The sequence below is a fragment of the Streptomyces megasporus genome (assembly GCF_000718985.1).
GTDB lineage: Bacteria > Actinomycetota > Actinomycetes > Streptomycetales > Streptomycetaceae > Streptomyces > Streptomyces megasporus.
This window is the reverse complement of the sequence record NZ_JODL01000015.1, coordinates 1-56394: the sequence shown is the minus strand read 5'-3', so window position 1 is coordinate 56394 and position 56394 is coordinate 1. Positions and strand designations below refer to the sequence as shown.

Here is a 56394-nt window from a genome sequence, read left to right as displayed (position 1 = left end):
CCTGCTCGTCGTCGTCCCCGTCGCCGTCCCCGTCGCCGTCCGTGAGGCTCCGCGGTTCGGGTGCGCCCAGGAGGTCGTCGCCGCCGTACCGGACCAGGAGCCGCGAGGTGGTCCAGTCGCGCCACACCGCCTCGGGCGTGGCGTCCGGCGCGGGAGGGAAGATCCGGAAGGACTCGGTCACCACCCGGACGTCGGCGGGGCCGAAGGAGCCCGTGCCGAGCAGGACGGGAGCGAAGACGTCGGGCCCCAACACCCGTACGGCCGCCAGGGCCGCCTTGGGGTCGGGCGCGCCGTCCACGTGGTGTGCCACCACCACCGTGTCCTCGGCGCCCCGCAGGGCGCCGAGGACACGGTCGGCCAGACTCTCCACCGCCGCGGTGTACGCCGCGCGCGGCGAGACGTCCGGATTCGGCATCAGTGACCTACCTCTCTGGATCGGTCTGTCATGGTGTGCCGTTCTGTCGTGTTCTGTCGCGTTCCGCCGTATCCCGTCGCATTCCGCCGTGAAGCGGCGGGCCGTCACTTCTCCTTGGGCTCCTTGGGGGAGAGGAGGAGCGCGAGCAGCAGGACGCCGATCGCCTCGGGGGCCCACACCGGCGCGTCGCTGATCGGGGCCTCACGGACGGTCATCAGGTCGGCGACCGTGTCCCGCTCGGTCGGGTCGGCGGGGACGAGCGTGGTTCCGGTCGTTGCGTAAGTGAGCATCTGGTCCTCCTGAACGTGCTGCTCGGTACGTTGGCACCGCCCGTACGAGCGGCTCCGCGATCGACGCTACGGAAGCGGGTGCGGGCACGCACGTGATCAATTGTTCGCGTTTGCGCACTCCGGGATCCTGTGCTCGGGCGGCGAAGGGGCGGAAAAGGCCGGAGGAAAGCCGGAGAGGAAGGGGCGGGCGACTCTCCGCGCCCGCGTCGGGGGCCGGAAAATTCATGCCTGAATTCACCCGTGTGTACCAATGGCGCAACCCTTTTGCCGCGCCCTCCCGGTGGTCGGGAACGGCGGGTGCGGAGGGCGTCGAACGGCGAGTGGTCCGCCGCCCGGCGCGGCCGGTCGGAGCGACGGGGAGCACCCGCGGAGGGCCTGTGGATTCCCGGCGGGCTCCCTGTGGGGACTCCTGGGGGCGGACGTCCGGCGAACGTCCCGAGCCGCCCGCCGACGACGTGATCGCCACCCGCCCCGTCGGTGCCCGCCCGGTGCCGCCCGGTGTCGCGTCCGCACCGGGCGAATCCCGGTTACCCGGACGGCTCACGACGACAGGACAGCGGTGCCGAGCGGTCCCAGGCTGTCTTGTAGGAGGTACGCCCGGACGGGACGCGGACGCCTGGCCGGCCGTGCGGCCGGTGCCGTGCTCGCGCTCGCTGGAGGTGCCGGATGCCGCAGGTGCAGGTGCATGTGTCCATACCGCTGCCGGTCGAGGAGGTGTTCTCCTTCCTCGCCGACGGACGCAACCTGGCCGTCTGGCACTCGGGTGTGGTGTCGGTCCGCCCGGACGGCGACGACCCCTCCGGATGCGTGTACCGGTACCTCTTCCCCGGCCGTCGGCGCGAGTGCCGACTGGTCCGCACGGTGTACCGGCCGCCGATGCGGGTGGGGTTCGTCGGCCGGCGGATGTGGACGCCGTTGGGCACGCAGGTGCCGCGGTTCGACTTCCGGCTGTGGCCCCTGGGCGACGCCTGCCGCGTGGAGGTGGGGGTGACCTCCCACCTCTCCGGGGCGATGGTGCTGCTGTGGCCGGTGGTGGCCTGTGGTTGGCGGCGTGATCTGCCGGTCGACGCGCAGCGGCTGTACGAGGTGCTGTGCGGTGACGGGAGACCCCAGGAGGCCGAAGAAGCCGAGGGAGCCGGGGAGGCGGCCGTGGTCGCGGCGAGGGGAACGGCGAACGCCGGCCCGAGTGCCGTCTCCGACCCGGCCGAGCCGTCCCGGCCGCCGTCCGCCCACCACGCCCGGCTCCCCGCCCTGCACGGCTGACCGGCCGTACGGCCGACCTTCCGGTGCCCCACCCCGCTCGGGTGGGGCACCGGGCGTGTCGCCGCCGGTTCCGCCCGGTGGAGGAGCCGGGGCGTCGCGCGGGGGAGATGACCCGAACGGCTCACGAGCGCAGGACACCCGCACCGAACGGACCCAGCCTGGCTGTGTAGGAGGAAGGACCGGACGGGACGTCGGTGCCTGGTCGATCGAGTGGCCGGTGCTGCGCTCGCAGGAGGTGCCGGATGCCGCAGGTGCGGGTGTACGTGTCCATACCCAGGCCGGTCGAGGAGGTGTTCTCCTTCCTCGCCGACGGGTGCAATCTGGCCGCCTGGCACTCGGGGGTGATGTCGGTCCGCCCGGACGGGGCGGAGGAGTCGTACCGCTACCGGTTTCCGGGCCGTCGGCGTGAGTGCCGGTTGAGTCGGACGGTGTGCGAGCCGCCGACGCGGGTGGGGTTCGTCGGCCAGCGGATGTGGACGCCGTTGGGCACGCAGGTGCCGCGGTTCGACTTCCGGCTGTGGCCGTGGGAGGGGGGTTCCCGGGTGGAGGTGGGGGTGACCTCCCGCCTCTCCGGGGCGATGGTGCTGCTGTGGCCGGTGGTGGCCTGTGGCTGGCGGCGTGATCTGCCGGTCGACGCGCAGCAGTTGTACGAGGTGCTGTGCGGTGTCGAGAGGCCCGAGGAGGCCGAGGAGGCGGCCGTGGTCGCGGTGCGGGAGACGGCGGGCGGCGGTCCGAGCGCCGGTGCCGCGCCGGACGCCTCCGCCGGCGTCTCCGGCGCGGGGACACCGGCGGGCGCGGTCCGCGGGGCCGGCGGCCTCGGCCCCGACATCAGCACCGATCCGGGCTTCGGCCCGGCGGAGCCGTGCTGGAGGGATCCGGTTCGGTCACGGACGCCGTGGCCGGCGGCACGCCGCTTCCGGCTCCCCGTCCCGCGCGGCTGACCCGGGCGTGCGGCGCCCCGCCCCGTCGGTGTCCCGGGGCGGGGCGTTCCCCCTCACGCTCCCTCGGATCAGTCCATGCCCAGGCCGCGGCGGCCGGTCTCGTTGAGCCGGTCGGGTCCGAAGCGGTCGTCCCAGGTGCTCTCGTAGTGCTCCTCGGGGAAGTCGCTCGGGCTGCGGCCGGTGAGGAAGGCCTCCCGGACGCTCTCGGCGTACCGCTCGTTGCGCGGGCACCAGGGCGCGGCGGGGATGTACATGACGTTGCCCCAGCCCTTCTGGTCCGTCACCGGCGCGACGCTGTGGATCATGTCGCAGTGCCACCAGACCGAGTCGCCGGCCTTGATGTCGGGCAGCCCGGTGAGGGCGCGCAACAGCGGGGCGTGCCACTGCTCGCTCACCGGGAAGACCCGGTTGACGGTGACGCCGCACATGTCGTCCTCGGGCACGTCCGGCAGGAGCGGGCGCAGCATCAGGTAGGCCATCGCCTCGGGGATCGGCACGGTGTGCAGCACGCCTTGGTCGTGGTCCATGTCGGACAGGGCGGTCCAGCCCTGGAAGGTGCGGAACGCCGAGCACATGGTGGTGCCGGGGTACTGGGGTCCGGCGGTGCGGTGGGAGGCGTCCCAGGGGTCGTACTCCTCGACGGTGCCGTCGAAGAGGTGGTGGAAGGCCCGTTGGTACTCGCCGGTCATCCACAGGTCGAGGGTGCCGGGGTCGCAGTGGGTGCCCAGGCCGGCCGAGTCGGTCCCCGGCGGGCGGCGGCGGATCCGGTCGGGGTAGACGGCGTTGCGCTCCGGGTCGAACCAGCGCACCCCGTCGGACTCGTGCTTCCACAGGCGGTTGAGGAAGACCTGGACGTCGGCCATCCGGTCGCTCTGACGGGCCTCCATCTGGGCGGGGGACCAGTAGATCGGGTAGATCTCGGGCTTGGATCCGACGCTGCCGAAGAAGTCGTCGCCGGGCCCGGAGTAGTTCTCGAAGAACTTGTTCCGCTCGACGTAGTCGACGATGTCGGCGTCCCAGGCCAGGGCCTGCTCGCGGTCGAAGTGGCCGCGGACGACCAGGCAGCCGCGGCGGCGGAGCTTGTCGAGCTGCTCGGCGGTCACGGTGCCGTTCGCGATGTCGGCGTAGTCGATGATCGGCCAGACGCTCTCGCCGCGCTCCCGGTCGGCCTCGATCTCGGCGACCCGGGCCTCGATCCGTTCCTCGACGGCGGCGAACACCTCCGCCACGGTGCGGCCGGAGGCCTCGATGCGGGCGCGGAGGGCGGGCTTGATCCGTCGGATGGCCTCGGCCAGGTCGTCGGGGGTGGTCTCCCAGTGGGGGAGGGCCGGGAGGTGCTGTTGTTCGGTGGCGGTCGTCACTGCGAGCTCCTTTGGTCAGGAGTCCTAACTATGGGCTCAACGTAACCTTCCCCGCATCTTTGGGCAACACTCCTGACTAAACTGCTCGCATGCCCGTCGCCAAGCCGTCGCTGGAGCTGCTGCGCTCGATCACCGACGAGAACGTGCTGCGCGCGCTCATGGAGCGGCGGCGACTGACCCGCGCGGAGATCGCCGCGGTGACGGGGATCTCCAAACCGACGATCTCCGACAGTGTGCGGCGGCTGAGCGAGGCCGGCCTGCTGGCGGACACCGGGGAGCGCACCACCGGTCGGGGACGGTCGGGCTCCTACTACTCCCTCGCGGAGGACAGCGGCGCCGCCCTGGTGGCGAGCATCACCCCCTTCGGGGTGACGGCCGAGGCGGTGGACGCCTTCGGCCGGGTCGTCGCACGGACCGAGGCCGCGCTGGACCGGGCGCCCGGCCCGGACCGGGCCGCCGAGGCGCTCGCCCGGGTGGCGGGGGAGCTGCGGTCGCGCGTCCGGGGCGGGCTGCGGACCGCGGTGGTCAGCGCGGCGGACCCGGTCGACCGCACGACGGGACGGCTCGTCCACCTCCCGGACGCCCCGTTCCTGGTCGGGGACCTGGACCCGGCCGCGGTCCTGGCGCCCCTGGTCCACGGGCCGGTGCTGGTGGACAACGACGTCAACTGGGCCGCGCGCGCCGAGCGCGGCGCCGGCTGCGCCCGAGGCGTCGACGACTTCGTCTACGTCCACCTCGGCGAGGGCCTGGGCTGCGCGGTGGTGAGCGACGCCGAGGTCCGCCGGGGACACCACGGCCTGGCCGGCGAGATCGCCCACCTGTACACGGCGGGACCGGACGGCACGGCGATGCCGTTCACCCGCGTCTTCGCCGAACTCGGGCTCCGCCGGGAGGGCTCGACCGCCGTCGACGTGGCGGCGCTGCGCGCTGCGGCCTTCGGGGCCGGCGAGGAGGCGGCCCGTACGCGCGCGGCGCTGGCCCGCGCCGTGTGCGGGGTCGTCGCCGCGGCCGTCGCCCTGACCGACCCGCGCCTGGTGGTGGTCGGAGGGCCGTGGGGCGTGGAACCGGAGATGACCGAGGCGATCGGCGAGGAGCTCGCGAGGACCCCGCGCGGTGTGCCGGTCGTCGCGGCGCGGGTCGAGGCGCCCGAACTGGTCGGCGCCCGCGACCGGGCCGTGGAGGAGCTGAGGAACCTCATCGTCGCCGCGCTGCGCCCGGCCGACTGACCCGGCCCCGACCCGACCCGTGCGGGCCGGCCCCGAAACCGTGCCGGACGCCCGGACGATTGCCTAGGGTGAGGGCGGGGGACCGAATCGAACGGGGGACGCATGCCGTTCACGCTCAGCCATGCCGCCGCCGCGTTGCCGGGCATCCGCGCGGACGCCACCGGGCGCGGACGCCTGGTGGCGTCCGCACTGGTCGCCGGCACGCTCGCCCCGGACATGACGTACTACGCCGCCAGCGTGGCCCCCGCCGCCATGCGGTGGGGCGACCTCACCCACTCGCCGATCGGCGTGCTCGCCGTGGACGTGGCGATCGCGGCGGCGCTGGTCGGCGCGTGGCTGCTGCTGCGGGAGCCGCTGTTGGCGCTGCTGCCCGAGGGCCGGCGGGGGAAGGCGTGCGCGCTCGTCCGGGGACGGACCTGGCGCGGACGTCCGCCCGTCGAGACGCTGCTGTGGGGGTGCCTCTCGGCGGCGCTGGGCGCGGCCACCCACGTGTTCTGGGACTCCTTCACTCACATGGACCGCTGGGGCGTGCGGTGGATCACGGTGCTGGACGAGCGGGTGCTGGGCGTCCCGCTGTACCACCAGCTCCAGTACGGCGGGTCCGCCGTCGCCCTGGTGGTGATCGCCGCCTTCCTGGTCAGGGTGTGGCGCCGGCTGCCCGAGACGGCGGACCCTCCGGGGAGCCACGCGCCGCCCCGGTTCTCCCGACGCGGACGGCTCGGCGCGGTGGCGCTGTTGGGCGGCGCGGCCGTCGCCGGGGCCGTGCACCGCTGCGTGCGCCGGGCCGCGACGACGCCGGACGCGATCCCGTGGGACGGCTACGTTCCCACCGCGATGTTCGGGGCGGGCGCGGGTCTCGCGGCGGCGCTGGCGGTGTACGCGGCGGTGGCCCACACGGTCGCGGCGCGGGCCCGCCGGCGCGGGCGGGAACCCGTCGGCGGGTCCACCGGCGGGTCCACCGACGAGACGGTCCGCGAGCCCGTCGCCGAGCCCGTCGAGCCCGCCGAGTTCGCACAGTCCGTCGGCGAGCCCGTCAGCGGGCGAGCGGATCGCGGTGCAGCGACTTGACCCGTCCCTCCAGCATCGCGCCCAGGCCCTCCACCGCGCAGACGGCCGGTTGTTCGGCCACGTGCACCGGCATGCCGGTGGCCTGACGGAGCATCGAGTCCAGCCCCGGCAGCAGAGCGCTGCCGCCCACCAGCATGATCCCGCGGTCCGCGAGGTCGGCGACCAGGTCGGGCTGGCACTGGCGCAGCACACCGCGGATGGCGTCCACCATCGCCGTCAACGGGGGCCGGATGGCGGCGCGCACACTCTCGGTGTCCACGTTCACCGTGCGGAACAGCCCGGTGGACACGTCCCGGCCGTACACCTCGGCCTCGGCCTGGTCGGACGGGGCGACGGACATCGCCAGGTGCAGGGGGTGGACGGCCTGGTGGGGGAGGAGCAACTCGTGCTGGTTGCGCAGGTGCTGGATCACGGCCCGGTCGATGATCTCGCCGCCCACCGGCACCGTCTCGGCGGCGACGATCGACCCCAGGGAGAGCACCGCGACGTGGGAGGAGGCCGCGCCGCACATCACGATCATCGTGGCCTCGGGCTCCTCCACGGGGAGTCCGGAACCGACGGCCGCCGCGATCAGGCTGTCCACCAGCTCCACCCGCCGCGCGCCCATCCCGGCGAGGGTCTCGACGGCGGCGCGGCGGACCAGCGGCTCGGCGTCGTGCGGGATGCACACGGCGGCGCGCAGCATCGGCTTGCGCCGCCAGGCCCGACGGATCCGGTCGCCGACCAGGGCGCGCAGCATCCGCCGGGCCATGTCGATGTCCACCACGGTTCCGTTGGACACCGGGCGGACGACCCGGATGTGCTCGGGGGTGCGGCCGACCATCCGCTCGGCGGGGGCGCCGACCGCGATCAGGGCGCCGGAGCGGGTGTTGACGGCGACGGCCGACGGCGCGTCCACGATGACGCCGAACCGTTTGAGGTAGACCCGGGTCCTGGCCGCGCCGAGGTCGACGGCTACGGAACAGCGGCGCAGTTGCTCAAGACTGACGGTCACAGCGGCATCTCCCCGTGGTGGCTCGATACGGACCGCCCACCCGGCGGCCCCGTCCTCATGGTGAGGGCCCTGCGGTGATCCCGCGCGTCGAACTGATCCGGACGGGCGAGGGCCGCCGGAGGGACCGCCCGCATCGAGTACCGGGCACCGCCGGGGAGGTGATGCCGGGTCAGGCGACGGGCGTTCCGACGGGCGCGTCGGCCTCCCCGGCGCCCCGGTCGAACTGGGTGCGGTACAGCTCCCCGTACCGTCCGTCCGCCGCCAGGAGCTCGTCGTGGGTGCCGCGCTCGACGATCCGGCCGTCCTCCACCACCAGGATCTGGTCGGCGGCCCGGACGGTGGAGAGACGGTGGGCGATCACCACGGAGGTGCGGCCCTCCAACGCCTCGGCCAGCGCCTCCTGGACGGCGGCCTCGGAGGTGGAGTCCAGGTGGGCGGTGGCCTCGTCGAGGATCACCACCCTCGGCCGGGCGAGCAGCAGCCGGGCGATGGTCAGCCGCTGGCGCTCGCCGCCGGAGAGGCGGTAGCCGCGCTCGCCGACGACCGTGTCCAGCCCGTCGGGCAGGGAGGCGACCAGCCCGTCCAGCCGGGCGCGGCGCAGCGCGTCCCACAGCTCGTCCTCGCCCGCCTCGGGCCGGGCGTACAGCAGGTTGGCGCGGATCGAGTCGTGGAAGAGGTGACCGTCCTGCGTGACCATGCCCAGTGTGGAGCGCAGGGAGGCGAAGGACAGCTCCCGCACGTCGACGCCGCCGATCCGCACCGTGCCGGCGTCGGCGTCGTACAGCCGCGGCACCAACTGGGCGATGGTGGACTTGCCCGCGCCGGAGGAGCCGACCAGGGCCACCATCCGCCCCGGCTCGGCGCGGAAGGACACCCCGTGCAGCACCTGTTCGCCGCCGCGGGAGTCGAGGACGGCGACCTCCTCCAGGGAGGCCAGGGAGACCTTCTCGGCGGACGGGTAGGCGAAGTCCACGCGGTCGAACTCCACCGAGACCGGTCCGTCGGGCACCTCGCGGGCGTCCTCGCGCTCCTCGATCAGGGGTTTCAGGTCCAACACCTCGAAGACGCGCTGGAAGCTGACGAGCGCGCCCATCACCTCCACCCGCGCCCCGGCCAGGGCGGTCAGCGGGGCGTAGAGCCGGGTGAGCAGCAGGGCCAGGGCCACCACCGAGCCGGCGTCCAGGCTCCCGCGCAGGGCGAGCAGGCCGCCCAGCCCGTAGACCAGGGCCAGCGCCAGGGCGGAGACCAGGGTGAGCGAGGTGAAGAAGACGTGCTGGAGCATGGCGGTGCGCACCCCGATGTCGCGGACGCGCCGGGCCCGCACGGCGAACTCCTCCGACTCCTTCCCGGGCCGTCCGAACAGCTTGACCAGGGTGGCGCCGGGGGCGGAGAACCGCTCGGTCATCTGGTTGCCCATCGTGGCGTTGTGGTCCGCGGCCTCCCGCGAGAGCCGGGCCAGCCGGCGTCCCAGGCGCCGCGCGGGCAGCAGGAAGACCGGCAGCAGCACCAGGGCGAACAGGGTGATCTGCCAGGACAGCCGCACCATGACCACCAGCGTCAGCAGCAGTGTGACGGTGTTGGCGACCACGTTGGACAGGGTGCTGCTGAAGGCCCGCTGGGCGCCGATGACGTCGTTGTTGAGCCGGCTGACCAGCGCGCCGGTGCGGGTGCGGGTGAAGAAGGCGATCGGCATGCGCTGGACGTGGTCGAAGACGGCCGTCCGCAGGTCGAGGATCACCCCCTCGCCGATCCGCGCCGACAGTCCGCGGGCGAGCAGCCCGACGGCGGCCTCGGCCACCGCGATGACCGCGATCAGCACCGCCAGCCGAACGACCGTGCCCGCCGCCGCGTCCCGCGCGGCGGCGTCCGCCGTGCCGCCGGAGATCGCGTCGACCACGCGGCCGGCGAGCACCGGGGTGGCCACGGCCAGCAGCGCCGAGACGGTGCTGAGCAGCAGGAAGAGCGCCAGACGTCGCCGGTGTGGACGGGCGAAGCCCAGGACGCGGCGCAGGGTGGCCCGGGAGAGGGCCGGTTGTTCCCGTGGGGCGTGGCGGGCCTGGCTGAGCGCCATCCACGCGGTGGTCTCCATGCTCATCGCGAGCACCTCCGGATTTCCGTCTCGGTGTTCCGGACGGTAGGGAATCAAGTCTGCTTGAGGTCAAGGACGACCCGCGGGGCGCCGGGCGGCCGGGCACGCGGGGGAGGGTTCCGCTCCGGGCGTCCGACGGGGGATCATTCGGGGGACCACCGATATCGACGCGGACTGTGAGCGGCCCGAGGCCGCCCGACCGACGGCACCGGCCTCCTCATCTCCGCGCCCACCCGAGGGCTTTCCAGGGGGAACAGATGACTGCCATCGGCGTATCCGAGGACCGGCTCCGCGAGGACCGGCTCTTCGCCGCGCTCGCCAACGCCACCCGGCGCGAGGTGCTGCGGCTGCTCCGTGTGGAGGGGCCACAGCCCGTGCAACGGCTGGCCGACCACTTCGACATGCGGCGCCCGAGCCTGTCGGAACACCTGAAGGTGCTCCGGGAGGCCGGGCTGGTCAGCGAACGCCGCATGGGACGGGAACGGCACTACCGACTGGAGGCCGGCCCGCTCAGCGAGGTGCGGGACTGGCTGACCCCGTACGAGCGGTTCTGGCGGGGGACGCTGGGGGATCTGCGTGATCTCCTCGACCGGGATCTCGATCGGGACCCCGACGAGTCCAGGGCGTGACACGGCGCGGGCGGCGGGACGGACACCGCGGGCGTCGCCATGGGCGCGCCCGCCACTCGTCCCGCCGTCCGTCCTGCCGTCCGTCCCACCACCCGCCCCGCCACCCGTTCGCACTGCCGACCGGAGTCGGCCGGTGGCGAAGCCTCCGGTTGGGGGCGGCTTCCGGACCCGGTGTCATGACACTGTGACAGCCTGTCGTGCACGTGCATCGGCACGTGCATCGGCACGTGAACGGCGTTATGATCCCGGGTGATCGACCGTTTCAGCACCCCGACCACACCGTCCGGGAGAGTCCGATGCCCCACGTGTACAACGGCATGGCAGCCAGGGACCTCCACGGGGTCGTCTGGCAGAAGAGCAGACACAGCAACTCCCAGGGGGCCTGCGTGGAATTCGCCAAGCTCCCGGGCGGCGACGTGGCCGTGCGGAACTCGCGCCACCCGGAGGGCCCCGCGCTGGTCTACACGCCCGCCGAGATCGAGGCGATGTTGCTCGGCGTCAAGGACGGCGAGTTCGACCACCTCGTACAGGACTGACGCCTGTACCGCGGTCGGGGTTCAGTCGGAACAGCGCCCAGACGATTTTTCCCGGCGAGGAGCCGTCCACCGGCTGCCAGCCCCAGCCGTCGCTGAAGGACTCGACGAGGAAGAGCCCGCGTCCGGACTCGGCCGCGCGGTCGAGCAGCTCCTCCATCGCGTCGGCGTCCAAGGGATCGGCCGGCCCGTCGTCGACCAGGGCCGTGAAATCGGGTGTCTTGACGACGGGGGCGTCCTTGCCGGGGTCGCGCACGGCGCACACCAGGCGGCCGGACCAGTGCATCAGGTGCAGCCGTACCGGCGGTTCCGCCCCGCGGGGCGCGGTGCCGGACAGGCCGTGGCGCAGGGCGTTGGTCACCAGTTCCGAGACCACGAGGGCCACGGTGTCGAAATGGTCCGTCAGTCCCCAGCGGACCAGCACGCTCCGGGTGAACTCACGGGCCGTGCGCACCGCTTCGCGGCGGGCCGGCAGGGCGCAGGAGGCGGAGCCGGAGAGCGCGTCGGGGCCGAGCGGCGGGAGGGCGTGCCATAACCGGTCGAGCACGGGCGGTCCTTCGGTCCCCATGGCGAGGCGCTCCTGGCGTTGCGGCGGTCTTGGCCCTGGCGGACCCCGTCAGCGGTCTTCTCGTCTCTCGTCCCGCTCGTTGCGCAGCATCGATGGATCGTGTCCATGCCCAAGTGCCCTGACACCGCGTGCACTTGCGCATTCCCATGGTTCCCAATGCCCACAGCAGATGCAAGGGCAGATGCACGTGCACGCGAGACTTTCGATTGTGTGTAACCGCGCGGGCACGCAACGGAGCGCATTGGTGGCAGACTGCCCCTGTGCCAGGGGTGGAGAGTTGATCACAACAGGAGCATGTCCGGTGAAAAACGGAGTGAACGGGGCCAACGGTTCAAGTGGTTCGATGGTGCGCCGTATCCTGCTCGGCTCCCAGTTGCGGCGGCTCCGGGAGGCTCGCGGGGTCACCCGCGAGGAAGCCGGGTACTCGATCCGCGCCTCCGAGTCGAAGATCAGCCGCATGGAGCTGGGGCGGGTCGGCTTCAAGGCGCGGGACGTCGAGGACCTGCTCACGCTGTACGGCGTCACCAGCGAGGCCGAGCGCGAACCGCTCCTGAACCTCGCCCGGGAGTCCAGTGTCGCCGGCTGGTGGCACAGCTACAGCGACGTACTGCCGAACTGGTTCCAGACCTACGTCGGGCTGGAGGGCGCGGCCTCCCACATCGGCGTCTACGAAGTCCAGTTCGTCTCGGGCCTGTTGCAGACGGAGGACTACGCCCGGTCGGTCGTCACCAGCGGCCACCGGACGGGGCTGTCCCAGGAGGAGGTCGACCGCCGCGTCGCCCTGCGCCTGGAGCGGCAGAAGCTGCTGCTGTCCGAGCAGGCGCCGCGGTTCCGCTGCGTGCTCGACGAGGCGGCGCTGCGCCGCCCGTACGGCGGCGGGAAGGTGATGGACGAGCAGTTGCGGCACCTGGCGGAGCTCTCCGAACTGCCTCACGTCCGGCTCCAGGTGATGCCGTTCGACACCGGCGGGCACCCCGCCGAGAGCGGGGCGTTCACCCTGCTGCGCTTCCCGGAGTCGGAGATCTCGGACATCGTCTACCTGGAGCACCTCACCGGCGCCCTCTACGTGGACAAGCCGGACGAGGTCGCCCAGTACGAGAGCGTGCTCGACCGCCTTCTGGAGAACAGCCTCTCCCCACAGGAGACCAGGGACCTCCTCGACCGCATCCGCCGGTCCCTCTAGACCGGTCCCTCTGGGTCGGTCCCTCGGACCGGGCGGCGTGACGCGCCGCCGGGCCCCTCGCCCCCGTCCCTCCCGTCCCACACCCCCCACTCCTCCACGCGCCCCGCTCCCCTGCCGGCGGGAACGGCCTGCCCGAGAGGTGTGAACGGGAGGCGTGCGCAAGAGGCGTGAAGTCGTCTCGTCGCGCCGCCGCTTGAGGACCGAAGCCGTCCGCAAGGCTCCCTACCTTCTCTTCTTGTCGGCGGGATCGAGCGGCGGTCCCGTCACCCGACGTTCGAGGAGACGACATGCCCGTTCCTGTTGCCGCCGAGGCCCCCGGCGACGAGCGCGGAGCCCTGCTCGCCTATCTGGAGGCCCAGCGCGGCGGTATCCGCCGCGCCCTCCACGGCCTCACCGAGGAGCAGGCGCGCGGCAAGCCCAGCGCGAGCGAGCTCTCGTTGGCCGGGCTGCTCAAGCACGTCGCGGTGGGGGAGCGCGACTGGCTGCGGACGATGCGCGGCGCGTTCGGCGAGGCCGGCGAGTCCTTCGACCTCCCGGAGCGGATGAAGGTGTGGGAGGAGAGCTTCGTCCCCGGCGAGGACGAGACGGTCGAGTCCCTGCTGGCCTTCTACGAGCGGACGGCCCGCGAGACCGAGGAGGCGGTGCGGGCCCTGCCCTCGCTCGACGTCACCTTCACCAACCCCAAGGTCCCCTGGGACGAGGGCGGCGAGCGGTCCTGGCGATGGGCCCTGCTCCACCTGATCGAGGAGGCCGCCCGGCACGCCGGCCACGCGGACGTCATCCGCGAGTCGATCGACGGCAAGGGCGCCTTCGACCTGGTCTTCGAGACGGGCGCGCTGCCCGAGCCGGACTGGTCCTCGATCCGGTGACGGGTCCGATGACGGTCCGACGGCGGTTCCGATGACGCACCGGGTTCCTCGGCGACGGACATGACGTCCGGCTCCTCCGGTCTTCCTCGCCCGTCTACGCTGGGCGGCGACGGGCGAGGAAGGCCGGAGAAGACCGGAGGAGCCGGGAGGTGGGGCGGTGTCGGCGATCCGGTTGCTGGTGCTGGGCGCGGTCCGCCAGCACGGACGCGCGCACGGGTACCAGGTCCGCAACGACCTGGAGTTCTGGGGCGCGCACGAGTGGTCCAACGCCAAGCCGGGCTCGATCTACCACGCGCTCAAGCAGATGGCCGGACAGGGGCTGCTGCTCGCGCACGACACCGCGCCGAGCACGGCCGGAGGCCCGCCGCGCACCGAGTACGAGCTGACGGACGCGGGCGAGGAGGAGTACTTCAGGCTGCTGCGCTGGGCGCTCACCGCCCACGAGGAGAAAGCGGACGTGCTCACGGCCGGGGTCGGTTTCATCGTGGACCTGCCGCGTCGGGAGGCGATCGAGCTGCTCAGGAGGCGCGTGGAGGCGTTGGAGGAGTGGAGCGAGGAGGTCGCCCGCGACTGGGTGCCCCCGGGCGCCCCCGAGGAGTGGGGCCACATCGGCGAGATCATGGGGCTGTGGGTGCACTCCGCCCGGAGCGGAGCGGAGTGGACCCGCGGCCTGATCGAACGCCTGGAGAACGGCGCGTACGTGATGGCCGGCGAGGGGGAGAGGACGACCGAGGTCCTGCCCGAGGGAGTCGAGAACCCGTTCGCCGAGCGGACCCGTCCTTGATCGGGTCTTCGCTCGGGTCCTTGATCGGGACCTGATTCGACACCGCCGACGAATGTCGGGACACTGCAACGCATCTCACACGGAACGTTTCCCTCCGCGTCCCCCGCGCGGGCGGCACGGCCCCTATCCTCACTGACGGGAACGGACATTTCTCGCTATGCGGTGGGAAATGTCCTCTCTGTGACGGGGACGAACGGCTGGAGGCGTGAGGAGCGGACGAGTTTGGCGGAGACCACCACGAGCAACGCGGTGACCGAGGCGGGTCACGCCGAGGAACGCGAGCAGCCCACGGACGAGAACCGGGCCCGGAGCGCCTTCCTGCCGCCCTCCGGCGTACCGCTGCCGTCCCAGCAGACCGAGGAGGAGCACCCCACCTCCGAGTTCGCCGTCCCGGAAGGGCTGCGGAAGATCCCGGCGCCCCCCGAGGAGGAGCACTCCACCTCCGAGTTCGCCGTCCCCGAGGGCGTGCGGACGGCCCTGCCCCCCGAGCCCGGCTCGGCCTTCACTCCGCCCGACGGCATCCGGACGATCAACGACCTGGTGCGTCCGGGCGCGCCCTGGCAGGACCGGATGCGCAGCATGGTCCGGATGCCGCTGGGCGAGCGGCCCGTGCCCGAACGCCCCCGGCGCACCGACGAGGAGGACGTCGACGCCGGGCCGTCCGCGCCCCGCGTCCTCGACCTGACGCTGCGCATCGGCGAGCTGCTGCTCGCGGGCGGCGAGGGAGCCGAGGACGTCGAGGCGGCGATGTTCGGGGTGGCGCACGCCTACGGGCTGGACCGTTGCGAGCCGACGGTCACCTTCACCCTGCTGTCGATGACCTACCAGCCGTCGCTGGTGGACGACCCCATCACGCTGAGCCGGACGGTACGCCGCCGCGGCACCGACTACACCCGGCTGGCGGCGGTCTTCCGCCTGGTGGACGACATCACCGACGGCGAGGTCACGCTGGAGGAGGCGTACGGCCGCCTCGCCGAGATCCGCCGCAACCGCCACCCGTACTCCAAGGGCGCGCTCACCGTCGCCAGCGGTCTGCTGGCGGGCGCGGCGTCCACCCTGGTCGGCGGCGGTTGGCTGGTGTTCCTCCTCGCGGCGATCGGCGCGATGCTCGGCGACCGGCTCGCCTGGGTCTTCTCCAAGCGCGAGATGCCGGAGTTCTACCAGTTCGTGGCGGCGGCGATGCCACCCGCGACGATGGGCGTGCTGGTCGCGCTGTTCGCCCCGGACCTGGGGCTGGAGATCAGAGCGTCCGCGGTCGTCACCGGCGGCCTGTTCCCGCTGATCCCCGGTAGAGCCCTGGTGGCGGCCGTCCAGGACGGGCTGACCGGTTTCTACATCACCGCCTCCGCCCGTCTGTTGGAGGTCGTCTACCTGGTCGTCGGCATCGTCTGCGGTGTGCTGCTCGTGCTCTACATCGGCTCCGAGCTGGGCGCCAACTTCAACCCCGACGGGCTGGACCACCGCACCCGGCCGTCCCTCCAACTGCTGGCGGCGATGCTGCTGGCGCTGACCTTCTGCCTGCTGCTCCAGCAGGAACGCTCGACGGTGCTGCTCGCCACGCTCAACGGCGGCGTCGCCTGGCTGGTGTACGGCGCGATGGCCGACGTCGGCGGCATCGACCCGGTCGCGGCCACCGCGACGGCGGCCGGCCTGGTGGGCCTCTTCGGACAGTTGATGTCGCGCTACCAGTTCATCTCGGCGCTGCCGTACATCACGGCGGCGATCGGCCCGCTGCTGCCCGGTAGCGCCATCTACTTCGGGCTGATCGGCGTCGCCCAGGGGGACATGGACCAGGGCCTGGCGAACCTGACGAGGGCCGCCGCCCTGGCCCTGGCGATCGCGATCGGGGTCAACCTGGGCAACGAACTGGCCCGGCTGTTCATCAAGGCCCCGGGCCGGGAGACCCCGCTGCCGGGCCGCCGCGCGGCCAAGCGCACCCGCGGCTTCTGATCCCCGCCCGAGGAGGTCCCGCCCGAGCCCGCACCCGGGCCCCAAGACGCCCGTGCCCCGGGCCGCGCACGCGCGGCCCGGGGCACGGGCGTGGAGGCGTCGGGCCGCGGACGCGCGGCCCGACGCGGCGGCTCAGTGGTGGCCGCCCGCATCCGCCAGACGCTTGATCGAGGCCTCGACCTCGGCCTCGGCCTCGGCGCGGCCGACCCAGTTGGCGCCCTCGACCGACTTGCCGGGCTCCAGGTCCTTGTAGACCTCGAAGAAGTGCTGGATCTCCAGCCGGTCGAACTCGCTCACGTGGTGGATGTCGCGCAGGTGCTCCACACGCGGGTCGGACGCGGGCACGCACAGCAGCTTGTCGTCGCCGCCCGCCTCGTCCGTCATGCGGAACATGCCGATCGCGCGGCACTTGATGATGCACCCCGGGAAGGTGGGCTCCTCCAGCAGCACCAGGGCGTCCAGAGGGTCTCCGTCCTCACCCAGGGTGTTGTCGACGAAGCCGTAGTCGGCCGGGTACACGGTCGAGGTGAACAGGTGACGGTCGAGCCGGATGCGACCGGTCTTGTGGTCCACCTCGTACTTGTTCCGCGACCCCTTCGGGATCTCGATGACGACGTCGAACTCCAAGGGAGACTCCTCCGTGTGTTCAGTCCTCGCCGGGGTCCGGGGGTCCTCCCCCGGAGAACGGCGGTGTGGTGGTTAAGTGTCTCTCACGCAGGCGTGTGGGCGCGAAAGGGGCTGGTCCGAGGTGCGGGACACGTGGCAGGTGGCAATCGGCTCCGCCGCCGTCGGCCTCGCGGTCGCAGTGTCGGCGGTGACCGTCACGGGACCCTGGGACTCGGGTCAGCGTACGGCGGAGCGGGTCCGCGCCGCCGCGTGGGACCACCGAGCCGGCGCGGACCACCCCGGCGGCGCCCGGGGCGGGCCCGCTCCCGCGCCCGGCGCGCCCGAGGTGCTGACCGCCCTCGGCACGGCGCCGGACGGCTCCGACCGGGACGGCGCCGCACAGGGCGACCCCGGCCGGAACGGTGCCGCCCCGGGCGCCGGAGGCGCCCCCCTGCCCACCCGCACCGCGCTCGCCGACGCGCTGGAGCCGCTGCTGGAGAGGGACGCGCTGGGCACGCTCCGCACCGCCTCGGTGACGGACGTGGCGACCGGGCGGCAGCTCTACGGGGCCAAGGCCGACAGAGCGGTCGTCCCGGCGTCCACCATCAAGATCGCCACATCGGTCGCCGCGCTCTCGGCCCTCGGGGACGACCACCGGATTCCCACCCGTGTGCTCTGGGACGAGGACGGGAAGCGGGCCGTGCTGGTCGGCGGCGGCGACCCGACGCTGACCCGCGCGGGGCTGGCACGGCTGGCCGACGCCACTGCCCGGGAACTGGCGGAACGCGGCGCGGAGAGGATCGACCTGGCCTACGACGTCTCGCTCTACACCGGACCCGTCCGCCACCCGATCGGCGTGAACGACAACATCGCGCCGGTCGTCGCGCTGATGGTGGAGGCGGGCCGCCTCGACGACAGCACCCGCGGCCCCGCCCCACGCTCGGCCGACCCGGCCGGCGACGCCGCCGAGGCGTTCGCCGACCGGCTGCGCGACCGCGGCATCGACGTCTCCGGCGCCCCGCGCGCCGCCAAGGCGCCGAAGGGCGCCGAGGAGCTGGCCGTCCACCGCTCGGCACCGCTGTCGAAGCTGGTCGAGCGGGCGCTGACGCACAGCGACAACGACATCGCCGAGGCGCTCGCCCGGCAGACCGCGGCGGCGCGCGGCGAGCGCGTGAGCTTCGCCGGCGCCGCCCACGCCGTACGCGACCAGCTCGAGGAGTACGAGGGGCTGTCCCTGAAGGGGGCGCGCTTCGCGGACGGCAGCGGACTCGACCGGGCCGACCGGGCCTCCGCCGAGCTGCTGACCGAACTGCTGACGCTCGCCGCCGACCCCGACCACCCCGAGCTGCGGTCCGTCCTGAGCGGTCTGCCCGTGGCTCGCTTCAACGGCACGCTCGGCGGACGCTTCGACGACACCGCCACCCGCGCCGGAGCGGGCCTCGTCCGCGCCAAGACCGGCACGCTGACCGGGATCAACACCCTGGCGGGCACGGTCGTGAGCGCCGACGGCAGGCTCCTGGCCTTCGCCTTCATGGCCTCCGGCACCACCGACCGCCAGGGGGCCCACGAGGCCCTGGACCGGCTCGCCTCGGCCGTGGCCAACTGCGGCTGCCGCTGATCGCGGCCACTTCCGGCTCACGAGGCGGCCCACGGGGCTTTACGGACCCGCGCCGGCGGGCACCCGTTTCTCGGACACCCGGTCCGTCCGGCGGTCTCCTCCCGTTCGGCGGCATCGGCACGTACGGTGAAGTCATGACGAGCCTCGGTGGTGTGGAGATGGTCGACTGGAAGCTCGCGGCGGCGACCGCGACCCGGCTCGTGAAGCCGGGGCCCGAAGTGAGCCGGGACGAGGCGCGCGCGGCCGTCGCCGAGCTGCGCCGCCACGCGACCGCGTCCGAGGGGCACGTGCGCTCCTTCACCGGGATGGAGCCGGCCGACGGTTCCGGGGACACCCCCGTGCTCGTCGTGGACCGACCCGGATGGATCAGGGCCAACGTGGCGGGCTTCCGCGAACTGCTGTCGCCCCTGCTGGCCAAGATGCAGGAGCGGCGTGCCGCCGGTCCGGGCGGCGCGGTGCTCGGCGTGGTCGGGGGCAAGGTGACCGGCGTCGAGGTCGGGATGCTGCTGTCGTTCATGGCCTCGCGCGTCCTGGGCCAGTACGAGACCTTCGCCCCGGCCGGCCCGGACCTGCCGGGCACCGCGGGCGAGGGCGGCGGCCGACTGCTGCTGGTCGCGCCGAACGTCGTGCACGTGGAGCGCGAGCTGGACGTCGATCCGCACGACTTCCGGCTGTGGGTGTGCCTCCACGAGGAGACCCACCGCACCCAGTTCTCCGCCGTGCCCTGGCTGCGCGACCACATCGAGGGGGAGATCCACTCCTTCCTGGGGGAGACCGACGTGGACCCCTCCACGCTGCTGGAGCGGTTGCGCGAGGCCGTCCAGTCGCTGGCCGGCGGCAGGCCGTGGTCCGACGGGTCCGACGGGTCCGACGGCGAAGGGGAGGACGGGCGGAGCCTCGTCGAGCTGGTGCAGACGCCCGCCCAGCGCGAGATCCTCGGCCGCCTCACCGCCGTGATGTCGCTGCTGGAGGGGCACGCGGACTACGTGATGGACGGGGTGGGCCCCCAGGTGGTGCCCACCGTCGCCGAGATCCGGGAGAAGTTCCAGAAGCGCCGCGCCGCCGGGGCCGGCCGCCTCGACCAGGCGCTGCGCAAACTGCTGGGGCTCGACGCCAAGCTGCGCCAGTACCGCGACGGCGAGCGGTTCGTCCGCGCGGTCGTGGACGAGGTCGGCATGGAGGGCTTCAACAGGGTGTGGACGTCGCCCAACACGCTGCCCACCAAGGCGGAGATCGCCAAACCGGCGGAATGGATCGCGAGGGTGCACCGGAAAACGGACTGAGAAGCCCCGAATGCCCACACAATCACTCTTCCGAGGGACCGTGAGCGACGGGTATGCGTGCGATGCTCAGGGACACAGCTCTCCTCTGTCACCATTGGCGCACTCAGCGTAGTCACCGGTGCTTGTCACCCCCTCTCGAGGAAGTGAACGGACATGGGTCCCCACCCCGCGGTAGCAGCGATACGTCTGGCGGTCCGCCGCACGCTCCAGGACGTCCTCCGTGACGCCGACGCCTCCGGGCGCGGCCCCTTCGGAAACGATCGCCCCCCACTCGTGCTCGTCGCCTGTTCCGGCGGCGCCGACTCGATGGCGCTCGCCTCCGCCCTCGCCTTCGAAGCCCCCCGCCTCGGTCTGCGGGCCGGGGGCGTCACCGTGGACCACGGTCTGCAGCCCGGCTCCGACGACCGGGCCCGCGAGGTCGTCTCCCGTCTCGAAGCCCTCTCCCTCGCGCCGGCCGAGGCCGTCTCCGTGACCGTCGGCCGCGCCGGCGGGCCGGAGGCCGCCGCCCGCACCGCCCGCTACGTCGCCCTGGACGAGGCCGCCGAGCGCCACGGCGCCGCCGCGATCCTCCTGGGCCACACCCGTGACGACCAGGCCGAGACGGTGCTGCTCGGTCTCGCCCGCGGCTCCGGCACCCGCTCCCTGTCCGGGATGGCCGCCGTCTCCGGTTCGCCGACCGGGCGCGCGGGCGCCGAGCACCGCTACCGGCGGCCGTTCCTGGCCGTGGACCGCCAGACCACCCGCAAGGCGTGCATGGTCCAGTCGCTGCCCGTCTGGGACGACCCGCACAACGCCGATCCGGCCTTCACCCGCTCCCGGGTCCGCCACGACGCCCTGCCCGCCCTGGAGAAGGCGCTCGGCAAGGGCGTGGTCGAGGCCCTGGCCCGCACCGCCCAACTCTCGCGCGACGACGCCGACGCGCTCGACGCCTGGGCGGCCGACGCCGAGCGGACGGTCCGCACGCAGCCCCCCGGCGCCGACGGTGTCGCGGGTGTCGCGAACGTCACAGAGGAATCCGGGATCGCGCTCGACGTCGCCGGACTCCACGCCCTGCCGCCCGCCGTCCGCCGTCGGGTGCTGCGCCGGGTGACGGTCGCGGCGGGCGCCCCGGCGGGTTCGTTGTTCGCCCGCCACATCGAGGAGATCGACCGCCTGATCACCGACTGGCACGGGCAGCGGGCCATCAACCTGCCCGGCCGAGTGTCCGCCCGGAGGCAGGGTGGCACACTGGTCATCCGGCAAGTGTGAACCACGACCGAGAGCAGCAGGGTGGACGAAAAGGACATGGGCACCGACCTCAAGTCGGTGCTCGTCACCAAGGAAGAGATCGACGCGAAGCTGGCCGAGCTGGCGGCGAGGATCGACGAGGAGTACGCCGGTCGGGAACTGCTCCTGGTCGGGGTCCTCAAGGGCGCGGTGATGGTCATGGCCGACCTCGCCCGGGCCCTGTCCACACCCGTCACCATGGACTGGATGGCGGTGTCCTCGTACGGCGCGGGCACCCAGTCCTCCGGGGTGGTCCGCATCCTCAAGGACCTGGACACCGACATCCAGGGGAAGCACGTCCTGATCGTCGAGGACATCATCGACTCCGGCCTGACGCTGTCCTGGCTGCTGTCGAACCTCGGGTCCCGCGGCCCCGCCTCCCTGAACGTGTGCACCCTGCTGCGCAAGCCGGACGCGGCGAAGGTGGACATCGACGTCAAGTGGGTCGGCTTCGACATCCCCAACGAGTTCGTCGTCGGCTACGGGCTGGACTACGCGGAGAAGTACCGCAACCTGCCGTTCGTGGGGACGCTCGCGCCGCACGTCTACGGCGGCTGACCGGGATCGACGGATTCGGGCGGCCTTCCGGGAACGTCGAGGGAAAAACGGGCGTTGGAAGGAACGGGGCGGGAATGCTCGCCGTCCCGGCGTCGTCGTACAACCGAGTGCTTCGGAGGACGATGCTGGGGTACCGTCCGAAGGTCGGTCTGTTGAGGCAGTCTGTTCGTAGGCCGAGCAAAGCCGAGTAATACACCGTACGCACGGCGACCCTTTTGGGGGCGCGGTGCCTCACTGTGGCAGGAGGGACGGGGCGCGCGCGCCCCGTGTGGATGGACGTGAAGCGCTACTTCCGTGGTCCCGTCATGTGGATCGTGCTGGCTGCCCTCGCCGTGGTCGTGTTGATGAACGTCGTCGGCTCGTCCGGCGGTTACAAGACGGTGGACACCGGCCAGGTCGTGCAGGCGATCAACCAGAACAAGGTGCAGTCCGCCGAGCTGACGACCGGCGACGAGCAGACCATCAAGGTCGAGCTCAAGGGCGACGCCAAGATCGAGGGCAGCGACAAGGTCAAGGCGAGCTACATCGACGAACAGGGCGTCGATCTGGCCAAGCAGTTGCAGTCCAAGTACCAGGACGGGCAGATCAAGGACGGCTACACCGTCTCCCCGCAGAAGCAGAACCCGTTCCTCGGGATGCTGCTCTCCCTGCTGCCGTTCGTGCTGATCGTGATCGTCTTCCTGTTCCTGATGAACCAGATGCAGGGCGGCGGCTCCCGGGTGATGAACTTCGGGAAGTCGAAGGCGAAGCTGATCACCAAGGACACCCCCAAGACGACCTTCTCCGACGTGGCCGGCTCGGACGAGGCGGTCGAGGAGCTCCAGGAGATCAAGGAGTTCCTCCAGGAGCCCGCCAAGTTCCAGGCCGTCGGCGCGAAGATCCCCAAGGGCGTGCTGCTGTACGGCCCGCCCGGCACCGGCAAGACGCTGCTGGCGCGTGCCGTCGCGGGCGAGGCCGGGGTGCCGTTCTACTCGATCTCCGGCTCCGACTTCGTGGAGATGTTCGTCGGTGTCGGTGCCTCCCGCGTCCGTGACCTGTTCGAGCAGGCCAAGGCGAACGCCCCGGCGATCGTCTTCGTCGACGAGATCGACGCCGTCGGACGCCACCGCGGCGCCGGCATGGGCGGCGGCCACGACGAGCGCGAGCAGACGCTGAACCAGTTGCTGGTCGAGATGGACGGCTTCGACGTCAAGGGCGGGGTCATCCTGATCGCCGCCACCAACCGGCCGGACATCCTCGACCCGGCGCTGCTGCGTCCGGGCCGCTTCGACCGGCAGATCGCGGTGGACCGCCCCGACATGCAGGGCCGTCTGGAGATCCTCAAGGTCCACGCCAAGGGCAAGCCGATGGAGCCCGACGTGGACCTGTCCGCGGTGGCCCGCCGCACCCCCGGCTTCACCGGCGCCGACCTCTCCAACGTCCTCAACGAGGCCGCGCTGCTCACCGCGCGCAGCGACAAGAAGCTGATCGACAACAAGTTCCTGGACGAGGCGATCGACCGCGTCGTGGCCGGGCCGCAGAAGCGGACCCGGATCATGAGCGACAAGGAGAAGAAGATCACCGCGTACCACGAGGGCGGGCACGCCCTGGTGGCGGCGGCCCTGCCGAACTCCGACCCCGTCCACAAGATCACGATCCTGTCGCGCGGCAGGGCGCTCGGCTACACGATGGTGCTGCCGGACGAGGACAAGTACTCCACGACGCGCAACGAGATGCTCGACCAGCTCGCGTACATGCTGGGTGGGCGCGCGGCCGAGGAACTGGTCTTCCACGACCCGACGACGGGCGCCGCCAACGACATCGAGAAGGCGACCGCCACGGCCCGCGCCATGGTCACGCAGTACGGCATGACCGAGCGGCTGGGCGCGATCAAATTCGGCTCCGACCACTCCGAGCCCTTCCTGGGCAAGGAGATGGGCCACCAGCGCGACTACTCCGAGGAGGTCGCCGGGCTGGTGGACGAGGAGGTCAAGAAGCTGATCGAGGCCGCGCACAACGAGGCGTGGGAGATCCTCGTCGAGAACCGGGACGTGCTGGACAACCTGGTGCTGGCCCTCCTGGAGAAGGAGACCCTCGGCAAGGAGGAGATCGCCGAGATCTTCCGCCCGATCGTCAAGCGTCCTCCGCGTCCGGCCTGGACGGGCTCCTCGCGCCGGATGCCCTCGACCCGCCCGCCGGTCTCCACTCCCAAGGAGCTGGCCCTGACCAACGGCTCGCAGCCCGGCCTGGAGAAGGGCAAGGAGATCGGCCCGACCGAGAAGGTGATCTCCAAGGAGGTCGACCTGTCGGACGACCCCCGCACGGAGAGCTGAGCCGGGCTCCCGCCGGCGAGGAACGGCCCGCGGGTAGCCCAGGCCACACCGGCCCTTCGGAATGACCGCCGCGCCCCTCCGGTTTACTACCGGAGGGGCGCGTCTCCTTGCCGCGCACGCTCGAGAAACGAGGGACACATGATCGACCCGGTGACGCTGGACGGCGAAGGCCCCGTCGGAGAGTTCGACGAGAAGCGTGCCGAGAACGCCATACGAGAACTGCTCATAGCGGTCGGCGAGGACCCCGACCGCGAGGGGCTCCGTGACACCCCGGCGCGGGTGGCGCGGGCGTACCGGGAGATCTTCGCCGGGTTGCGGCAGCGACCGGAGGACGTCCTGACCACCACCTTCGACATCGGCCACGACGAGATGGTGCTGGTGAAGGACATCGAGGTGCTCTCCTCCTGCGAGCACCACCTGCTGCCCTTCCACGGCGTGGCGCACGTCGGCTACATCCCCTCCGAGACCGGGAAGATCACCGGGCTGTCGAAGCTCGCCCGACTGGTGGAGGTCTTCGCCCGCCGCCCCCAGGTCCAGGAGCGGCTGACCACCCAGATCGCCGACTCGCTGATGAGGATCCTCGAACCGCGCGGCGTGATCGTCGTGATCGAGTGCGAGCACATGTGCATGACGGTCCGCGGCGTCCGCAAGCCCGGCGCCAAGACCCTCACCTCCGCCGTCCGCGGCCAGCTCCGCGACTCCACCACCCGTGCCGAGGCGATGAGCCTCATCATGGCCCGCTGACGGGCCCGACGGTCGGCCACCCGGTCGGGCGCGGCGGGCCGCACCCACCGGGCGATGTCCGGGAGGCGCGGGGCGAGCGCCTACGCTGGACCACATGAACAGCTTGCGTGCCCTTCGCGGAGAGGTCACCGGACTCCCCTCGTGGGACCGGTGTGCCGTCATGGGCGTGGTGAACGTCACGCCGGACTCCTTCTCCGACGGAGGGCACTGGTTCGACACCGAGGCCGCGATCAAGCACGGTCTGGAACTGGTCGCCGAGGGCGCCGACCTGATCGACGTGGGCGGCGAGTCCACCCGCCCCGGCGCGACCCGCGTGGACGAGGCCGAGGAGCTGCGCCGAGTGATCCCGGTCGTCCGGGGCCTGGCCTCCGAGGGCGTCGTCGTCAGCGTGGACACCATGCGGGCCTCCGTCGCCGAACGGTCGGTGGCGGCCGGCGCCCGTCTGGTCAACGACGTCAGCGGCGGACGCGCGGACGAGCGCATGGTGCCGGTGGTGGCCGAGATCGGGGCGCCCTTCGTGGTGATGCACTGGCGCGGCCAGAGCGTCGACATGAACGACCGCGCCGTCTACACCGACACCGTCACCGAGGTGATCGACGAGCTGCGCGCCACCATGGACCGCGCGGTGGCGGGCGGCATCGCGCCGGAGAGGATCGTCGTCGACCCCGGGCTGGGCTTCGCCAAGCAGGCCCCGCACGACCTGGCACTGGTGGACGCCACGACCCGGCTGGCCCGGGAGCTGGGGCGGCCGGTGCTGGTGGCGGCCTCCCGGAAGCGTTTCCTGGGCCGCGTGCTGGCCGACGAGAGCGGCACCGTACCGCCCGCTCGGGAGAGGGACGCGGCCACGGCCGCGGTCTCGGCGATCGCGGCGCGCGAGGGCGCCTGGGCGGTGCGGGTACACGAGGTGCGCGCGAGCGCGGACGCGGTCCGGGTGGCGCGGGCACTGGAGGACACGAACCCCGCGGAAGGAAGCCGGTGACAGGAGAGGCCCGCACGGACGTCGAGGCCGTCGAGGCGGCGAACACCGCGCTGTACGAGGCCGTGGAGCGCGGCGACCTCGACGCCTTGGCCGAGCAGTGGCTGCACGAGGACGTCAGCGTCGTCCACCCCGGCTGGCCGGTGCTCACCGGGCGCGAGGAGGTGCTGCGCTCCTACGCGCTGATCATGGCGAACACCGAGTACGTCCAGTTCTTCCTCACCGACGTCGAGATCTCCGTGCTGGGCGACACCGCGGTGGTGACCTGCACCGAGAACATCCTCAGCGGCGGACCCGCCGAGGAGGACGGCTCGGCCGGGCCGCTGATCGGCGGACTGGTGGTCGCCACGAACGTCTTCCGCAGGACGGAGGACGGCCGGTGGAGGATCTGGGCGCACCACGGCTCCCCGATCCTCGTCGAGGAGGACGACGAGGACGAGGGCGTCGTGGACGACTTCGACGTCGACGGCCCCGACGGCATCGACGGAGAAGGCGGCACCCTCCTCTGAGACCCCCAAGGGGTGGTCTGAGAGAGTGACCCCTGCGGCGGCCGGTCCCGTGCGCCCCTTCGGTTCGCCCGTCCCTCGGGGAAGGGGAATGGGCGCGCGGTCGTGCGCGCTGTGAAGGGGACGCGGGTGCGTCGGGCGGTGTGTCCGGAAGTACCGCGCGTCCTGGTGTGTCGACGACCGCTGTCCGAACGACGGGAGTGAACGCGCGTGGATCGTGTCGCACTGCACGGGCTCAGGGTCCGCGGGCATCACGGGGTGTTCGAGCGGGAACGCGAGCAGGGACAGACCTTTGTCGTGGACCTGGTGCTGGGCCTGGACACCCGACCCGCGGCGGCCGACGACGACCTCGGCAAGACCGTCCACTACGGCATCGTGGCGGAAGAGGTCGCCGCGGTCGTCGCGGGCGAGCCGGTCGACCTGATCGAGACCCTCGCCCAGCGGATCGCCGACCAGTGCCTGACACACGAGGTGGTGCGGGAGGTGGAGGTGGTCGTGCACAAGCCGGAGGCCCCGATCACCGTCCCGTTCGACGATGTGACCATCACCATCAAGCGGAGCCGCGAATGACGCCGAACAGCGACCCGACCGTCCAGCCGGTGCCGGCCTCCGTGGTGCACCAGGTCGACGCCGCCGATGTGACCCTGCACAACCCCAAGCGCGCCGTCGTCTCCATCGGGAGCAACCTGGGCAACCGCACGGAGACCCTCCAGGGCGCCATCGACGCGCTGGAGGAGACCCCGGGAGTCCGGATCAAGGCGGTCTCGCCGGTGTACGAGACCGAACCGTGGGGGGTGGAGCCGGGCAGCCAGCCCTCGTACCTCAACGCGGTCGTCCTGCTGAAGACCACGCTGCCGCCCGGTTCGCTGCTGGAGCGTGCCCACGCCATCGAGGAGGCCTTCGCGCGCACGCGCGACGAACGCTGGGCGCCTCGGACGCTCGACGTGGACATCGTGGCCTACCAGGACGTCGTCTCCGACGATCCCGCGCTGACACTGCCCCACCCACGCGCCCACGAGCGCGCCTTCGTCCTCGCGCCGTGGCACGATGTGGACCCGGACGCCGAGGTTCCGGGGCACGGCCCGGTGGCGGACCTGCTCGACGCCGCCGGCAGGGAGGGCGTGGTGCTCCGGGAGGACCTGGAACTGCGACTGCCCGAGTGACCCCGGGCGACCGCCGCGGCGCCCCGTGGACGCCGCGGCCCGTGTCCGAACGGCCCCGTCGGCGTAGAGCGCCGGCGGGCCCGGGCGGGCTCGGAGGGACCCGGGGCGGTCCGGAAGACGCCGGACGAGCCCCGGACGGACACGGCCGGTACGGCCCGAACAACCGCCCGGACATCTGCCCGAACATCGCTGTCCGAACGACACCGTCGACCACGGCGGTGCCCGAGTGACGTGGGGAGCCCCGTGAGGGAACTACGCATCAGGACGCTGGCCGGCCTCTTCGCTCTCGCGGTGGTGCTGTCCTGGGCGGGAGCCCGGATGTGGGACGCGCTGGGCACGCTGCCCGCCGTGCCCGTCGCGGCGCCGGTCGTGCTCGCGTTGATCGCCGCCGTCCTGGCCGCCACCGCCCTGTCGATCCGTTCCCGGCTGCGCGCCCAGCGCGAGCGGCGACCCGGCGCCAAGGGCGTGGAACCGATCATGGCGGCCCGTGCCGTCGTCTTCGGCCAGGCCAGCGCGTTGGTGGCCGCCCTGGCCGCGGGCGCGTACGGCGGCACCGGCCTCTACCTGCTCTTCAACGCCATGGACGTGGCGGCCCGCCGCGACCAGGCGGTCTACGCCGGCCTGTCGGTGCTGGCGGGCGCCGCGGTCGTCGCGGCGGCCATCTTCCTCCAGCGGGTGTGCAGGCTTCCCGAGGACGACGACACCCCGCCGACCGCCGCGGCGGCCTGACCCCGGACCGCCCCGGGCACCCCCTGTCGATCGGGGCGCGTCCACCGCTATCGTCACCGCATGGAGGAGATCCTGGACCCGCCGGACCTGAAGGCCGACGTCCACCCCAGCCGCCGTTTCCAGGAACGCCTGTTGAGGGACCCCGAGGACCGCGAGGCGTGGCGGGGTCTGCGCGCGTCGTACGACGAGATGGCCGAGGGCTGGCGGGAGTGGACGGACGACCAGCGCGGGTACGACCTCCCGGTGCGCGAGGGGCTCCTTCGCGCCCGCCGCGCCGAGTGGGCCGTGGAGATCTGCTGCGGCACCGGGGAGGCGACGGCCGCGATCGCGGAGGCCGTGCCGAGGGTGGTCGCCTGCGACCTGAGCCTGCCGATGCTGCGGCGCCGCGTGGACGTGCCCGGGGTGTGCTGGGCGGTCGCCGACGTGCGGGCGCTCCCTGTGGGGACGGCCCGGGTCCCCTTGGTGGTGTCGCTCAACGGGGTGTTCCACCCCGCCGAGATCGTCCGGGTGCTCAGGCCCCGAGGGCAGCTCCTGTGGTGCACCTCGTTCCGCTCGGGGACGCCGCTGTACGTGCCGCCGGAACGGATGCACCGGCTGCTGGGCGAGGGGTGGACGGCCGAGAGCGGCCACGCGGGGCACGGGGAGTGGACGCTGTTCACCGCTCCGGGGGCATGAGGGGGCCGGCCGTCGGCCGGATCGGATGGAGGGGGGATCCGTGCAGGTGGTGCTCATCGCGCCGTTCCTCATGCGGTTCCGGCTGTGCGCGAACACCTTCGGGGGCGAGGTCGGCAGGGCGCTGAGGGAGGCGGTCACCGAGGCCGTGCCGGGGTTCTCGCCCCAGCCCGAGGGACCGGACTCGCCACTGCTGTTCGACTACCACATGTCCACCGGCGGCTCGCGGCTCAGCGGCAAGAAGACCGTCGGAACGGTCGAGCTGGAGGACACCGGATCGCTGTGGTGCCGCTTCGAGCCGAGCGGCCACTGCTACGTCGTGCGGACGGTGGAGGTACCCGACAGGGAGGCCGTCCACCGTCGCGAGCGCGCCTTGGTGGAGCGGATCAATCCGCACGTCGCGCGGTGGACGGACGCCATCTCGGAGCGGATGCTCGCCACCGGGCTGGTCGATCCGGCGGACGAGGCGGCGATGGACCCCGGACGGCTGCTGTGGTGGCACCGGGTGCTGATGGACCCGCCGGAGGGACAGGAACCGGGCGCGACCCGGGTCTACGGCGTGGAGCGGAAGATCCACGACAACGCCCGCCTGCGTTTCGGGGACGGGTTCACCACCCTGGTCGGGCTGCCGCCGCACCGGGTCGGCGAGGTGCTGGAGGGCGTGATGGCGGCCACCGGCGAGTGGATCGCGGTGGACGAGGCCAACCGGCTGGTGTCGGCCCGGATGCTCCGGCTCAACGACGCCCGCTGGGACCGGGTGGCGGACGTGGACCGGCAGTTCGCCGCCTCGCTCAAGCTCAGCAAGGATCTGGCCCTGCGCGACATGGTGCGACTGGAGGAGAGCCGCTACACCGTCAACGCCGGCGCGGTGGTGATGGACGCGGCGATGGAGCGCTGGGCGATGGAGCGCGAGCGCGGGGTGCTGGAGGTCCAACTCCAGTCGCTGCGCGACATCCTGGACTTCCACCGCACGATGACCCAGTACCGACGCGACGAGCGCCGCAACCGACTGCTCTTCGTCTTCACGGCCATCGCGCTCTTCCAGTCGGTCCTGGTCTGGTACGACTTCGCCCACGAGGGGAACAACACCCTCGGACCGGCGCTGCGACTGGTCGTGGTCAGCGTGATCGCCACGCTCACCGTGGTCGTCGTGGTGTCGTCCCTGGTGTCCCGGCGCGGGGAGTGAACCGCCGACCACCGCCCCGGGCGCCCGTCGACGGCTCCGCGACGTTTTGTGGCCTCCCGATAACGAATGGGAACGGACGCTGCCTCAGGAGGCGCCGGTCACGGTAAATTCCAGACCATGCCCCGAGGACGCCACCGCCAAGCACCTCCCCTGCACCGGCTGCTCGCACCGTCCGCCGTGGCGGTCGTGGCACTTCTCTGCGCCGTCGGGGCCTGGCTGGTCGGTGAGACGGACGATCCGGCGGTGCTGCTGCTGCGCGTCCTCACCGCCGTGGCCGCGCTGTCCGCCACGGCCGGGGCCGTGCTGCTGCGCCAGTGGGACCGGGAGGCGGGCCGACGGGTCGGCGAGGTGAGGGCGGCCAAGGCCACGGCCGAGTGGCGGGCCGAGGAGCGCCAGTCGGAGCTGGAGAACGAACTGGAGGAGTCGATCGAGCTCCGCGGGAAGGCGGAGGCCGAACTCCGGAGCAAACAGGGGGAACTGGAGAGGCTGCGCACCGAGCACGCCGCGCTGCTGCGCCGGTACGCCACCGCCGAGACCGAGCGGGCCAGCGCCCTGGAGGGTCGGCGGCTGCTGGCCCTGGAGACCGCGGGCCCGGCCAAGGAACTCACCACCGGGGCGGCCGACCACCGGCGGGCCTCGGGTGCGCCCACACCGCTCACCTACCTCCAGGCGGACGAGGCCCTCAGGCGGCTGCGGACGAACGCCGCACGTCAGCGCGAGCGGGAGGCGTGGGAGCGGCGGGAGGCCGAGCGCGCGGCCGCCGAGGAGCGCGAGCGGGCCGCCGCGTCCCGAGTCCCGGCGCGGGGCCTGCCGCGGGACGGCGTCGAGCCGTACCGGCAGGGCGCCGGGGAGACGGGGGGCGGGGCCACGGCTCCCAAGCGCGGCGGCTTCGACTTCTTCGGCACCCAGGGCCCCCAGCGGCGCCGCAGGGCGCCCGGCGGGCCGCGCGGCTCCGCCGAGTCCCCGTCCGACCAGGACGAGGACGGGCACCGGGCCGGACCCACACCCGAGCCTGCACCCGAGCCTGCACCCGAGCCCACACCCGCACCCGAGCCCGTGGCCGTGCCCCGCGCCCCGCGTGCCGTCGCGGGCAAGGTCATCGACCTGGGCGAACCCGACGCCGCGGACTCGGACGGCCGGGCCGGCGCCGAGGACGTCGACGCCCCCACCGGCCGGCGCCGGCGCCGGACCCGCGCCTGACGCCCGATCCGGACGCACGCCCCGACCCCCGAGCCCCTTACGTCAGCCAGCGCTCCGGACGCGCCTCCCGGCGGCCGGTGCGGGAGCGCTCGGCCTGGGCCGCGACCACCACACGGGCCTCGGCCGCGTCGCGCAGCCGCGCCGCCACCGTCCCGTTCGCGCCGTGGTCGACATGGACGTTCGCCAGGCCGTGGAACCTCTCCCAGGGCCCCTGGGAGAGGCGGACGCTCTGCACCTTCGCGTGCGGCACCAGCGTCAGCCTGCGGCACACCAGACCGCGGCGGCTCGCGAAGACCGTCTCCGTCACCCCATGGCCGTACCCCCGCCACCACAGCGGGACCACCCAGCGCGCCCGGCGCGGCACCGGGGTCAGGGCCGCGACCGCCTCGTCCGGGTCCACGCCGGGGAGCACCCGCCCCAACACGCCGCGGGCCACCTCCCGCTCGGCGACCGGCAGCAGCACGCCGCCCTCGTTGCCCCCGGCCGCCACGTCCAGCTCCACCCGCACCCAGCCGCGCCGCCGCCACAGCCACGGCTCGACGATCCGCACCGCCTGGACGCGGCCCGGGGGGACGGTGGCGTGGGCGCGGTCCAGCAGGCCGTGGTCGAGCCGCAACCCGTCCGGGGACTCGGCCACCGCCCAGTCGAACTCCGTCAGGAAGCGACCCAGACCGCTCTGCCAGACACCGCCGAGCAGCGGCACCGCGACCGCCAGGGCGGGCCAGGGACTGCCGGACGCCCACCAGACCAGCGCGGGGAAGACGGCCGCCGCGATCAGCGCGCTCCAGGTGGTGCCGAGCAGCAGCAGCGAGACCAGCAGCATCCGCGTGTCGACCCGGACCAGCTCGTGGGCGGGGGCCTCGCCCACCTCCGGGGCGGCCTCGGGCGCCATCCCCGCCGCCCGCGCCAGCAGCTCGGCGCGGAGCGCGACCGCCTCCCGCTCGGCGAGGAACGCCAGCTCGTCCTTCTTGTCGGTGCCGACCACGTCCAGTTTGAGCTTGGCGACCCCCACGATCCGGGCCAACAGGGGCCGGCTCACGTCGATCGCCTGGAGACGGTCCAGCCGGATGTGCGCCACCCGCCGGAACAGCAGGCCGGTGCGGATGCGCAACTCGGTGTCGGTCACCAGGTAGCTCGTCATCCACCACGACAGGAAGCCGTACGCGGCCGCCACCGGCAGCAGCACCGCCACCCCCGCCAGCAGCCAGGTGACCGAGAGGTTCTCCACGCCCTGCCTGGCCCGTTCCGGGTCCTGCGCGGCGAAGGCGAACAGCGCGGCCAGGGGTGCCCACGCCCGTCGCCACGGGGTGACCGGGTGCAGCCGTTTGCCCTCCGGGCGCTTGGGAAGCGCCATCACAGCCCCGCCGACCGGGCCTCGCCCAACTCGGTGAGCCGGTGCCGCAGCCGCTCGGCCTCCTCGGGCGCGAGGCCGGGGATGTGCGCGTCCGTCGTCGCGGCGGCGGTGTGCAGTTGCACACGGGCCAGCCCGAAGTGCCGCTCCAGCGGCCCGGAGGTGACCTCGACCAACTGCATCCGGCCGTAGGGCACGACGGTCAGCCCGCGCCAGATCACCCCGCGGGCGATCAGCAGGTCGTCGTCGCGCTCGGCGTACCGCCAGGACGCCCAGTTGCGGGCGATGGCCCGCAGGCCCCAGACCAGCGCCGCCAGGGGCACCGCGGCGAGCGCCGCCCAGGCGGGACCGGCCGTCGCCCCCAGGACCAGGCCCAGTGCCACGGTGAGCGGGCCGAGCGTGGCGGCCAACAGCGTCCTGCGCATCCGCAGCAGCCCCCGCTCCACACCGCGCCACCGCTCGCCCGTGGCGGTGACCGTCCCGGGGCTCTGCGCCCCCGTCTCTCCCCCTGCCGGCTGACTCATACGGCAAGCGTATGCGGTGATGGTGACGGTGCGTATCCGTCGTGGGGAGGAGACCGCGGTGCCGCCGGCGGAGTCGCCGGAGCTGTCAGACTGGTGACCATGACCGATCCCGGTACGAGCACCGAGCCCGGTACGAGCACCGAGCCCACCGAGACAGTCGTCGGCGTCGGCGGCGCGGCGGAGAGCACCGACATGGTGCTCAACATCGGCCCGCAGCATCCCTCCACCCACGGGGTGCTGCGGCTCCGACTCGTGCTGGACGGCGAGCGGATCACCACCGCCGAGCCGGTGATCGGCTACATGCACCGCGGCGCGGAGAAGCTGTTCGAGGCGCGCGACTACCGGCAGATCATCGTCCTCGCCAACCGTCACGACTGGCTGTCGGCGTTCTCCAACGAGCTCGGCGTCGTCATGGCCGTCGAGCGGATGCTGGGCATGGAGGTCCCCGAGCGCGCCGTGTGGGCGCGCACGCTGCTGGCGGAGCTGAACCGGGTCCTCAACCACCTGATGTTCCTCGGCTCCTACCCGCTGGAGCTGGGCGCCATCACGCCCATGTTCCACGCCTTCACCGAGCGCGAGGAGCTCCAGCACGTGATGGAGGAGGTCTCCGGCGGACGCATCCACTACATGTTCAACCGCGTCGGCGGCCTCAAGGAGGACCTCCCGGCCGGCTGGCTCGGACGAGCGCGCCACGCGGTGGCGGCGGTCCGCGCCAAGATGGACACCTACGACCGGCTCGTCCTGGGCAACGAGATCTTCCGGGGCCGCACCCGCGGCGTCGGCGTCCTCGCCCCGGCCACCGTCCACGCCTACGGCGTCAGCGGGCCGATCGCCCGCGCCTCCGGCGTGGACTTCGACCTGCGCCGCGACGAGCCGTACCTGGCGTACGGGGAGTTGGCCGACGTCCTGAAGGTCGTCACGCGCGCCGAGGGCGACTGCCTGGCCCGCTTCGAGGTGCTGCTGGAGCAGACCCACAACTCCCTCGACCTGGCCGACGCCTGCCTGGACCGCCTCGCCGAGCTGCCCCCCGGGCCGGTCAACCAGCGGCTGCCCAAGGTGCTCAAGGCCCCCGAGGGAGCCACCTACGCCTGGACGGAGAACCCGCTCGGCCTCAACGGCTACTACCTGGTCTCCAAGGGGGAGAAGACCCCCTACCGGCTCAAGCTCCGCTCGGCCTCGTACAACAACGTCCAGGTGCTGACCGAGCTGCTGCCCGGCACGCTGGTCGCCGACATGGTGGCGATCCTCGGCTCGATGTTCTTCGTCGTCGGCGACATCGACAAGTGACGGGCGGAACGGCGGACGGGCCGGCGGACGGGGCGGGCCGGCGGGGGCCGCGGCGCTGGCGCCGGGCCGCCGAGGAGGCGCTCTACGGGCCGGAAGGGTTCTTCGTGCGACAGGCGCCCGCCGCGCACTTCCGCACCTCCGTGCACGTCTCCCCGCTGTTCGCGGAGGCGGTGGCCGAGCTGCTGCTGCGCGTGGACGCGGTGCTCGGACGCCCCGACGAACTGGCGCTGATCGACTACGGCGCCGGCCGCGGCGAGCTGCTGAGCGGCGTCCTGGCCGCGCTGCCGGACGCGGTCGCCGCCCGGGTCCGTCCCCACGCCGTGGAGATCGCCCGCCGCCCGGCCGGCCTCGACCCGGCGATCGGCTGGTCCGACACCCCGCCACGCGGCGTGGCGGGGCTGCTGTTCGCCAACGAGTGGCTGGACAACGTGCCCGTGGACGTCGCCGAGACCGACGGTGACGGCGTCCCCCGCTACGTCCTGGTGGACGACGACGGAACCGAGCACCCGGGCGAGCCGGTGACCGGCGCGGACGCCGACTGGCTCGCCCGCTGGTGGCCGCTGCCGCCCGAACCCGGCCTGCGCGCCGAGATCGGCCGTCCCCGCGACACCGCCTGGGCGGACGCCGTGGCCTGCCTGGACCGCGGCCTGGCCGTCGCCGTGGACTACGCCCACACCCGTGCCGCCCGGCCGCCGTTCGGCACCCTCACCGGCTACCGTGACGGCCGCGAGGTGCGGCCCGTCCCCGACGGGGAACGCGACCTGACCTCCCACGTCGCCCTCGACGCGTGCGCGGCGGCGGCGTCCGGGGACGGGCGGCCGGGCGTGCCGGCCGGCGTGTTGGTCTCCCAGCGCGAGGCGCTGCGCGCCCTGGGCGTCGGCGGCGCCCGGCCGCCCCTCTCCCTCGCCGCCGAGGACCCGGTGGCCTACCTGCGGCGGCTCGGCGACGCGGGGGAGGCGGCCGAGCTGACCGACCCCGGCGGCCTGGGCTCCTTCACCTGGCTGCTCCAACCCCGCCGGGCGCCGCTGCCTCCACCCTGGGGAGTAGGCGGGACGGCCGGGGATCGCCCATCCGGTTGACTCCCCCACGTATCGCCCCTGCCTACGCTGGGCACCGTGCATCGCCTGTACGAGTTCATACGCAGACACCCCACCCTGGTCGACGGGCTGTGGGCCCTCGTCCTGCTCGGGATGTCCGCCATGTGGCTCGCCGCGCTGGTGTCGCACCCCCCGTCCGCCGAGAGCCTGGACCAGGGCGGGGTGCAGCAGGCGGCCTCCGTGCCGATCATCCTCGCCCTGTGCACGGTGGTGGCCCTGCGGCGCCGGGCGCCGGAGAAGATGCTGCTGCTGGCCACCGGCGCGGGGGTGGCCGAGGTGGTGACGGGCGCCTTCCCGGTGCCCGCCAACTTCGCCCTGCTGGTGATCGTCTTCACCAACGCCTCCCGCAACGTCCGCTGGGCCTCCCGCTTCGCCCTGGCGGGCGCCCTGATCGCGCCCACCGTCAACACCCTGCGCTGGCCCAACGAGGGACAGAGCATCGCCGGGGCGGTGCTGGGCACGGTCTTCATGACCGTCACCTTCGTCCTCGCCTGGGTGCTGGGCGACTCGCTGCGCACCCGGCGCGCGTACTACGCGCAACTGGAGGAGCGCGCCGCCCGGCTGGAGCGGGAGCGCGAGGCGCAGGCCAAGGTCGCGGTGGCCGCCGAGCGCGCCCGCATCGCGCGCGAACTCCACGACGTCGTCGCGCACAACGTCTCGGTGATGGTCGTCCAGGCCGACGGCGCCGCCTACGTCCTCGACACCGCGCCCGAGCAGGCCCGACAGGCGCTGGGGACCATCTCCGACACCGGCCGCCAGGCGCTGTCGGAGATGCGGCGGCTGCTGGGCGTGCTGCGCACCGGAGAACAGGCCGAGGCCGGGGAGTACGTGCCGCAGCCCGGCGTCGAGCAGCTCGCCGACCTCGTCGAGCAGGTGCGCGGCGCGGGGCTGTCGGTGGACTTCCGGATCGAGGGCACCCCGCGCCCCCTGCCCAGCAGCGTCGAGTTGACCGCGTACCGCATCGTGCAGGAGGCGCTGACGAACACCCGCAAGCACGGCGGCCCCGACGTCGGCGCGACCGTGCGACTGACCTACGGCCCCGACGATCTGACCCTGCTCGCCGAGGACGACGGCCGCGGCGCCCAGCGCGAGCTGTACGAGGTCGGCGGGCTGGACGGACTGGGCCAGGGGCTGATCGGGATGCGCGAGCGCGTCGGCATGGTCGGCGGCAGTCTGGACGCGGGTCCCCGGCCGGGCGGCGGCTTCCGGATCAGCGCGGTCCTGCCGCTGAAGAACACCGACTGACGGACCACCGACCGAGGCCCGCCGCCGAATCACCGCCGAACCACCGCCGAACCACCGTCCAACCGGCACGAGAGGAACCCATGACCGTCCGCGTGATGCTCGTCGACGACCAGGCGCTGCTGCGCACCGGCTTTCGGATGGTGCTGGACGCCCAGCCCGACATGGAGGTCGTCGCCGAGGCCGGGGACGGTGCCGAGGCCCTGGAGAAGCTGCGCGCCACCGCCGTGGACGTGGTGCTGATGGACGTGCGGATGCCCCGCCTCGACGGGGTCGAGGCCACTCGCCGCATCTGCGAGCGGGGCGAGGGCGGTCCCGGCAGCCCCAGGGTGCTGATCCTGACCACCTTCGACCTCGACGAGTACGCCTTCTCCGCGCTGCGGGCCGGGGCGAGCGGCTTCCTGCTCAAGGACGTGCCGCCGAACGAACTGCTGGCCGCGATCCGCGCCGTCCACAGCGGGGACGCGGTGGTGGCCCCCTCCACCACCCGCCGACTCCTGGACCGCTTCGCCGCCCTGCTGCCCGCCGCGACCGAGCAGCCGCGGACCAGGGAGCTGGAGAGGCTGACGGACCGCGAGCACGAGGTGCTGCTGCTGGTCGCCCAAGGGCTCTCCAACGGGGAGATCGCCGAGCGGCTGGTGCTCTCGGAGGCCACCGTCAAGACGCACGTGGGACGCATCCTCACCAAGCTGGAGCTGCGCGACCGCGTCCAGGCGGTGGTGCTGGCGTACGAGACCGGACTGGTGCGCGCCGGCGGGGGCGCGTGACGGAACGCGGACCGCCCCGGCGGTCAGCCCCGTGCCCGAGGCCCCGTGAGCGCCGGGACGCGGGCGAGGAACGCCGACAGCGCCTCGCGGACGTCCTCGGGACTCCACAGCAGCCCGGGGGCGGCGACCGTCACCTCGGTCATGGCCAGTCCGGGCGGCCCCGACGCCTCCCACACGCGGAAGAGCACCGTCTCGTCCTCCTCCGCCTGCCGCACGCCCGCGTCCGTCAACTCCTCGGGGTCGTGGGGCAGCCACACCTGGAACTGGTGGGTGTGCGGCTCCCTCGGATGGATGCGGAACCACGGCACCCCGGCGTCCTCCAGCCCCTGCCGCAGGGCGTTCGCGACCACCTTCGCGTGGTCGACGTACTCCGGCAGCCTCGGCAGTTCCCGCTCCAGCCCCACCAGGGCGGACAGCGCGGCGGGCCACTGCTGGAAGACCTGCCCGCCGTAGCGGTGCCGCCAGGCGCGGGCCTCGTCGATCAGGGTGGACGAACCGGCCAGGGCCGCGCCCGAGAGGCCGCCGAGGGACTTGTAGTAGGAGACGTACACGCTGTCGGCCAGGCCGGCGATCTCCGGGAGCGTCCGCCCGAAGTGCGGCACGCACTCCCACAGCCGGGCCCCGTCGAGGTGCACCACCGCCTCCCGCTCCCGCGCCGCGCCGACCGTCTCCACCAGCTCGTCCCAGGTCGGCAGCACGAACCCCGCGTCGCGCAGGGGGAGTTCGAGCATCAGGGTGCCGAAGGGCTCGGGCAGCTCCCACACCTCCTCGGCGGTGGGCGGCCTCGGCTCGGCGGTGGGGTGGACAGGGCGCAGGCCGGCGAGCAGCGTCAGCGCGTGGCGCTCGTGACGCTCGGGGTGGGACAGCGGGTGGAGGGCGACGGTGGTGTTGCCGGTGCGGTCCGCCCAGCAGCGCAGGGCCACCTGCTGGGCCATGGTGCCGGTGGGGAAGAACGCGGCGGCCTCGGTGCCCAGCAGGGCGGCGGTGCGCTCCTCCAGGTCGGCGACGATCCCGTCGCCGTAGACGTCGGGGCTCTCCGCCAGGTCGTGGACCTCGGCGCCCTCCTTCGCCAGCCGGGCCAGCCGTCCGGCGATCGTCCCGGACGCCGGGGGATCGGCCAGCAGGCGCCGGGCGGCGTTCCAGGCCGCGAGCCTGCGGGCCCGCCGCTCGTCCGGGGAGTCGGTGCCCGCGGGGGGCCGCGCGCCGCCTTGTGTGCCTTCTCGTGTGCCGTCGTCGTCCGCGGTCATGCGTCCGATCATTCCCGACCGGGGCGGTCGCCGCCGCCCGTTTCCGACGTCCGGCGGCGCCCACCGCGGAACCGCCCGCCGTCCGGCCGCCGTCCCACCGTGCGGACCGGGATCCCGCGGTGTCCGCGTAGCATGGCAACAATCGTCCGGTACCGATGCCCCGACCTCCCGCCCGGGGAACCCCACGGACTGGAACGGAAGGTCCGCCCACGTGAACGAACATCCCTCCGGTGCCGCCGGGGACCGTCCCGCGCGCCTGAAGGTCGGCGTCGTCGGCGCGGGACGCGTCGGCCCCGCCCTCGCCGCCGCGCTGAGGCTCGCAGGGCACCGCCCGGTGGCCGCGTCCGGGGTCTCCGACGCCTCCCGCCGCCGGGCCGAGGCCCTGCTGCCGGGAGTGCCGCTGGTGGAGCCCGCCGAGGTGCTGGCCCGCGCCGACCTCGTGCTGCTCACCGTCCCCGACGACGCCCTGCCCGGCCTGGTCGCCGGCCTGGCCGCCACCGGCGCCGTACGGCCCGGCCAACTCCTGGCGCACGCCTCCGGCCGCTACGGGATCGCCGTCCTGGACCCGGCGACACGGGCCGGCGCCCTGCCGCTGGCGCTCCACCCGGTGATGACGTTCACCGGCACCCCCGTGGACGTGGACCGGCTGGCGGGCTGCTCGTTCGGGGTCACCGCGCCCGAGGAGCTGCGGCTGGCCGCCGAGGCGCTGGTCATCGAGATGGGCGGGGAGCCGGAGTGGATCGCCGAGGAGGCCCGCCCGCTCTACCACGCGGCCCTGGCCATCGGCGCCAACCATCTGGTCACCCTGGTCGCCCAGGCGATGGAGCTGCTGCGCACGGCCGGGGTCGCCGCGCCGGACCGGATGCTCGGCCCGCTGCTCGGCGCGGCCCTGGACAACGCCCTGCGCTCCGGCGACGCCGCGCTGACCGGCCCGGTCGCCCGAGGCGACGCCGGCACGGTCGCCGCCCACGTCGCCGAGCTGCGCCGCCACGCGCCGCAGGCGGTGACGGGCTATCTGGCCATGGCCCGCACCACCGCGGACCGCGCCCTGGCGAACGGCCTGCTCAAGCCGGAGCTGGCCGAGGACCTGCTGGAGGTCCTCTCGGACGGGAGCACCCCGTGACCGACCTCGCCGGCCCGACCACCGAGCCCTCGACCACCCAAACCCCGACCACCCAAACCCCGACCAGCCAGACCTCGACCACCGAGACCGAGAGCGGCCCGGCCGCCGACCGAAGGAGCCGAACCGTGCCCGTGCCCGTGCTGCGCACCGCCGCCGAGCTGCGCGCCCTGCCGCGCCGCGGCCGGCGGGCGGTGGTGATGACCATGGGCGCCCTGCACGAGGGCCACGCCGGCCTGGTCCGGACCGCCCGCGAACAGGTCGGCACCGAGGGCCAGGTGGTGGTCACCGTCTTCGTCAACCCGCTGCAGTTCGGCGCGGGCGAGGACCTGGACCGCTACCCGCGCACCCTGGACGCCGACCTGGCGCTGGCCGCCGAGGCGGGTGCCGACGTCGTCTACGCGCCGGTGGTGGAGGAGGTCTACCCCGGCGGCGAGCCCGAGGTGACGGTGGCCGCGGGGCCGATGGGCGAGCGGCTGGAGGGCGCGTCCCGCCCCGGCCACTTCGACGGGGTGCTCACCGTCGTCGCCAAGTTCCTCCACCTCACCGCGCCCGACCTGGCCCTCTTCGGCGAGAAGGACGCGCAGCAGCTCGCCGTGATCACGCGCATGGTCCGCGACCTGAACTTCCCCGTGGAGATCGTGGGCGTGCCCACCGTGCGCGAGGCCGACGGGCTGGCCCTCTCCAGCCGCAACCGCTACCTGTCGCCGCGGGAGCGCACCACGGCCCTGGCCCTCTCCCGCGCCCTGTTCGCCGGGCGCGACGCGGCCATGCGCGGGGACGGGCCGGCCGACCCGGAGGAGGTCCGCGCGGCGGCCCGCGCCGTCCTGGCGGAGGGCGAGAAGGCGGACCCGCCGCTGACCGTCGACTACCTGGCCCTGGTGGACCCGTCCGACTTCACCGAGGTCCCCGCGGAGCCCGGCGTCCACCGGGGCGAGGCCGTCCTCGCCGTGGCGGCCCGGGTGGGCGCCACACGGCTGATCGACAACGTGCGCCTGCGCCTGGACGGGACGGAGGAGGCCCGGTGAGCGCGGGCGTGCACGGCACGGCCGGCGGGGTGCCGGCCCTGCGCCTGGCGGGCCCGCGCCCCGGCTGGGTGATCAAGGCGGACGTGGTGGTGGTCGGCTCCGGCGTGGCCGGGCTGACGGTCGCCCTGCGCTGCGCCGCCGCCGGCCGGCGGACGGTGATCGTCACCAAGGCCCGGCTGGACGACGGCTCCACGCGCTGGGCGCAGGGCGGGATCGCCGCCGCGCTGGGCGAGGGCGACACCCCCGAGCAGCACCTCGTCGACACCCTGGTCGCGGGTGCCGACCTGTGCGACGAGACCGCCGTGCGGACGCTGGTCACCGAGGGCCCCGGAGCGGTGCGGCGGCTGATCGAGGTCGGCGCGCGGTTCGACACCTCCCCGGAGACGGGGGAGATCGAGCTGACCCGCGAGGGCGGCCACCACCGCCGCCGCATCGCCCACGCGGGCGGTGACGCGACCGGCGCGGAGGTCAGCCGGGCGCTGGTGGCGGCCGTCCGGGACGCCGGCATCGAGACGGTGGAGAACGCGCTCGTCCTGGACCTGCTCAAGGACGCCGACGGGCACGCCGCGGGCGTCTCCCTCCACGTGATGGGGGAGGGACGGCACGACGGCGTGGGCGCGGTGCACGCCCCGGCGGTGGTGTTGGCCACCGGCGGCATGGGGCAGGTGTTCTCCGCGACCACCAACCCGGCCGTCTCCACCGGCGACGGCGTCGCGCTGGCGCTGCGGGCCGGCGCGGAGGTCTCCGACCTGGAGTTCGTCCAGTTCCACCCGACCGTGCTCTACCTGGGCGCCGGCAGCGAGGGCCAGCAGCCGCTGGTCTCGGAGGCCGTGCGCGGCGAGGGCGCGTACCTGGTCGACGCCGACGGGGAGCGGTTCATGGTCGGCCGGCACGAGTTGGCCGAGCTGGCGCCGCGCGACATCGTCGCCAAGGGCATCATGCGGCGGATGCGGGAGCGGGGCGCGGACCACATGTACCTGGACGCGCGGCACTTCGGGGCACGGAAGTGGGAGGAACGTTTTCCCACCATCCTCGCCGCCTGCCGCTCCCACGGCATCGACCCGGTCACCGAACCGATCCCGGTCGCGCCCGCCGCGCACTACGCGTCCGGCGGCGTCCGCACCGACCTGACAGGCCGTACCACCGTGCCGGGCCTGTACGCCTGCGGCGAGGTCGCCTGCACCGGTGTGCACGGCGCGAACCGGTTGGCCTCCAACTCCCTGCTGGAGGGCCTGGTCTTCGCCGAGCGGATCGCCGAGCGGATCGCCCGCGCCCCGGCGCGCGTCCCCGTCCCCGTCGTCCCCGACGCCGAGCGGATCGTTCCGCCGCTGCCGCCCGAGACCCGGTACGCGATCCAGCGGATCATGACCGCCGGCGCCGGGGTGCTGCGGTCCGCCGAGAGCCTGGAGCGGGCCGCGCGGGAGCTGGAGGAGCTGGCCGTCGACGCCTCCGGCGCCCCCCGCGTCCCCGACGCCCCCGCCGCGTCGGGCAAGCCCGCCGAACCCGGCGTCGAGAGCTGGGAGACGGCCAACCTCCACCTCGTCGCCCGCGTCCTGGTCGCCGCCGCCCTGCGCCGCACGGAGACCCGTGGCTGCCACTGGCGCGAGGACCACCCCGACCGCGACGACGTGTCCTGGCGCCGACATCTGGTCGTCGCCCTGCGCCCCACGGCCGAGGGCTCTACGCTCGTCGTCCGTACGACCGACTCGACCGCCTTCCCGCCGGTCGCCCCCGAGGAGACACCGTGACCAGCCCCACGCCCAACGAACTTCCGCTGCTCCAGATCGGCTTCGGCCGCCCAGGCGAGGCGGTGAGCGGCACCGCGGGAGGGTGCGGGGACGGTTGCGGCTGCGGCGGCGGCGCGGAGGACGACTTCGACCTCGACCCGCTGGAGTGCGGACTGGACCCGGACCTGGCCGCCCTGCTGGCGGACGCGGGACTTGACCCGGTGCAGGTCGAGGACGTCGCCCACATGGCGATCGAGGAGGACCTCGACCACGGCGTGGACGTCACCACCGTCGCGACCATCCCCGAGGACGCCGTCGCCGTGGGCGACTTCACCGCCCGTCAGGCGGGCACCGTCGCAGGGCTGCGGATCGCCGAGGCGGTCCTGTCGGTGGTCTGCACCGAGGAGTTCGAGGTCGAGCGGCACGTCGAGGACGGCGACCGCGTGACCGCGGGCCAGAAGCTGCTGTCGGTCCGCACCCGCACCCGCGACCTGCTCACCGCCGAGCGCAGCGCCCTCAACCTGCTGTGCCGGCTGTCGGGCATCGCCACCGCCACCCGGGCCTGGGCCGACGCTCTCCAGGGCACGGACGCGAAGGTCCGCGACACCCGCAAGACGACTCCGGGCCTGCGCGCCCTGGAGAAGTACGCGGTGCGCTGCGGCGGCGGCGTCAACCACCGGATGTCGCTGTCGGACGCCGCGCTGATCAAGGACAACCACGTGATCGCGGCCGGCGGGGTGGCCGAGGCGTTCCGCAGGGTCCGCGAGGAGTTCCCCGGCGTGCCGATCGAGGTGGAGGTGGACCGGCTCGACCAGATCGAGCCCGTCCTCGCCGAGGGCGCCGACCTGATCCTGCTGGACAACTTCACCCCCGAGGAGACCGCCGAGGCGGTGCGGCTGGTCGCGGGCCGGGCCCGGCTGGAGTCCTCCGGCCGTCTCACCCTCGACAACGCCCGCGCCTACGCGGCCACCGGCGTGGACTACCTGGCGGTGGGCGGCCTCACCCACTCCTCCCCGATCCTCGACATCGGCCTGGACCTGCGTGACGAGACGCGCGACGGGGCGGGGAACGGGGCAGAGGACGGGGCGCGGGGGGAGGACGCCTGATGCTGCTCACGATCGACGTCGGCAACACCCAGACCGTCCTCGGCCTGTTCGACGGCGACGAGATCGTCGAGCACTGGCGGATCTCCACCGACCCCCGCCGCACCGCCGACGAGTGGGCCGTCCTGCTCCAGGGCCTGATGGGCATGCACCCGTTGCTCGGCGAGGAGTTGGGGGACGGCGTCGACGGCATCTCCATCTGTTCCACCGTCCCCTCCGTCCTCCACGAACTGCGCGAGGTGACGCGCCGGCACTACGGCGACATCCCGTCCGTACTGGTCGAACCGGGCGTCAAGACCGGGGTGCCCATCCTGATGGACAACCCCAAGGAGGTCGGCGCGGACCGGATCATCAACGCGGTGGCGGCGGTCGAGCTGTACGGCGGCCCGAGCATCGTCGTGGACTTCGGCACGGCCACCACCTTCGACGCCATCTCCGCCCGCGGCGAGTACACCGGCGGCGTGATCGCCCCGGGCATCGAGATCTCCGTCGACGCCCTCGGTGTGCGCGGGGCGCAGCTCCGCAAGATCGAACTGGCCCGCCCGCGCAGCGTCATCGGCAAGAACACCGTCGAGGCGATGCAGGCCGGCATCCTCTACGGCTTCGCCGGTCAGGTGGACGGTGTGGCGGAGCGGATGGCCCGCGAGCTGGCCGACGACCCGAACGACGTGACCGTCATCGCCACCGGCGGCCTGGCCCCCATGGTGCTGGGCGAGGCGTCGGCCATCGACGAGCACGAGCCGTGGCTGACCCTGATCGGTCTGCGGCTGGTCTACGAGCGGAACATGGCGCGCGGCTGAGCGGAGGCCGTCGTGGCCCCGGCGCGGGTGGCCCAGGGGCGCCGAGGGAACTCGTGGGGGCTCGTGGGGGACCGTGGGAAGACACGGCCGGACGGTGGAACGATTACTCCGCTACGTACCGTACTGTCCGTATATGCCCACCCCCCATGGCCCCCGAGGAGGCATGGCCTTCAGCGCCGACGAGCTGTGCGTGCTCAGGCGCGCTCTCGCCGTCGCGCTCCAGTCGGTCCTCGCTCCGTCCCCGCCGTCCCTGCCGACGCCGCTGCCCGTCAAGAGACGCCGGGCGAGAGAGGCGCGGGAGTACCGGTGGCTGGCCGAGGCGGTGGACGAGGCCCGGCGGGAGGTCGAGCGGCTGAGAGCGTTCCTGGCGGCCGACCTCGCGCGCTACCGCGCCGCGCTGCCGGGCACCGAGTCCGGGTACCTGGCGAGGCTGGAGGAGGCCCTCGCGGCGGGCTGCCCGCCGTGCGGGGAGGACGTGGCGGCCCTGCGGGCGCTGTGCGCCCGGCCCGCCCGCCGGGCGGAGGCGCGGCGCCGTGCCGAACTGTTGCGGCGCTGCGAGGAGTGGGCCGACCCCGTGGAGGCGTACGGCTCCCGCGACCGGGTGCCCACCCCGGCCGACGTCTTCCCGCCCCGCCACCGTTCCACGCCGCCGTCCCGTCGGGCCCTCCCGGTCTGACCCCGCCTCCTTCTCTCCCGCGTCCCCCCCTTCTCGCGCGGCCCGCCCTCCCGGATCGGAGGGCGGGCCGCGCGACAAGAGGGAGAAGGGCGCCGGTTACGCTGGGAGACCCGGCAAGGAGGAGGCTGACCGGCATGGAGTACATCGCCGCACTCACCCCGTCCGTGGTGATGGCCGTGGCCTTCACCGCGGTCATCGTGACGATCGTCAAGAACCAGGGTGGTGCCAACAAGGCCAAGGAGGACGCCGTGGTGGACGCGCTCGCGGCGCAGGCCGAGGCCCGGCGCTCGTCGCACGCGGACGGCGAGGGACGGGCCTAGAGACGGCCGCGGACGATCGCGGCGGCCACGAAACCGGCCGCGGACCGGGCGGAGAGACCCGAGAGCGGCGGAAGGGCGTGGGGCACGAGAGGGGAACCTCTCGCGCCCCACGCCCTTCCGTGCGTCCGGGGCGAGGATGTCCGAGCGGACGAAATAAAACGGCCAATGCGGTGCATATGCGACTATTGTTCTTGGTGTGCCTCGGCCACTGGGAGAGTTGGAAGACGCGGTGATGACGCGGGTATGGCGGTGGAACCGACCCGTCACCGTGCGAGAAGTCCTCGAAGACCTTCGGCGGGAACGGCCGATCGCCTACACCACCGTCATGACGGTAATGGACAACCTCCGGGAGAAGGGCTGGGTGCGGCGCGAGCGAGAAGGCCGGGCCTATCGATATGAGGCGGTCTCCACGCGCGCCGCCTACTCCGCCGCCCTCATGAACGAGGCGTGGGCCACGAGCGACAACCCGGCCGCGGCGCTTGTGGCCTTCTTCGGCATGATGTCGCCGGAACAGGAGGAAGCCTTGCGGGACGCCCTGCGCGTCGTGCAACCCGCCGGAGTCCATCTCGACGCCCCCGAGGAGAGCGATGGGGCTTCGGGGCGATAGCGTCCGAACATGCCAGAAGGTCTAAGCCCGGTAAGCGAGGTCACCGTCCGCAGGGCGAGAACCAGTGATGTGCGCGCCATCCGTCGCCTCATCGACGTCTACGCACGCGATCGCATCCTGCTCGACAAAGCGACGGTGACGCTTTACGAGGACATCCAGGAGTTCTGGGTGGCGGAACGCGACCACGACGCCAAGGTGGTGGCCTGCGGCGCGCTCCACGTGATGTGGGAGGACCTGGCGGAAGTCCGCACGCTGGCGGTGGATCCCGCGATCAAGGGCGCCGGAGTGGGACACCTGGTGCTGGAGAAGCTTCTGCAGACCGCGCGTTGGCTCGGTGTGAGGCGTATTTTCTGCCTCACCTTCGAAGTGGACTTCTTCGCCCGTCACGGCTTCACCGAGATCGGCGAGACTCCGGTGGACGGGGATGTCTACAGCGAGCTGCTCCGTTCCTATGACGAGGGTGTAGCGGAGTTCCTGGGGCTCGAACGAGTGAAACCCAACGCCTTGGGTAACACGCGGATGCTGCTGCACCTATGAGTCCCGGCTGCCGTGAACCCTATGTCCGAAAGATCCCTCCAATCCGGCCGCTCTACCAGGAGGGAGTTCGCGGAGGGTTTGTGTTTTCCCGGGAAAAGCGGTTTGCTTTCTTCGTCAGTATCAGTAATCGGTTTTCGAGGACTGACCGCACACGACGAATGGGAGTAACCGGTGGCGCAGAAGGTACAGGTCCTTCTTGTCGACGACATCGACGGCGGTGAGGCGGACGAGACCGTGACGTTCGCTCTCGACGGCAAGACCTACGAGATCGATCTCACCACCGCCAACGCGGACAAGCTCCGCGGCCTGCTCGAGCCCTACGTCAAGAACGGTCGTCGCACCGGTGGCCGTTCGGCTCGCGGCAAGGCGGCCCGCCCGTCCTCCGGCGCCACCCAGGACACCGCGAAGATTCGCGCCTGGGCGAAGGCGAACGGCTACGAGGTCAACGACCGGGGCCGTGTTCCCGCCAACATCCGCGAGGCCTACGAGAAGGCGAACGGCTGAGTCGCGTGGGCGAGCCGCGCGCGGTGACACTCCGTCGCCGCCGCGCTCACCAGGCCGACGACGTCCGCGTCACAGCCCCGCCCGGGAGGCCGCAGCCACACGGCGGCCTCCCGAGGGTCGTACGCGGTCAGGGCGGCCAGATCCAGCTCGATCCCGCGCCACTCCAGCCACTCCAGTAGGCCCGGCACCTCCTCCGCGCAGCCCGGAGGGAGGAGGAACCTCATCCGCCGCGTGGCGGGGTCCCAGGCCACCGCACCCGCGCGGAGGCCGCGTCGCCGCAGCAGCGCCCGTCCGGCGGTCTCCGGGACGTCCAGCGCGTCCGGCAGCGCGTCCGGAGGAGCCGAGCCGTTCCAGGGGGCGGTGCGGCCCGGGAGGCGCACGGGAATTCGGCGACGGGAGGGGCGGAAGAGGCACGGTCCCGACCGGAACAAACCGGACGCCGCGCGTGTTGGACGAATCATGTAGGGAGAAACTGCCGAGCCCCGTGCCGGTTACGTCCCGTCGTACCCCACTACTCCGAGTGCCGCGGAAGCGGTGTGGAGTGGGTGTGGCGCATCGCGCAAGAGTGTTCGCCCTTAGCGGATGCACCCGCCCTGCCCCGCATGGACTGTCAGTGTCCCGGGGTAAGAAGTCCGTGAAGAAATCCCAAGTGGAACGGGGGTGCGGCACCGACGATGGAGCGGTGGACGGACGTGTGGGCCTGATGGGCGTTCGCCGTCGGCGTAGTGGATGCAGGCGGATATGTCTGGCCTGCGGGAACATCGTCTCGCACCATCGGGTTGGAACTGTTGTCGGCTGTTCGGGACGAGGGCGGGAGGCAACAGCACTCCTTCCCCCCGGCGCGGGGGCGATCCGGACGGGTGTCGGCAGTTGGAATGAGCGGTCCCCGCTTGCGGGACTAAGCTGCGGAAGGACAGGGAGGGGAACGCCCCCTTACTGCCTGACCGCTCTGAGGAGCGATTAACGATGTTCGAGAGGTTCACCGACCGCGCGCGGCGGGTTGTCGTCCTGGCTCAGGAAGAAGCCCGGATGCTCAACCACAACTACATCGGCACCGAGCACATCCTCCTGGGCCTGATCCACGAGGGTGAGGGTGTCGCCGCTAAGGCCCTGGAGAGCCTCGGGATTTCGCTCGAGGCGGTCCGCCAGCAGGTGGAGGAGATCATCGGCCAGGGGCAGCAGGCCCCGTCCGGCCACATCCCCTTCACCCCCCGTGCCAAGAAGGTCCTGGAGCTGTCTCTGCGCGAGGCTCTCCAGCTCGGCCACAACTACATCGGTACGGAGCACATCCTGCTCGGCCTGATCCGCGAGGGCGAGGGCGTCGCCGCCCAGGTCCTCGTGAAGCTCGGCGCCGACCTGAACCGGGTGCGGCAGCAGGTCATCCAGTTGCTGTCCGGCTACTCCGGAGGCAAGGAGGCCGCCACCGCCGGCGGTCCCGCCGAGGGCACTCCCTCGACCTCCCTGGTGCTGGACCAGTTCGGCCGCAACCTGACCCAGGCCGCTCGCGAATCCAAGCTCGACCCGGTCATCGGGCGCGAGAAGGAGATCGAGCGGGTCATGCAGGTGCTGTCCCGCCGTACCAAGAACAACCCCGTGCTCATCGGCGAGCCCGGCGTCGGCAAGACGGCGGTCGTCGAGGGCCTGGCCCAGGCCATCGTCAAGGGCGAGGTGCCCGAGACCCTCAAGGACAAGCACCTCTACACCCTGGACCTGGGCGCCCTGGTCGCGGGCTCCCGCTACCGCGGTGACTTCGAGGAGCGCCTGAAGAAGGTCCTCAAGGAGATCCGCACCCGCGGCGACATCATCCTGTTCATCGACGAGCTCCACACCCTGGTGGGCGCGGGCGCCGCCGAGGGCGCGATCGACGCCGCCAGCATCCTCAAGCCGATGCTGGCCCGCGGTGAACTCCAGACCATCGGCGCGACGACGCTGGACGAGTACCGCAAGCACCTGGAGAAGGACGCGGCCCTGGAGCGCCGCTTCCAGCCCATCCAGGTCGCCGAGCCGTCGCTGCCGCACACCATCGAGATCCTCAAGGGCCTGCGGGACCGCTACGAGGCACACCACCGCGTGTCCATCACGGACGCCGCCCTGGTGGCCGCCGCGACCCTGGCCGACCGCTACATCTCGGACCGCTTCCTGCCGGACAAGGCGATCGACCTGATCGACGAGGCCGGCTCCAGGATGCGCATCCGCCGGATGACCGCACCGCCGGACCTGCGCGAGTTCGACGAGAAGATCGCCGGCGTCCGCCGGGACAAGGAGTCCGCGATCGACGCGCAGGACTTCGAGAAGGCCGCTTCCCTCCGTGACACCGAGAAGCAGCTCCTGGCCGCCAAGGCCAAGCGGGAGAAGGAGTGGAAGGCCGGCGACATGGACGTCGTCGCCGAGGTGGACGAGGAGCTGATCGCCGAGGTCCTGGCCACGGCCACGGGCATCCCGGTGTTCAAGCTCACCGAGGAGGAGTCCTCGCGCCTGCTCCGCATGGAGGACGAGCTGCACAAGCGCGTCATCGGGCAGGAGGACGCCATCAAGGCGCTGTCCCAGGCCATCCGCCGTACGCGGGCCGGTCTGAAGGACCCCAAGCGTCCCGGTGGCTCGTTCATCTTCGCCGGCCCGTCCGGCGTCGGCAAGACCGAGCTGTCCAAGACGCTGGCCGAGTTCCTCTTCGGTGACGAGGACGCGCTGATCTCCCTCGACATGTCGGAGTTCAGCGAGAAGCACACCGTCTCGCGGCTGTTCGGCTCGCCTCCCGGCTACGTCGGGTACGAGGAGGGCGGTCAGCTCACGGAGAAGGTGCGCCGCAAGCCGTTCTCGGTCGTCCTGTTCGACGAGGTCGAGAAGGCCCACCCGGACATCTTCAACTCGCTGCTGCAGATCCTGGAGGACGGTCGCCTGACCGACTCCCAGGGCCGGGTCGTGGACTTCAAGAACACCGTCATCATCATGACGACCAACCTCGGCACCCGGGACATCTCCAAGGGCTTCAACCTGGGCTTCGCCGCCCAGGGCGACGTCAAGACCGGCTACGAGCGGATGAAGGCGAAGGTCAACGAGGAGCTCAAGCAGCACTTCCGGCCCGAGTTCCTCAACCGTGTGGACGACACCGTGGTCTTCCACCAGCTCTCCGAGACCGACATCATCCAGATCGTCGACCTCATGGTCGCCAAGGTGGACGAGCGGCTGAAGGACCGCGACATGGGCATCGAGCTCAGCGCGGAGGCCAAGAAGCTGCTCGCCAAGAAGGGCTACGACCCCGTCCTGGGCGCCCGGCCGCTGCGTCGGACGATCCAGCGGGAGATCGAGGACATCCTGTCGGAGAAGATCCTCTTCGGCGAGCTGCGCCCCGGTCACATCGTGGTCGTCGACACCGAGGGCGAGGGCGAGGAGAAGAAGTTCACCTTCCGCGGCGAGGAGAAGTCGGCCCTGCCGGACGCCCCTCCGGTGGAGTCGGCGGCGGGCGGCGGCCCCAACCTCTCCAAGGACGTGTGATCCACTGATCCGCGCTCGCCGACAGGCGAGAGCCGAGCCACACGACGCGGCCCGGGACCTTTCGAAGGTCCCGGGCCGCGGGCGTGTCCGTGGGTTCGGCTCGGTCAGGGAGCGATGCGTACCTCGACGCCCGAGGGGACTTTCTCGATTTCCGCATCGACTCCCGCGGGAACCACCAGGACACGCAACCGCGAAAAGGCGGACAGCCACGAGAAGTCCCGACGGAACCTCCACACCTCCAACCAGAGGTGTGTCACTCGGTCGACCTCGAAGTGCTCGACCAATTCGGCGGGATCGAAGTACTCCCCCCGGAACTGGATGTGGGAACGGCCGCCCAAAGCGCGTAGAATCCGGAGATCGTCGGTGTCGCGGACGGTGAAGTACAGACCGTCCTTGTCGAGATGGGCGAGGATCTCCTCGGCATAGGTCTCGCGGTCGAAACGGTGCCAGGACCAGGCGAGTTGGCGGCGCACGTCGAGCGAGGGGTGATCCCGGTACCGGGCGAGCAGCGGGATCGCCGCGTCGGTGCCCACCCGGGTGGCGGTGACGACGACCGCCTCCGCGATCTCGTCCGGCAGTCCCTCGGGGCCGGGCAGCAGTTCCAGGACGAGCGGCCCGCCCAGTTCCGCCAGGCGGCGGGCGGAGAGGTGATCCACGGGCGGCAGCAGTTCGCCGGCGGCGGAGCGCACCCGGTCCCGTACGGCCGGGTCCAGTTCGGTGGCGTGCTCCAGGCAGGCCAGGGCCAACAGGAGGCTGCGAGCCCGCTGGGAGGGCGTCCTGGACTCGTGGTGCCCCTCGTCGACCAGGCCGTTCAGGATGCGGGCGCGCTCGTCCGGGCGGGCGTGGGCGACCGCCATCCGGACCACGTCCTCCAGCTCCGTCCGGTCCGCGTTGTCCACCAGCCAGGGGAAGTCCCGGGCCTCCACCAGCGCCTTGGCGGCCAGGTAGTCCTGGAAGGTGCGGTGGACGAAGTCGATCTGCCCGGCGACGGGCTCGCGCAGCAGACCGCTGCGCTCCAGCAGGTGGCGCAGCACCTCCTCCGGCCCGGCCTCGATGTGCGCCATCGACGGCAGCGCGTCGGCCAGGACGGCCAAGGCGTCCGCGCGGTCCATCTGGGCGCGGCCGTTGCGCACCATCCAGTACGCCGGCTTCTGCAACAGGGTGGTCTGCGACTCCTTCGCCAGTCGCAGGCCACCCTCGTGGTGCATGCCGCGCTCGGTGTCGCGGCGCTCCAGCAGCATCGACAGCGCCGCCTCGTACAGGTCCCTGCGCCCCCGCGGCAGGAAGCCCCGGCGTTCGCGGTGCAGGGCGCACAGCAGGCCGCACATCAGCGGGCTGGTGGCCAACCGGCCCAGATCGGGCCTGGTGCGCAGGGCGGCCAGCAGGGAACGGGCCGTCTCCGGCTCCGCATCGGCGGCGGCGTGCCAGCGCTCCACGAACACCGCCACGTCGCCCCGGTCCATCGGCGTCAGGGCCAACTCGTCGAAGCCCTGCGAGGCCAGCCACGCGTCACGCACCGCCGGGGGGCGGGAGGTGACCAGCCAGAGGTTGTCCGGGTAGGCGCCGATCAGGTCGTCCAGCCAACGGCGGGTCTCCTCGCGCTCCCGCTCGGGGATCTCGTCCACACCGTCGACCAGCAGCAGCGCCCGGCCGTCCGAGAGCACCCGATCGGCCCAACCCGGCGGCTGCGCCCCGGCGACCGGGCAGCGCACCGCCTCCAGGAAGCGGTCGGGGGTGGGGAGCCCGGCGGAGGCGAACGCCCGCAGGGGCAGGACGAACGGGACGCGGCCGGAGAGCTCCGGACGCGACACGCCCTCCCCGGCCGGTGGCCGGGCCGCCGTCACCGCCAGCCACTGCACCAGCGTCGTCTTGCCCGATCCGGCGACGCCGCGCAGCAGCACGCGGGTGCGGTCGGCGAAGATCCGGTCGGTGCGGACGGGGCGGGAGCCCTCCTCGTGGCTCGCCTCCAGCGACAGGAACGCCGTGTCGAGCCGCCACTCGCGGGATTCGGCCGGATCGAGGCCGTAGATGGTCAGCCGGCCGTGCCGGTGGGCGATGTGGTCGGCGTACCGGCGCTCGAACTCCGCGTCCTCGGCGGACCGGGCGGCCAGGGCGCGCGCCCGCTCGGCGCCGACCGTCAGCCGCGCCTCCAACGCGGCCTGCCGTCGGGTCTGCTCGACCAGGGCGCGGGCGATGAACGTGGAGCGCTGGGTGAAGAAGTGCAGGATCTGCCCGCAGGCGGCCTCCAACAGCGCGTCGTGGAGCACGGCCGCGCCCTCGGCCAGGTCCCGGGTCGGGTCGTCGGCCGCCTCCCGCAGTCGCCGGGCCAGCTCGCGTCCGCCCAGCGCGACCGCCTGGACGTCGCTCATGTCGAGGTCGCCCAAGGCGTACAGGGTGCGGGCCAGGGCGTGGACGACGGCCCGCTCCTCGTGCGCGGGCAGGCGCTCGGCGGAGGGGAGCGGCTCGACGGCCCGGTCCAGCAGTTCGGCCGCGAGCCGGTGCAGGTCCTTCTCGCCCAGGGTGCGTCGCTCGCCGCGGAAGGAGAGTCGGCCGCTCAGCCGCACGGGGCGGTCGACCAGCCCCGCCCCCGGCCCCTCCCGCACGAACAGCTTCCCGACCAGCGGAGCGATGACGCCCGCCGCCAGCCGGGCCCCGATGGCCGTGGCGTCCATGAGTCCCCCTGCCTCCTCGGTCCGTCGCCGGGAAGATCGTAGGGCCCACGGGGCCGTCCCCAGGCGTGGAGCGGGAAAGACGTGGAGCGGGAAAGACGTTCGGTGTCACACCCCCGTGTGACCATCGGGGCACGGCCGTTCCGGGAAGGCGAGGCCGCGCTGATGCCCGGGTGCTGCCTACGGTGAAATCCGACGTTCACGACCGTGGGAGGACACCGTGATCAAGGGCCTGTCGATAGCCACCGTCTGGTCCACCGACCAGGAGCGGGACGTGAGGTTCTTCACCGAGAAGCTCGGTTTCGAGGTGCGTGGCGACGTCTCCACGGGGGAGGTGCGCCGGGTCACCGTCGGTGCCAGGGATCAGCCGGACGTCGAGCTGACGCTGATGCGGACGGACGGCTCCGGGCTCGACTCCGAGTCGGCCGAGGCGCTGACCAGGCTGGTGAACAAGGGGGTCCTGGGCGTGGGCGTGCTGCGGACGGACGATTGTCGCGCCGCCTATGAGGAGCTGAGGGCGCGGGGCGTGGAGTTCCTCCAGGAGCCGAGGGAGCGGCCGTACGGCACCGAGGCGGTCTTCAGGGACGAGTCCGGCAACCGGTACTCGCTGGTCGAACGCCACGGGGGCGGGCCGGACCCGAGCAAGGAGTGGTCGGAGGTCTGCGACTGACACCACCGGACGGCCCGCTGCCGGTCACCCCACCGGACGGCCCGCCGGCTGCTCCGCCGGTGTCACCCCACCGGACGGCCCGCCGGTCCCGCCGGTCGGGTGGACGCCGCCCGCCCCTACACGGGGGCGGCGTCCGGAGGCTTCGGGGGGAGCCACAGGACGGCCACCGCGCCGGTCGGCTCGGCGTTGCGCAGGGTGAGACGGGCGCCGAGCACCCGGGCCTGACCGACCGCGATCGTCAGGCCCAACCCGTGCCCGCGGCCCGACCGGTCCGTGCTGCCCGTGCGGAACCGACTGGGGCCCTCGGCCAGCAGCTCCGCCGGGAAGCCGGGGCCGTGGTCGCGCACCCGCAGTCTGCGCCCGTCGACCGTCACCTCGACGGGGGCACGACCGTGCCGTGCGGCGTTGGCCAGGAGATTGCCGAGTATGCGTTCCAGGCGGCGCGGATCGGTGGTCACCACGGCGTCCCGCTCGATGCTCAGCCGGGCCTCGGGGGCCAGCGCGCGCACCCGGCGCGCGACGAACTCGCCCAGCGCCACCTCCTGGAGTTCGGCGCGTTCGGCGGCGCCGTCCAGCCGGGCGACCTCCAGCACGTCCTCGACCAGGGTGCGCAGCGCCTGGGCCCGGTCGCGGACCAGTTCGGTGGGGCGGCCGGGCGGCAACAGCTCGGCGGCCGTGAGCAGCCCGGTGACCGGGGTGCGCAGTTCGTGCGCGATGTCGGCCGTGACCCGGCGTTCGGCCTCCAACCGCCGCTGGAGGGCGTCGGCCATCCGGTCGACGGCGTGCGCCAGCTCGTCCGTCTCGTCCCGCAGCCGGCCGTCGATCGCGTCCCGCACACGGACCCGGGTGTCCCCCTCGGCGGCCCGGCGCAACCGGCGGGAGAGCTGCCCGCCGAGCAGTACGCCCAGCGCGGTGCCGCCCAGCACCACCGCCACCGAGCCCAGCACCAGGGCCCGGTCGAGGTCGGCGAGGACGGCGTAACGGTCGGTGAAGCGGGTGCGCAGGGAGAGCACCCGCCCGTCGGGCAGCGGTGCGGCGGCCCAGACGTCCAGTGCCCGGCCCGAGTCCTCCGCCACGTACGTGGCGCGCTCGCCCCCGGCGACGGCCTCCCGCAGCGGGTCCGGCAGCGCGGGGTCGTCGATCTCGGCGCCGAAGGGGAGACGGCCGAGCGACTCGTAGATCCGCAGCGCGGCCACCAGACGCTCGTCCTGCATGTCGCGGCTGTTGTCGAGCATCGAGGCGTGGGTGGCGTTGTGGACGACCAGGCTGAGCACCAGCGCCACCAGCGCGCCCACGGCGGCGACGGCCGCGCTGAACTTCCACCGCAGACCGGTGCGCGGGACCCACCGCCGCGCACGCGGGCCCGGACGCGGAACCACCGGGCGATCAGCCCCTCAGTTTGTAGCCGAAGCCGCGGACGGTCTCGATCCGCTGCTGTCCGATCTTGCCGCGCAACCGCTGCACGTGGACGTCCACGACGCGGGTGTCGCCGCCCCAGCCGTAGTCCCACACCCGCTCCAGCAGCCGGTCGCGGCTGAGCACCGTGCCCGGAGCGGTGGAGAACTCCAGCAGCAGCCGCATCTCCGTCGGCGTCAGCGGTACCGGCTCGCCGGCCCGCCGCACCTCCATCCCCTCGGTGTCGATCTCCAGATCGCCGAACCGCAGCGGCCCGGCGCCCTCCTCTTCCTCGTCGTCGGCGTCGTCGGCGTTCCCGGCCCGCACGAAGCGGCGCAGCACCGCGCGGAGGCGGGCGACCAGCACCGCGCTGTCGAAGGGCTTGGTCACGTAGTCGTCGGCCCCGGCCTCCAGACCGAGCACCACGTCGATGGGGTCCGCCCGCGCCGACAGCATGATCACCGGGACCAGCGACTCGTCACGGATGCGGCGGCACAGGCTCACCCCGTCCAGCCCCGGCACCATCACGTCCAGCAACGCGATGTCGGGCCGCCGCGCGCGGAACGCCTCCAGCCCCTCCAACCCGTCCGCGGCGGCGGTCACCGTGAAACCGTCGCGCTCCAGGGTGAGCTGGGTGGCCTCCCGGATGACGTCGTCGTCCTCCACGAAAAGCACGTGTGTGTCGCCCATCGACCGCTCAGCCTCCTTCGTCCCGGGCGGACCCGCCGAGCCCGCCCGGCTCCTCCGATGCGCGCTCCACCGCGGTGAACCGGTCGTTCCGCCACACGTGGGTGACCACGTACCGGGCCGACGGGCAACACGCGGGGTCGCCGTCCGCGTAGACCTGCTGGACCAGCCGCAGCCGGCCGGCGGCCACCTCGACGTGCACGGGCGGCTCCTCGGCCGCGAACACACCGACGTACTGCCCGTTGGTGCTCTGCCGGTAGACGTAGGCGCCGATGCCCATGCCGCCGTCGCAGTCCGAGACGTTGACCAGCACGTCCGGCGCGTGACCACCGGTCAGCCGCCCGTACGCCACGTCCACCGGCCACACCTCGGCCGAGCACGGCCGCAGGGCCTTCTTGACGCTCTCCCCGACCGAGGGGTCGGCACGCAGCAGCGAGAGGACGTCCAACTCGCCCTCGGTGCCCGGCGGGTAGACGGGCTGGGCCCGGCTGGGCAGCGGCGAGGAGCGCGGCACGTCGGGGGGCGGGGCGGGCGCCGGTGGGGTGGGGGAGGAGGGCGGGGG

At 73.0% G+C, this 56394-nt stretch carries 55 protein-coding genes (1 of these 55 only partly in view); 40 read left to right on the top strand and 15 right to left on the bottom strand.

Annotated features, from left to right (window positions below; genetic code table 11):
* Together IF47_RS0114555 and IF47_RS0114550 are read right to left on the bottom strand one after the other, a co-directional pair.
* Window positions 1–415: the 5' portion of a hypothetical protein gene (locus IF47_RS0114555; RefSeq protein ID WP_051717672.1), read on the bottom strand. 353 nt of this gene lie to the left of the window's left edge; only the first 415 of its 768 coding nucleotides appear in the window; the start codon lies at window positions 413–415; its stop codon lies beyond the left edge, outside the window.
* Between the two features lie 104 nt (window positions 416–519).
* The gene (locus tag IF47_RS0114550) at window positions 520–705 is read right to left on the bottom strand and encodes a hypothetical protein (protein WP_031509192.1); all 186 of its coding nucleotides are present in this window, start codon (window positions 703–705) and stop codon (window positions 520–522) included.
* A 666-nt stretch (window positions 706–1371) separates the two neighbouring features.
* On the opposite strand from IF47_RS0114550, the gene IF47_RS0114545 reads away from it, so the two are divergent.
* Both IF47_RS0114545 and IF47_RS0114540 read left to right on the top strand, forming a co-directional pair.
* Window positions 1372–1968 (top strand): SRPBCC family protein, encoded by a 597-nt coding sequence (locus IF47_RS0114545; RefSeq protein ID WP_031509191.1) that lies wholly within the window; start codon window positions 1372–1374, stop codon window positions 1966–1968.
* A 242-nt stretch (window positions 1969–2210) separates the two neighbouring features.
* Entirely contained in the window at window positions 2211–2909 is a 699-nt protein-coding gene (locus IF47_RS0114540) for an SRPBCC family protein (protein ID WP_031509190.1), read from the top strand.
* A gap of 68 nt (window positions 2910–2977) precedes the next feature.
* On the opposite strand, the gene IF47_RS0114535 is transcribed toward IF47_RS0114540, so the two are convergent.
* Window positions 2978–4270, bottom strand: a complete 1293-nt coding sequence (locus IF47_RS0114535; RefSeq protein WP_031509189.1) for a DUF1479 domain-containing protein — start codon at window positions 4268–4270, stop codon at window positions 2978–2980.
* Window positions 4271–4359: 89 nt separating this feature from the next.
* Here IF47_RS0114535 and IF47_RS0114530 point away from each other — a divergent pair, with 89 nt between their 5' ends.
* Together IF47_RS0114530 and IF47_RS0114525 are read left to right on the top strand one after the other, a co-directional pair.
* Window positions 4360–5496, top strand: coding sequence for an ROK family transcriptional regulator (locus IF47_RS0114530; protein ID WP_031509188.1), 1137 nt, complete (start codon window positions 4360–4362; stop codon window positions 5494–5496).
* Between the two features lie 102 nt (window positions 5497–5598).
* Window positions 5599–6564 carry a DUF4184 family protein gene (locus IF47_RS0114525; protein WP_051717670.1) on the top strand — a complete coding sequence of 322 codons (966 nt, stop codon included), beginning with the start codon at window positions 5599–5601 and terminating at the stop codon, window positions 6562–6564.
* Here the strand turns inward: IF47_RS0114525 and mreB are convergent.
* Both mreB and IF47_RS0114515 read right to left on the bottom strand, forming a co-directional pair.
* Window positions 6530–7558, bottom strand: a complete 1029-nt coding sequence (gene mreB, locus IF47_RS0114520) for a rod shape-determining protein (RefSeq protein ID WP_031509186.1) — start codon at window positions 7556–7558, stop codon at window positions 6530–6532. The genes IF47_RS0114525 and mreB overlap by 35 nt on opposite strands.
* A 169-nt stretch (window positions 7559–7727) precedes the next feature.
* Complete coding sequence (locus IF47_RS0114515; RefSeq protein ID WP_031509185.1) at window positions 7728–9653, bottom strand: ABC transporter ATP-binding protein; 1926 nt, start codon at window positions 9651–9653, stop codon at window positions 7728–7730.
* A gap of 251 nt (window positions 9654–9904) precedes the next feature.
* Here IF47_RS0114515 and IF47_RS0114510 point away from each other — a divergent pair, with 251 nt between their 5' ends.
* Together IF47_RS0114510 and IF47_RS0114505 are read left to right on the top strand one after the other, a co-directional pair.
* Window positions 9905–10276, top strand: coding sequence for an ArsR/SmtB family transcription factor (locus tag IF47_RS0114510; RefSeq protein WP_051717669.1), 372 nt, complete (start codon window positions 9905–9907; stop codon window positions 10274–10276).
* Between the two features lie 296 nt (window positions 10277–10572).
* On the top strand, window positions 10573–10812 hold the full coding sequence (locus tag IF47_RS0114505; protein WP_031509183.1) for a DUF397 domain-containing protein: 240 nt from the start codon (window positions 10573–10575) through the stop codon (window positions 10810–10812).
* Here the strand turns inward: IF47_RS0114505 and IF47_RS0114500 are convergent.
* On the bottom strand, window positions 10775–11377 hold the full coding sequence (locus IF47_RS0114500) for an ATP-binding protein (RefSeq protein WP_051717667.1): 603 nt from the start codon (window positions 11375–11377) through the stop codon (window positions 10775–10777). The genes IF47_RS0114505 and IF47_RS0114500 overlap by 38 nt on opposite strands.
* Window positions 11378–11720: 343 nt before the next feature.
* Between IF47_RS0114500 and IF47_RS0114495 the strand changes: the two genes are divergently transcribed.
* The 4 genes from IF47_RS0114495 to IF47_RS0114480 all read left to right on the top strand — a co-directional run bounded on the left by IF47_RS0114495 (window position 11721) and on the right by IF47_RS0114480 (window position 16163).
* Window positions 11721–12560, top strand: a complete 840-nt coding sequence (locus tag IF47_RS0114495) for a helix-turn-helix domain-containing protein (protein ID WP_031509181.1) — start codon at window positions 11721–11723, stop codon at window positions 12558–12560.
* A 287-nt stretch (window positions 12561–12847) separates the two neighbouring features.
* A complete protein-coding gene (locus tag IF47_RS0114490) occupies window positions 12848–13429 on the top strand; it encodes a DinB family protein (RefSeq protein WP_031509180.1) in 582 nt (193 codons plus the stop codon).
* A gap of 157 nt (window positions 13430–13586) precedes the next feature.
* Window positions 13587–14213, top strand: a complete 627-nt coding sequence (locus IF47_RS0114485; protein ID WP_031509179.1) for a PadR family transcriptional regulator — start codon at window positions 13587–13589, stop codon at window positions 14211–14213.
* Window positions 14214–14435: 222 nt separating this feature from the next.
* Window positions 14436–16163, top strand: a complete 1728-nt coding sequence (locus tag IF47_RS0114480) for a threonine/serine exporter family protein (RefSeq protein ID WP_211257217.1) — start codon at window positions 14436–14438, stop codon at window positions 16161–16163.
* A 132-nt stretch (window positions 16164–16295) separates the two neighbouring features.
* On the opposite strand, the gene IF47_RS0114475 is transcribed toward IF47_RS0114480, so the two are convergent.
* The gene (locus IF47_RS0114475; protein WP_031509177.1) at window positions 16296–16790 is read right to left on the bottom strand and encodes an inorganic diphosphatase; all 495 of its coding nucleotides are present in this window, start codon (window positions 16788–16790) and stop codon (window positions 16296–16298) included.
* A 139-nt stretch (window positions 16791–16929) separates the two neighbouring features.
* On the opposite strand from IF47_RS0114475, the gene dacB reads away from it, so the two are divergent.
* From dacB to IF47_RS28745, 14 genes are all read left to right on the top strand, one after another.
* Entirely contained in the window at window positions 16930–18387 is a 1458-nt protein-coding gene (gene dacB, locus IF47_RS0114470; RefSeq protein ID WP_342667268.1) for a D-alanyl-D-alanine carboxypeptidase/D-alanyl-D-alanine endopeptidase, read from the top strand.
* A gap of 134 nt (window positions 18388–18521) precedes the next feature.
* On the top strand, window positions 18522–19670 hold the full coding sequence (locus IF47_RS0114465) for a zinc-dependent metalloprotease (RefSeq protein ID WP_031509175.1): 1149 nt from the start codon (window positions 18522–18524) through the stop codon (window positions 19668–19670).
* 153 nt (window positions 19671–19823) lie between these two features.
* Complete coding sequence (gene tilS / locus IF47_RS0114460; protein ID WP_031509174.1) at window positions 19824–20918, top strand: tRNA lysidine(34) synthetase TilS; 1095 nt, start codon at window positions 19824–19826, stop codon at window positions 20916–20918.
* 36 nt (window positions 20919–20954) lie between these two features.
* The gene (gene hpt, locus IF47_RS0114455) at window positions 20955–21494 is read left to right on the top strand and encodes a hypoxanthine phosphoribosyltransferase (protein ID WP_031509173.1); all 540 of its coding nucleotides are present in this window, start codon (window positions 20955–20957) and stop codon (window positions 21492–21494) included.
* 272 nt (window positions 21495–21766) lie between these two features.
* Window positions 21767–23806, top strand: a complete 2040-nt coding sequence (gene ftsH / locus IF47_RS0114450) for an ATP-dependent zinc metalloprotease FtsH (RefSeq protein ID WP_031509172.1) — start codon at window positions 21767–21769, stop codon at window positions 23804–23806.
* Between the two features lie 138 nt (window positions 23807–23944).
* Window positions 23945–24550, top strand: coding sequence for a GTP cyclohydrolase I FolE (folE, locus tag IF47_RS0114445; RefSeq protein WP_031509171.1), 606 nt, complete (start codon window positions 23945–23947; stop codon window positions 24548–24550).
* Between the two features lie 94 nt (window positions 24551–24644).
* Complete coding sequence (folP, locus tag IF47_RS0114440; protein ID WP_031509170.1) at window positions 24645–25529, top strand: dihydropteroate synthase; 885 nt, start codon at window positions 24645–24647, stop codon at window positions 25527–25529.
* Window positions 25526–26035, top strand: a complete 510-nt coding sequence (locus IF47_RS0114435) for a nuclear transport factor 2 family protein (protein WP_031509169.1) — start codon at window positions 25526–25528, stop codon at window positions 26033–26035. The genes folP and IF47_RS0114435 overlap by 4 nt, the downstream gene beginning before the upstream one ends.
* A 207-nt stretch (window positions 26036–26242) precedes the next feature.
* Window positions 26243–26602 (top strand): dihydroneopterin aldolase, encoded by a 360-nt coding sequence (folB, locus tag IF47_RS0114430; protein ID WP_031509168.1) that lies wholly within the window; start codon window positions 26243–26245, stop codon window positions 26600–26602.
* The gene (folK, locus tag IF47_RS0114425) at window positions 26599–27195 is read left to right on the top strand and encodes a 2-amino-4-hydroxy-6-hydroxymethyldihydropteridine diphosphokinase (RefSeq protein WP_031509167.1); all 597 of its coding nucleotides are present in this window, start codon (window positions 26599–26601) and stop codon (window positions 27193–27195) included. Before folB ends, folK begins: the two co-directional genes overlap by 4 nt.
* A gap of 243 nt (window positions 27196–27438) precedes the next feature.
* On the top strand, window positions 27439–27924 hold the full coding sequence (locus tag IF47_RS0114420) for a DUF3180 family protein (protein WP_031509166.1): 486 nt from the start codon (window positions 27439–27441) through the stop codon (window positions 27922–27924).
* A 60-nt stretch (window positions 27925–27984) separates the two neighbouring features.
* A complete protein-coding gene (locus tag IF47_RS0114415) occupies window positions 27985–28599 on the top strand; it encodes a class I SAM-dependent methyltransferase (protein ID WP_031509165.1) in 615 nt (204 codons plus the stop codon).
* A gap of 40 nt (window positions 28600–28639) precedes the next feature.
* Window positions 28640–29782 carry a hypothetical protein gene (locus IF47_RS0114410; RefSeq protein ID WP_031509164.1) on the top strand — a complete coding sequence of 381 codons (1143 nt, stop codon included), beginning with the start codon at window positions 28640–28642 and terminating at the stop codon, window positions 29780–29782.
* Window positions 29783–29899: 117 nt separating this feature from the next.
* On the top strand, window positions 29900–30982 hold the full coding sequence (locus IF47_RS28745) for a hypothetical protein (RefSeq protein ID WP_051717662.1): 1083 nt from the start codon (window positions 29900–29902) through the stop codon (window positions 30980–30982).
* A gap of 37 nt (window positions 30983–31019) precedes the next feature.
* On the opposite strand, the gene IF47_RS0114400 is transcribed toward IF47_RS28745, so the two are convergent.
* Window positions 31020–32336 carry a PH domain-containing protein gene (locus tag IF47_RS0114400; protein WP_031509162.1) on the bottom strand — a complete coding sequence of 439 codons (1317 nt, stop codon included), beginning with the start codon at window positions 32334–32336 and terminating at the stop codon, window positions 31020–31022.
* Window positions 32336–32857 carry a PH domain-containing protein gene (locus IF47_RS0114395; protein WP_031509161.1) on the bottom strand — a complete coding sequence of 174 codons (522 nt, stop codon included), beginning with the start codon at window positions 32855–32857 and terminating at the stop codon, window positions 32336–32338. The genes IF47_RS0114400 and IF47_RS0114395 overlap by 1 nt, the downstream gene beginning before the upstream one ends.
* 99 nt (window positions 32858–32956) lie before the next feature.
* Between IF47_RS0114395 and IF47_RS0114390 the strand changes: the two genes are divergently transcribed.
* The 4 genes from IF47_RS0114390 (at window position 32957) to IF47_RS0114375 (ending at window position 37250) form a co-directional block, all read left to right on the top strand.
* A complete protein-coding gene (locus IF47_RS0114390; RefSeq protein WP_031509160.1) occupies window positions 32957–34144 on the top strand; it encodes an NADH-quinone oxidoreductase subunit D in 1188 nt (395 codons plus the stop codon).
* Complete coding sequence (locus tag IF47_RS0114385) at window positions 34141–35223, top strand: SAM-dependent methyltransferase (protein ID WP_051717660.1); 1083 nt, start codon at window positions 34141–34143, stop codon at window positions 35221–35223. Before IF47_RS0114390 ends, IF47_RS0114385 begins: the two co-directional genes overlap by 4 nt.
* A gap of 36 nt (window positions 35224–35259) precedes the next feature.
* On the top strand, window positions 35260–36486 hold the full coding sequence (locus IF47_RS0114380) for a sensor histidine kinase (RefSeq protein WP_031509158.1): 1227 nt from the start codon (window positions 35260–35262) through the stop codon (window positions 36484–36486).
* Between the two features lie 80 nt (window positions 36487–36566).
* Window positions 36567–37250 (top strand): response regulator, encoded by a 684-nt coding sequence (locus IF47_RS0114375; RefSeq protein WP_031509157.1) that lies wholly within the window; start codon window positions 36567–36569, stop codon window positions 37248–37250.
* Between the two features lie 23 nt (window positions 37251–37273).
* Here IF47_RS0114375 and IF47_RS0114370 read toward each other — a convergent pair whose 3' ends face one another.
* Window positions 37274–38497 (bottom strand): threonine aldolase family protein, encoded by a 1224-nt coding sequence (locus tag IF47_RS0114370; protein ID WP_031509156.1) that lies wholly within the window; start codon window positions 38495–38497, stop codon window positions 37274–37276.
* A gap of 211 nt (window positions 38498–38708) precedes the next feature.
* On the opposite strand from IF47_RS0114370, the gene IF47_RS31235 reads away from it, so the two are divergent.
* The 10 genes from IF47_RS31235 (at window position 38709) to IF47_RS0114315 (ending at window position 46919) form a co-directional block, all read left to right on the top strand.
* Window positions 38709–39620: a Rossmann-like and DUF2520 domain-containing protein gene (locus tag IF47_RS31235; protein WP_031509155.1), complete on the top strand. Its 912-nt coding sequence runs from the start codon at window positions 38709–38711 to the stop codon at window positions 39618–39620.
* A gap of 125 nt (window positions 39621–39745) precedes the next feature.
* The gene (panC, locus tag IF47_RS31230; protein WP_031509154.1) at window positions 39746–40645 is read left to right on the top strand and encodes a pantoate--beta-alanine ligase; all 900 of its coding nucleotides are present in this window, start codon (window positions 39746–39748) and stop codon (window positions 40643–40645) included.
* Window positions 40642–42393 (top strand): L-aspartate oxidase, encoded by a 1752-nt coding sequence (locus IF47_RS0114355; RefSeq protein WP_031509153.1) that lies wholly within the window; start codon window positions 40642–40644, stop codon window positions 42391–42393. Before panC ends, IF47_RS0114355 begins: the two co-directional genes overlap by 4 nt.
* Window positions 42390–43478 (top strand): carboxylating nicotinate-nucleotide diphosphorylase, encoded by a 1089-nt coding sequence (gene nadC, locus IF47_RS0114350; protein ID WP_031509152.1) that lies wholly within the window; start codon window positions 42390–42392, stop codon window positions 43476–43478. The genes IF47_RS0114355 and nadC overlap by 4 nt, the downstream gene beginning before the upstream one ends.
* The gene (locus tag IF47_RS0114345; protein ID WP_031509151.1) at window positions 43478–44275 is read left to right on the top strand and encodes a type III pantothenate kinase; all 798 of its coding nucleotides are present in this window, start codon (window positions 43478–43480) and stop codon (window positions 44273–44275) included. Before nadC ends, IF47_RS0114345 begins: the two co-directional genes overlap by 1 nt.
* Before the next feature lie 133 nt (window positions 44276–44408).
* Entirely contained in the window at window positions 44409–44951 is a 543-nt protein-coding gene (locus IF47_RS0114340; RefSeq protein ID WP_245641115.1) for a hypothetical protein, read from the top strand.
* A gap of 134 nt (window positions 44952–45085) precedes the next feature.
* Window positions 45086–45271: a hypothetical protein gene (locus IF47_RS0114335; RefSeq protein WP_031509149.1), complete on the top strand. Its 186-nt coding sequence runs from the start codon at window positions 45086–45088 to the stop codon at window positions 45269–45271.
* 196 nt (window positions 45272–45467) lie between these two features.
* Window positions 45468–45878, top strand: a complete 411-nt coding sequence (locus IF47_RS0114325) for a BlaI/MecI/CopY family transcriptional regulator (RefSeq protein WP_031509148.1) — start codon at window positions 45468–45470, stop codon at window positions 45876–45878.
* A gap of 9 nt (window positions 45879–45887) precedes the next feature.
* Window positions 45888–46415, top strand: coding sequence for an amino-acid N-acetyltransferase (locus IF47_RS0114320; RefSeq protein ID WP_078591822.1), 528 nt, complete (start codon window positions 45888–45890; stop codon window positions 46413–46415).
* A 171-nt stretch (window positions 46416–46586) separates the two neighbouring features.
* Window positions 46587–46919 (top strand): histone-like nucleoid-structuring protein Lsr2, encoded by a 333-nt coding sequence (locus IF47_RS0114315; RefSeq protein ID WP_031509146.1) that lies wholly within the window; start codon window positions 46587–46589, stop codon window positions 46917–46919.
* Here IF47_RS0114315 and IF47_RS0114310 read toward each other — a convergent pair.
* Entirely contained in the window at window positions 46898–47299 is a 402-nt protein-coding gene (locus tag IF47_RS0114310) for a hypothetical protein (RefSeq protein WP_051717656.1), read from the bottom strand. The genes IF47_RS0114315 and IF47_RS0114310 overlap by 22 nt on opposite strands.
* A gap of 586 nt (window positions 47300–47885) precedes the next feature.
* Here IF47_RS0114310 and IF47_RS0114305 point away from each other — a divergent pair.
* On the top strand, window positions 47886–50411 hold the full coding sequence (locus IF47_RS0114305) for an ATP-dependent Clp protease ATP-binding subunit (RefSeq protein ID WP_031509144.1): 2526 nt from the start codon (window positions 47886–47888) through the stop codon (window positions 50409–50411).
* Between the two features lie 104 nt (window positions 50412–50515).
* On the opposite strand, the gene IF47_RS0114300 is transcribed toward IF47_RS0114305, so the two are convergent.
* Window positions 50516–53083 carry an NACHT domain-containing protein gene (locus IF47_RS0114300; protein ID WP_051717654.1) on the bottom strand — a complete coding sequence of 856 codons (2568 nt, stop codon included), beginning with the start codon at window positions 53081–53083 and terminating at the stop codon, window positions 50516–50518.
* A gap of 217 nt (window positions 53084–53300) precedes the next feature.
* Between IF47_RS0114300 and IF47_RS0114295 the strand changes: the two genes are divergently transcribed.
* Window positions 53301–53750: a VOC family protein gene (locus tag IF47_RS0114295; RefSeq protein ID WP_031509142.1), complete on the top strand. Its 450-nt coding sequence runs from the start codon at window positions 53301–53303 to the stop codon at window positions 53748–53750.
* Window positions 53751–53866: 116 nt separating this feature from the next.
* Here the strand turns inward: IF47_RS0114295 and IF47_RS0114290 are convergent, their stop codons facing one another.
* The 3 genes from IF47_RS0114290 to IF47_RS27795 form a co-directional block, all read right to left on the bottom strand.
* Window positions 53867–55129: a HAMP domain-containing sensor histidine kinase gene (locus IF47_RS0114290; protein ID WP_051717653.1), complete on the bottom strand. Its 1263-nt coding sequence runs from the start codon at window positions 55127–55129 to the stop codon at window positions 53867–53869.
* Window positions 55130–55136: 7 nt separating this feature from the next.
* On the bottom strand, window positions 55137–55835 hold the full coding sequence (gene cseB, locus IF47_RS0114285) for a two-component system response regulator CseB (RefSeq protein ID WP_031509140.1): 699 nt from the start codon (window positions 55833–55835) through the stop codon (window positions 55137–55139).
* A 7-nt stretch (window positions 55836–55842) separates the two neighbouring features.
* Window positions 55843–56394: hypothetical protein (locus tag IF47_RS27795; RefSeq protein WP_051717651.1), on the bottom strand; the 552-nt coding region annotated here is incomplete at its 5' end.

Coding starts and splice junctions, on each gene's coding strand:
- IF47_RS0114465 (WP_031509175.1), top strand. CDS start 18,522: ATGACGAGCCTCGGTGGTGTGGAGATGGTCGACTGGAAGCTCGCGGCG.
- ftsH (WP_031509172.1), top strand. CDS start 21,767: ATGGACGTGAAGCGCTACTTCCGTGGTCCCGTCATGTGGATCGTGCTG.
- IF47_RS28745 (WP_051717662.1), top strand. CDS start 29,900: ATGCCCCGAGGACGCCACCGCCAAGCACCTCCCCTGCACCGGCTGCTC.
- IF47_RS0114515 (WP_031509185.1), bottom strand. CDS start 9,653: ATGAGCATGGAGACCACCGCGTGGATGGCGCTCAGCCAGGCCCGCCAC.
- IF47_RS0114540 (WP_031509190.1), top strand. CDS start 2,211: ATGCCGCAGGTGCGGGTGTACGTGTCCATACCCAGGCCGGTCGAGGAG.
- folK (WP_031509167.1), top strand. CDS start 26,599: ATGACGCCGAACAGCGACCCGACCGTCCAGCCGGTGCCGGCCTCCGTG.
- hpt (WP_031509173.1), top strand. CDS start 20,955: ATGGGCACCGACCTCAAGTCGGTGCTCGTCACCAAGGAAGAGATCGAC.
- IF47_RS0114400 (WP_031509162.1), bottom strand. CDS start 32,336: ATGGCGCTTCCCAAGCGCCCGGAGGGCAAACGGCTGCACCCGGTCACC.
- IF47_RS0114340 (WP_245641115.1), top strand. CDS start 44,409: ATGCCCACCCCCCATGGCCCCCGAGGAGGCATGGCCTTCAGCGCCGAC.
- IF47_RS0114490 (WP_031509180.1), top strand. CDS start 12,848: ATGCCCGTTCCTGTTGCCGCCGAGGCCCCCGGCGACGAGCGCGGAGCC.
- folP (WP_031509170.1), top strand. CDS start 24,645: ATGAACAGCTTGCGTGCCCTTCGCGGAGAGGTCACCGGACTCCCCTCG.
- IF47_RS0114500 (WP_051717667.1), bottom strand. CDS start 11,377: ATGGGGACCGAAGGACCGCCCGTGCTCGACCGGTTATGGCACGCCCTC.
- IF47_RS0114495 (WP_031509181.1), top strand. CDS start 11,721: ATGGTGCGCCGTATCCTGCTCGGCTCCCAGTTGCGGCGGCTCCGGGAG.
- folE (WP_031509171.1), top strand. CDS start 23,945: ATGATCGACCCGGTGACGCTGGACGGCGAAGGCCCCGTCGGAGAGTTC.
- IF47_RS0114300 (WP_051717654.1), bottom strand. CDS start 53,083: ATGGACGCCACGGCCATCGGGGCCCGGCTGGCGGCGGGCGTCATCGCT.
- IF47_RS0114530 (WP_031509188.1), top strand. CDS start 4,360: ATGCCCGTCGCCAAGCCGTCGCTGGAGCTGCTGCGCTCGATCACCGAC.
- IF47_RS0114510 (WP_051717669.1), top strand. CDS start 9,905: ATGACTGCCATCGGCGTATCCGAGGACCGGCTCCGCGAGGACCGGCTC.
- IF47_RS0114370 (WP_031509156.1), bottom strand. CDS start 38,497: ATGACCGCGGACGACGACGGCACACGAGAAGGCACACAAGGCGGCGCG.
- IF47_RS0114525 (WP_051717670.1), top strand. CDS start 5,599: ATGCCGTTCACGCTCAGCCATGCCGCCGCCGCGTTGCCGGGCATCCGC.
- IF47_RS0114505 (WP_031509183.1), top strand. CDS start 10,573: ATGCCCCACGTGTACAACGGCATGGCAGCCAGGGACCTCCACGGGGTC.
- IF47_RS0114345 (WP_031509151.1), top strand. CDS start 43,478: ATGCTGCTCACGATCGACGTCGGCAACACCCAGACCGTCCTCGGCCTG.
- IF47_RS0114375 (WP_031509157.1), top strand. CDS start 36,567: ATGACCGTCCGCGTGATGCTCGTCGACGACCAGGCGCTGCTGCGCACC.
- IF47_RS0114390 (WP_031509160.1), top strand. CDS start 32,957: ATGACCGATCCCGGTACGAGCACCGAGCCCGGTACGAGCACCGAGCCC.
- IF47_RS0114550 (WP_031509192.1), bottom strand. CDS start 705: ATGCTCACTTACGCAACGACCGGAACCACGCTCGTCCCCGCCGACCCG.
- IF47_RS0114395 (WP_031509161.1), bottom strand. CDS start 32,857: ATGAGTCAGCCGGCAGGGGGAGAGACGGGGGCGCAGAGCCCCGGGACG.
- IF47_RS0114545 (WP_031509191.1), top strand. CDS start 1,372: ATGCCGCAGGTGCAGGTGCATGTGTCCATACCGCTGCCGGTCGAGGAG.
- IF47_RS0114415 (WP_031509165.1), top strand. CDS start 27,985: ATGGAGGAGATCCTGGACCCGCCGGACCTGAAGGCCGACGTCCACCCC.
- cseB (WP_031509140.1), bottom strand. CDS start 55,835: ATGGGCGACACACACGTGCTTTTCGTGGAGGACGACGACGTCATCCGG.
- IF47_RS0114335 (WP_031509149.1), top strand. CDS start 45,086: ATGGAGTACATCGCCGCACTCACCCCGTCCGTGGTGATGGCCGTGGCC.
- tilS (WP_031509174.1), top strand. CDS start 19,824: ATGGGTCCCCACCCCGCGGTAGCAGCGATACGTCTGGCGGTCCGCCGC.
- IF47_RS0114305 (WP_031509144.1), top strand. CDS start 47,886: ATGTTCGAGAGGTTCACCGACCGCGCGCGGCGGGTTGTCGTCCTGGCT.
- IF47_RS0114320 (WP_078591822.1), top strand. CDS start 45,888: ATGCCAGAAGGTCTAAGCCCGGTAAGCGAGGTCACCGTCCGCAGGGCG.